52 protein-coding genes (1 of these 52 only partly in view) are annotated in these 56,910 nt (G+C 60.5%); 36 read left to right on the forward strand and 16 right to left on the reverse strand.

Features of this window, described 5'->3' with window-relative positions; translation table 11 throughout:
• Positions 1-184: 184 nt before the first annotated feature.
• Positions 185-811: a lysoplasmalogenase gene (locus tag NOM06_RS11435; protein ID WP_005348507.1), complete on the forward strand. Its 627-nt coding sequence runs from the start codon at positions 185-187 to the stop codon at positions 809-811.
• Positions 812-888: 77 nt separating this feature from the next.
• Here the strand turns inward: NOM06_RS11435 and NOM06_RS11440 are convergent, their stop codons facing one another.
• Positions 889-2,442 (reverse strand): DHA2 family efflux MFS transporter permease subunit, encoded by a 1,554-nt coding sequence (locus NOM06_RS11440; protein ID WP_255911676.1) that lies wholly within the window; start codon positions 2,440-2,442, stop codon positions 889-891.
• Positions 2,442-3,494, reverse strand: a complete 1,053-nt coding sequence (locus NOM06_RS11445; protein WP_108612463.1) for an HlyD family secretion protein — start codon at positions 3,492-3,494, stop codon at positions 2,442-2,444. Before NOM06_RS11445 ends, NOM06_RS11440 begins: the two co-directional genes overlap by 1 nt.
• Positions 3,495-3,590: 96 nt before the next feature.
• Between NOM06_RS11445 and NOM06_RS11450 the strand changes: the two genes are divergently transcribed.
• On the forward strand, positions 3,591-4,493 hold the full coding sequence (locus NOM06_RS11450; protein ID WP_255911677.1) for a LysR family transcriptional regulator: 903 nt from the start codon (positions 3,591-3,593) through the stop codon (positions 4,491-4,493).
• Between the two features lie 9 nt (positions 4,494-4,502).
• Positions 4,503-4,817 (forward strand): DUF2007 domain-containing protein, encoded by a 315-nt coding sequence (locus tag NOM06_RS11455; RefSeq protein WP_005339933.1) that lies wholly within the window; start codon positions 4,503-4,505, stop codon positions 4,815-4,817.
• Positions 4,818-4,828: 11 nt separating this feature from the next.
• Here NOM06_RS11455 and NOM06_RS11460 read toward each other — a convergent pair whose 3' ends face one another.
• Positions 4,829-6,112, reverse strand: coding sequence for a dicarboxylate/amino acid:cation symporter (locus NOM06_RS11460; protein ID WP_040069539.1), 1,284 nt, complete (start codon positions 6,110-6,112; stop codon positions 4,829-4,831).
• A gap of 209 nt (positions 6,113-6,321) precedes the next feature.
• Between NOM06_RS11460 and NOM06_RS11465 the strand changes: the two genes are divergently transcribed.
• A complete protein-coding gene (locus tag NOM06_RS11465; protein WP_005357633.1) occupies positions 6,322-6,567 on the forward strand; it encodes a YecH family metal-binding protein in 246 nt (81 codons plus the stop codon).
• A gap of 99 nt (positions 6,568-6,666) precedes the next feature.
• The gene (locus NOM06_RS11470) at positions 6,667-7,266 is read left to right on the forward strand and encodes a YhgN family NAAT transporter (RefSeq protein ID WP_139735873.1); all 600 of its coding nucleotides are present in this window, start codon (positions 6,667-6,669) and stop codon (positions 7,264-7,266) included.
• Between the two features lie 75 nt (positions 7,267-7,341).
• Here the strand turns inward: NOM06_RS11470 and NOM06_RS11475 are convergent, their stop codons facing one another.
• Complete coding sequence (locus tag NOM06_RS11475; protein WP_005357635.1) at positions 7,342-8,310, reverse strand: LysR family transcriptional regulator; 969 nt, start codon at positions 8,308-8,310, stop codon at positions 7,342-7,344.
• 276 nt (positions 8,311-8,586) lie between these two features.
• Here NOM06_RS11475 and tatA point away from each other — a divergent pair, with 276 nt between their 5' ends.
• The 3 genes from tatA to NOM06_RS11490 all read left to right on the forward strand — a co-directional run bounded on the left by tatA (position 8,587) and on the right by NOM06_RS11490 (position 10,718).
• Positions 8,587-8,748, forward strand: coding sequence for a twin-arginine translocase TatA/TatE family subunit (tatA, locus tag NOM06_RS11480; protein ID WP_005339944.1), 162 nt, complete (start codon positions 8,587-8,589; stop codon positions 8,746-8,748).
• A 16-nt stretch (positions 8,749-8,764) separates the two neighbouring features.
• On the forward strand, positions 8,765-9,067 hold the full coding sequence (locus NOM06_RS11485) for a YfcZ/YiiS family protein (protein ID WP_005339945.1): 303 nt from the start codon (positions 8,765-8,767) through the stop codon (positions 9,065-9,067).
• Between the two features lie 229 nt (positions 9,068-9,296).
• Positions 9,297-10,718 (forward strand): lytic transglycosylase F, encoded by a 1,422-nt coding sequence (locus tag NOM06_RS11490; protein WP_255911678.1) that lies wholly within the window; start codon positions 9,297-9,299, stop codon positions 10,716-10,718.
• Here NOM06_RS11490 and NOM06_RS11495 read toward each other — a convergent pair.
• The gene (locus NOM06_RS11495) at positions 10,696-10,872 is read right to left on the reverse strand and encodes a hypothetical protein (protein WP_005339947.1); all 177 of its coding nucleotides are present in this window, start codon (positions 10,870-10,872) and stop codon (positions 10,696-10,698) included. The two genes, NOM06_RS11490 and NOM06_RS11495, sit on opposite strands and share 23 nt — an antisense overlap.
• Positions 10,873-10,945: 73 nt before the next feature.
• Between NOM06_RS11495 and NOM06_RS11500 the strand changes: the two genes are divergently transcribed.
• Positions 10,946-12,199 carry a phosphatidylserine/phosphatidylglycerophosphate/cardiolipin synthase family protein gene (locus tag NOM06_RS11500; protein WP_255911679.1) on the forward strand — a complete coding sequence of 418 codons (1,254 nt, stop codon included), beginning with the start codon at positions 10,946-10,948 and terminating at the stop codon, positions 12,197-12,199.
• A gap of 521 nt (positions 12,200-12,720) precedes the next feature.
• Here the strand turns inward: NOM06_RS11500 and NOM06_RS11505 are convergent.
• The 6 genes from NOM06_RS11505 to NOM06_RS11530 form a co-directional block, all read right to left on the reverse strand.
• Positions 12,721-15,276, reverse strand: coding sequence for a TRAP transporter permease (locus NOM06_RS11505; RefSeq protein ID WP_139443091.1), 2,556 nt, complete (start codon positions 15,274-15,276; stop codon positions 12,721-12,723).
• 103 nt (positions 15,277-15,379) lie between these two features.
• On the reverse strand, positions 15,380-16,351 hold the full coding sequence (locus NOM06_RS11510) for a TAXI family TRAP transporter solute-binding subunit (protein ID WP_005339950.1): 972 nt from the start codon (positions 16,349-16,351) through the stop codon (positions 15,380-15,382).
• Between the two features lie 414 nt (positions 16,352-16,765).
• Positions 16,766-18,919 (reverse strand): S9 family peptidase, encoded by a 2,154-nt coding sequence (locus NOM06_RS11515; RefSeq protein ID WP_255911680.1) that lies wholly within the window; start codon positions 18,917-18,919, stop codon positions 16,766-16,768.
• Between the two features lie 234 nt (positions 18,920-19,153).
• Positions 19,154-19,585 carry a DUF411 domain-containing protein gene (locus NOM06_RS11520; protein ID WP_005339953.1) on the reverse strand — a complete coding sequence of 144 codons (432 nt, stop codon included), beginning with the start codon at positions 19,583-19,585 and terminating at the stop codon, positions 19,154-19,156.
• A 46-nt stretch (positions 19,586-19,631) separates the two neighbouring features.
• A complete protein-coding gene (locus tag NOM06_RS11525; RefSeq protein WP_219595022.1) occupies positions 19,632-19,955 on the reverse strand; it encodes a hypothetical protein in 324 nt (107 codons plus the stop codon).
• Positions 19,956-20,043: 88 nt separating this feature from the next.
• Positions 20,044-20,766 (reverse strand): SDR family oxidoreductase, encoded by a 723-nt coding sequence (locus tag NOM06_RS11530; protein WP_005348556.1) that lies wholly within the window; start codon positions 20,764-20,766, stop codon positions 20,044-20,046.
• Positions 20,767-20,908: 142 nt separating this feature from the next.
• Here NOM06_RS11530 and NOM06_RS11535 point away from each other — a divergent pair, with 142 nt between their 5' ends.
• The 5 genes from NOM06_RS11535 to NOM06_RS11555 all read left to right on the forward strand — a co-directional run bounded on the left by NOM06_RS11535 (position 20,909) and on the right by NOM06_RS11555 (position 26,030).
• Positions 20,909-21,751, forward strand: a complete 843-nt coding sequence (locus NOM06_RS11535) for a LysR family transcriptional regulator (RefSeq protein WP_040098854.1) — start codon at positions 20,909-20,911, stop codon at positions 21,749-21,751.
• A 101-nt stretch (positions 21,752-21,852) separates the two neighbouring features.
• The gene (locus NOM06_RS11540) at positions 21,853-22,449 is read left to right on the forward strand and encodes an NAD(P)H-dependent oxidoreductase (protein WP_255911681.1); all 597 of its coding nucleotides are present in this window, start codon (positions 21,853-21,855) and stop codon (positions 22,447-22,449) included.
• Positions 22,450-22,516: 67 nt separating this feature from the next.
• A complete protein-coding gene (locus NOM06_RS11545; RefSeq protein WP_255911682.1) occupies positions 22,517-24,373 on the forward strand; it encodes a monovalent cation:proton antiporter-2 (CPA2) family protein in 1,857 nt (618 codons plus the stop codon).
• The gene (locus NOM06_RS11550; protein ID WP_106844122.1) at positions 24,370-24,756 is read left to right on the forward strand and encodes a SirB2 family protein; all 387 of its coding nucleotides are present in this window, start codon (positions 24,370-24,372) and stop codon (positions 24,754-24,756) included. Before NOM06_RS11545 ends, NOM06_RS11550 begins: the two co-directional genes overlap by 4 nt.
• Positions 24,757-25,043: 287 nt before the next feature.
• Positions 25,044-26,030 (forward strand): YafY family protein, encoded by a 987-nt coding sequence (locus NOM06_RS11555; protein WP_005339987.1) that lies wholly within the window; start codon positions 25,044-25,046, stop codon positions 26,028-26,030.
• An 855-nt stretch (positions 26,031-26,885) separates the two neighbouring features.
• Here the strand turns inward: NOM06_RS11555 and NOM06_RS11560 are convergent.
• Together NOM06_RS11560 and rsmD are read right to left on the reverse strand one after the other, a co-directional pair.
• Positions 26,886-27,197, reverse strand: a complete 312-nt coding sequence (locus NOM06_RS11560) for a DUF1145 domain-containing protein (RefSeq protein WP_042052536.1) — start codon at positions 27,195-27,197, stop codon at positions 26,886-26,888.
• Positions 27,181-27,810: a 16S rRNA (guanine(966)-N(2))-methyltransferase RsmD gene (gene rsmD / locus NOM06_RS11565; protein WP_255911683.1), complete on the reverse strand. Its 630-nt coding sequence runs from the start codon at positions 27,808-27,810 to the stop codon at positions 27,181-27,183. Before rsmD ends, NOM06_RS11560 begins: the two co-directional genes overlap by 17 nt.
• Before the next feature lie 110 nt (positions 27,811-27,920).
• On the opposite strand from rsmD, the gene ftsY reads away from it, so the two are divergent.
• The 10 genes from ftsY to hutH all read left to right on the forward strand — a co-directional run bounded on the left by ftsY (position 27,921) and on the right by hutH (position 39,835).
• Positions 27,921-29,690 (forward strand): signal recognition particle-docking protein FtsY, encoded by a 1,770-nt coding sequence (ftsY, locus tag NOM06_RS11570; protein WP_255911684.1) that lies wholly within the window; start codon positions 27,921-27,923, stop codon positions 29,688-29,690.
• Between the two features lie 89 nt (positions 29,691-29,779).
• Complete coding sequence (ftsE, locus tag NOM06_RS11575) at positions 29,780-30,448, forward strand: cell division ATP-binding protein FtsE (protein WP_005339995.1); 669 nt, start codon at positions 29,780-29,782, stop codon at positions 30,446-30,448.
• Entirely contained in the window at positions 30,448-31,401 is a 954-nt protein-coding gene (gene ftsX, locus NOM06_RS11580) for a permease-like cell division protein FtsX (RefSeq protein ID WP_040069515.1), read from the forward strand. The genes ftsE and ftsX overlap by 1 nt, the downstream gene beginning before the upstream one ends.
• 451 nt (positions 31,402-31,852) lie before the next feature.
• A complete protein-coding gene (gene rpoH, locus NOM06_RS11585) occupies positions 31,853-32,707 on the forward strand; it encodes an RNA polymerase sigma factor RpoH (protein WP_005339997.1) in 855 nt (284 codons plus the stop codon).
• A 125-nt stretch (positions 32,708-32,832) separates the two neighbouring features.
• Complete coding sequence (gene can, locus NOM06_RS11590) at positions 32,833-33,492, forward strand: carbonate dehydratase (protein WP_042076162.1); 660 nt, start codon at positions 32,833-32,835, stop codon at positions 33,490-33,492.
• A gap of 11 nt (positions 33,493-33,503) precedes the next feature.
• Positions 33,504-34,208, forward strand: coding sequence for a histidine utilization repressor (hutC, locus tag NOM06_RS11595; RefSeq protein WP_255911722.1), 705 nt, complete (start codon positions 33,504-33,506; stop codon positions 34,206-34,208).
• Positions 34,209-34,362: 154 nt separating this feature from the next.
• The gene (gene hutI / locus NOM06_RS11600) at positions 34,363-35,598 is read left to right on the forward strand and encodes an imidazolonepropionase (protein WP_255911685.1); all 1,236 of its coding nucleotides are present in this window, start codon (positions 34,363-34,365) and stop codon (positions 35,596-35,598) included.
• Positions 35,591-36,535: a formimidoylglutamase gene (gene hutG / locus NOM06_RS11605; protein ID WP_255911686.1), complete on the forward strand. Its 945-nt coding sequence runs from the start codon at positions 35,591-35,593 to the stop codon at positions 36,533-36,535. Before hutI ends, hutG begins: the two co-directional genes overlap by 8 nt.
• Before the next feature lie 53 nt (positions 36,536-36,588).
• A complete protein-coding gene (gene hutU, locus NOM06_RS11610; protein ID WP_255911687.1) occupies positions 36,589-38,298 on the forward strand; it encodes a urocanate hydratase in 1,710 nt (569 codons plus the stop codon).
• A gap of 4 nt (positions 38,299-38,302) precedes the next feature.
• Positions 38,303-39,835, forward strand: a complete 1,533-nt coding sequence (gene hutH, locus NOM06_RS11615) for a histidine ammonia-lyase (RefSeq protein ID WP_255911688.1) — start codon at positions 38,303-38,305, stop codon at positions 39,833-39,835.
• Positions 39,836-39,980: 145 nt separating this feature from the next.
• Here the strand turns inward: hutH and NOM06_RS11620 are convergent, their stop codons facing one another.
• Together NOM06_RS11620 and NOM06_RS11625 are read right to left on the reverse strand one after the other, a co-directional pair.
• Entirely contained in the window at positions 39,981-41,078 is a 1,098-nt protein-coding gene (locus NOM06_RS11620) for a calcium:proton antiporter (protein WP_255911689.1), read from the reverse strand.
• A gap of 309 nt (positions 41,079-41,387) precedes the next feature.
• A complete protein-coding gene (locus NOM06_RS11625) occupies positions 41,388-42,914 on the reverse strand; it encodes an EAL domain-containing protein (RefSeq protein ID WP_255911690.1) in 1,527 nt (508 codons plus the stop codon).
• Between the two features lie 504 nt (positions 42,915-43,418).
• Between NOM06_RS11625 and NOM06_RS11630 the strand changes: the two genes are divergently transcribed.
• Positions 43,419-45,347: an EAL domain-containing protein gene (locus tag NOM06_RS11630; RefSeq protein ID WP_255911691.1), complete on the forward strand. Its 1,929-nt coding sequence runs from the start codon at positions 43,419-43,421 to the stop codon at positions 45,345-45,347.
• 76 nt (positions 45,348-45,423) lie between these two features.
• Here the strand turns inward: NOM06_RS11630 and NOM06_RS11635 are convergent, their stop codons facing one another.
• Positions 45,424-46,347, reverse strand: a complete 924-nt coding sequence (locus NOM06_RS11635) for a 1-aminocyclopropane-1-carboxylate deaminase/D-cysteine desulfhydrase (RefSeq protein ID WP_255911692.1) — start codon at positions 46,345-46,347, stop codon at positions 45,424-45,426.
• Positions 46,348-46,434: 87 nt separating this feature from the next.
• Here NOM06_RS11635 and NOM06_RS11640 point away from each other — a divergent pair, with 87 nt between their 5' ends.
• From NOM06_RS11640 to NOM06_RS11690, 11 genes are all read left to right on the forward strand, one after another.
• Positions 46,435-47,298, forward strand: coding sequence for a hypothetical protein (locus tag NOM06_RS11640; protein WP_005340015.1), 864 nt, complete (start codon positions 46,435-46,437; stop codon positions 47,296-47,298).
• Complete coding sequence (locus tag NOM06_RS11645) at positions 47,298-47,891, forward strand: PilN domain-containing protein (RefSeq protein ID WP_255911693.1); 594 nt, start codon at positions 47,298-47,300, stop codon at positions 47,889-47,891. The genes NOM06_RS11640 and NOM06_RS11645 overlap by 1 nt, the downstream gene beginning before the upstream one ends.
• Positions 47,891-48,538 carry an MSHA biogenesis protein MshJ gene (locus tag NOM06_RS11650; protein ID WP_255911694.1) on the forward strand — a complete coding sequence of 216 codons (648 nt, stop codon included), beginning with the start codon at positions 47,891-47,893 and terminating at the stop codon, positions 48,536-48,538. Before NOM06_RS11645 ends, NOM06_RS11650 begins: the two co-directional genes overlap by 1 nt.
• A complete protein-coding gene (locus tag NOM06_RS11655; RefSeq protein WP_005342886.1) occupies positions 48,531-48,860 on the forward strand; it encodes an MSHA biogenesis protein MshK in 330 nt (109 codons plus the stop codon). Before NOM06_RS11650 ends, NOM06_RS11655 begins: the two co-directional genes overlap by 8 nt.
• A 70-nt stretch (positions 48,861-48,930) precedes the next feature.
• Positions 48,931-50,598 (forward strand): pilus (MSHA type) biogenesis protein MshL, encoded by a 1,668-nt coding sequence (gene mshL / locus NOM06_RS11660; protein WP_236767150.1) that lies wholly within the window; start codon positions 48,931-48,933, stop codon positions 50,596-50,598.
• Positions 50,599-50,690: 92 nt separating this feature from the next.
• Complete coding sequence (gene mshM, locus NOM06_RS11665) at positions 50,691-51,581, forward strand: MSHA fimbrial biogenesis protein MshM (protein ID WP_255911695.1); 891 nt, start codon at positions 50,691-50,693, stop codon at positions 51,579-51,581.
• A complete protein-coding gene (locus NOM06_RS11670) occupies positions 51,578-52,663 on the forward strand; it encodes a tetratricopeptide repeat protein (protein WP_255911696.1) in 1,086 nt (361 codons plus the stop codon). Before mshM ends, NOM06_RS11670 begins: the two co-directional genes overlap by 4 nt.
• A gap of 74 nt (positions 52,664-52,737) precedes the next feature.
• Positions 52,738-54,447, forward strand: coding sequence for an MSHA fimbrial ATPase MshE (gene mshE, locus NOM06_RS11675; protein WP_005348611.1), 1,710 nt, complete (start codon positions 52,738-52,740; stop codon positions 54,445-54,447).
• Positions 54,448-54,450: 3 nt separating this feature from the next.
• The gene (locus NOM06_RS11680; RefSeq protein WP_005340027.1) at positions 54,451-55,671 is read left to right on the forward strand and encodes a type II secretion system F family protein; all 1,221 of its coding nucleotides are present in this window, start codon (positions 54,451-54,453) and stop codon (positions 55,669-55,671) included.
• Between the two features lie 77 nt (positions 55,672-55,748).
• The gene (locus NOM06_RS11685) at positions 55,749-56,210 is read left to right on the forward strand and encodes a hypothetical protein (RefSeq protein WP_255911697.1); all 462 of its coding nucleotides are present in this window, start codon (positions 55,749-55,751) and stop codon (positions 56,208-56,210) included.
• Between the two features lie 77 nt (positions 56,211-56,287).
• A protein-coding gene (locus NOM06_RS11690) for a prepilin-type N-terminal cleavage/methylation domain-containing protein (protein WP_255911698.1) crosses the window boundary here: on the forward strand, positions 56,288-56,910 show its 5' portion. 49 nt of this gene lie beyond the right edge of the window; 623 of the gene's 672 nt are visible here — the first part of the coding sequence; its start codon is at positions 56,288-56,290; the stop codon falls past the right edge of the window.

The raw sequence follows: 56,910 nt of genomic DNA on the forward strand, positions 1-56,910 counted from the left end.
CACCTTGCGTTACTGACGCTGGCTTGCGCCGTGATCTGCTCGCGCTTCGCTGAGAGGTTTTGTTAGCGGCTCTTAGTCTGTCCATTTGATAAGCACCCCTGCCACTGGGGGAGGGAATTTGTTACCCTGCACCATGATAAAAACGGTTGCCGTATGACTGCGAGCAACAGGTGAGGAGCAGGGCATGTTATTGAGTTTCTTGATCATCGCTTCAGGTTGGTGGCATATCCGTGCTGCCTATGGTTCAGACAGCCGCCAGTTCTATATCAGCAAGCCGCTTACCATGCTGCTTATCATCGCGTTGGCGTTCGGCTACCAGAGTTATGACCACGATGGTTCTCACGCCTGGATCCTGCTCGGCCTCTGCCTCTCGCTGGCGGGCGATGTGCTGCTGATGTTGCCAAGTGATCGCTTTATTCAGGGGTTGGCGGCATTTCTTGTCGCGCATCTCTGCTATATCGTCGGTTTTGCCCAAGGGCCATTGCTGCTCAATCTGGTGGATGGTTTGCTGCTGTTGCTGATCGCTGGCATGGTTTTTGGCCTGCTGTGGGGCAAGCTGGGGGAGATGCGGATCCCGGTCTTCTGCTACATGCTGGTGATCATCGGCATGGCCTGGGTGGCTGCCGGTGCCTGGCACGCCTCTCTCACAGCCGGTTCTGCCGCCGCTCTGGTGGGGGCGCTGATGTTCCTCTTCTCCGACAGCATGCTGGCGCTCGATCGCTTCCGCCGCCCCTTTCCCCACGCCCGCGCCTGGGTGATGAGTAGCTACTTCGCGGCGCAATTCCTGATTGCAGGGTCGCTGGCGGGATAACGCCTTCTGGTTGAGTGCAGGTAACAGATAACGAAAAACGGGCGCTTGCCCGTTTTTCGTTTTATGCCCGGCGTTTTTCACGCCTCTAGCGGTTCGGCATCCGCAGCCCGTGGGGCGGGGGATTTGAGCAACAGCATCAGGCCGCTGGCGATCAGCAGGAAGATCCCCATGATGTAGAACACCTGGTTGTAGGCCATGATGGCCGCTTCCCGGTTGATGGTATTGGCCAGCATGGCGTGGGCTTGCTGCTGGGCAATCTCGGGGCCTGAACCCTGCGCCATCATGCTCTGGGCCAGCTGCAGCAGATAGCTCTGCCCCTCGATACTGCTGGCGGCCAGAGTGCTGCCAATCTGCAGCACATGGGTGCGGGTATCGTTGTCGAGCAGGGTCGCGATGATAGCGATACCGAACGCACCACCGAGGTTGCGCAGCACGTTGAGCAGGGTCGAGGAGGAGGGGATCTCGTCGTGGTTCAGGCTGGCGGTGGCGACCAGGGAGAGCGGCACCATGATGAAGGGCTGCCCCAGCGCCCGCACGATCAGCGACTGGATCAGCTGCGGCCCGGCGTAGTCGGCACTCATGTTGACGTTCATAAAGCAGCTGACGGCGAAGATAAGGAAGCCGAAGCTCACCAGATAGCGCGGGTCTATCTTGTGGGTCAGCCTGGGCACCAGCGGTAGCACCAGCAGTTGCGGCAGCCCCATCCACATCAGTACCTCGCCGATCTCCAGCGCGTTGTAGTTGTGGATCTGGGTCATATAGAGCGGCAGCACATAGATGGAGCCCATCAACGCCATGCCGAGGATCAGATAGGCGAAGCAGGCCAGCGCGAAGCGCGGGTTGTGCAGCAGCCGCAGATTGACCAGCGGGTGACGGCGGATCAGCTGGCTGATGACGAAGAACACCAGCGCCACCGCCGAGATGACCGCCAGTCGCACGATGAAGCTTGAACCGAACCAGTCCTCCCGGTTGCCCTCTTCCAGTACCACCTCCAGCAAGCCGAGGCCGAGTGCCATGGTGACAATCCCGATGAGGTCTACCCGCTTGATCACGGCCCAGTCCACCGGTTTTTTATCAAGCCCGTGGGCCAGCATGGCCATCACCAGCAATCCTGGCGGCACGTTGAGATAGAAGATGTAGTGCCACGACATTTGCTCGGTGAGCCAGCCGCCGAGGGTCGGACCGATGGCGGGGGCGAAGGTGGCACAGAGACCGAACAGCGCCATGCCGGTGGCCCGCTTTTGTAGCGGCAACAGGGTGACGATGAGGGAGAAGGCCATCGGGATCAGCGCCCCGCCGGTGAAGCCCTGCAGCGCCCGGAAGACGATCATGCTGGTGAGGTTCCAGCTGAACGAGCAGAGCACGGAGGCAGCGATAAAGGCGCCGGTGGTCCAGAGCAGGTAACGGCGCACGCTCAGCCCCCGGCTCAGCCAGCCGCTCAGGGGGATGGCGATCATCTCCGCCACCAGATAGGAGGTGGAGATCCAGGAGCTTTCGCTCAGGGTGGCCGACAGGGCCCCCTGAATATCCTTCAGGGAGGCATTGGTGATCTGGATATCGAGGATGGCCATGAAGGCGCCGATAAGCCCCCCCATGACCGCGATCCAGTTGCGACGTGGAATGGGTTCCATCAGTTGGCAGCCACCACGGGCTCAGGAGTGCGGGTATCCACGATCACTTCGGTGGAGAGACCCGGCAGCAGCTTGCCTGCCAGCGGGCCCGGCTCGGGGATGCGGATCTTCACCGGTACCCGTTGCACGATTTTGGTGAAGTTGCCGGTGGCATTCTCCGGTGGCAGCAGGGCGAACTTGGCGCCGGTGGCCGGGGCCAGGCTGTCGATGATCCCCTCGACCGGTTGATCCGGGTAGGCATCGAGTACCACTTCGACCTTCTGGCCCGGCTGCATATGGGCGAGCTGGGTCTCCTTGAAGTTGGCCTCGACCCACACCTGCTGCAGCGGCACCAGGCTGGCGACCTGCATACCGGACTGGACGTAGAGCCCTTCCCGCAGGCTGCGCTTGCCGATGATGCCATCGGCCGGTGCCCGCAGTTCGGTGTAGCCGAGCTCCAGCTTGGCCTGCTCCAGTTGCGCTTCGCTCAACGCCAGCTTGGCCAGATTCTGTTTGCGCTCGGCATCCAGTACCAGCAGTCGCTCACGGGCTGCTTGCAGGGCGGCTTGGGCCTCCCGGGCTTGCGCCTGATTGACCTGCAGGCCGGCACGCACCTCGTCCAGACTGTCTTGCGAGCTGTAGTGGCGCTGGTTGAGCTGACTGATCCGGTTGACCTGCTGGCTGGCGCGTAGCTGTTCGGCCTTGGCGGAGGCGACCTTGGCCTCGGCTTGCTGGATCAGGCTCAGTTGTTGGGTGCGGGTGGCAGCCAGATTTTCGGCCGTCGCCTGATTGAGGCGCAGGTCGGCTTCGGCCTCCGCGACCCTGGTTTTGTATTCGCGATCATCGAGACGAGCGATCAGTTGGCCCGCTTTGACCGGCTGGTTGTCGGTGACCAGCACTTCGCGGATATAGCCGGGCAGCTTGGAGCTGATCCCGGTCACTTCACTTTGCAGATAGGCGTTGTCGGTGCTTTCAAAATAGCGGCCGTGAAGATACCAGTAACCGGCGAACAGCAGACCGAGCAGCGCCAATATCATGGCTGCCAGCAGGGGAATTTTTTTGTGTTGACTCATTTTTGTGATTCCTGAACTTAAGGGGCGCAGGCTAACACTGGTCAACTGTTTCGATTAGTATTGGTTCACGAGATATACAGTTTCACTGGTGCAACAATGGATCTCAATGCCGCGTTAATTCTGGTGCGTATCGTCGACAAGGGCTCGTTTACGGCGGCCGCCCGCGAGCTGGGGATGACCAAGGCGATGGTCAGCCGCCGCATCGCCGAGCTGGAACAGCGGCTCGGTGTGCGTCTGCTCTATCGCTCCACTCGTCAGCTCACTTTGACCGAGGAAGGGGAGAAGTACTACCTGCACTGTAGCAAGGCGGTCGATGCCCTGACCGAAGCCGAGCTCATGCTGAGCGCCAGCCAGCAGGAGGTAACCGGCACCCTCAAACTGGCGGTGCCTATCGAGACGGGGCAACTGGTGGTCGGGCGCTTGGTCGCCAAGTTTTTGCAGGCCTATCCCGCCCTGCAGGTGGAGCTGGAGCTGACCAACCGGGTGGTGGACCCCATCAGTGAAGGGTTGGATGCGGTGGTGCGGATTGGCGACATGAGCGACTCCAATCTGGCTGCACGCCGACTCTGGAGCACCGGGCGGCTGCTCTGTGCCAGCCCGGACTATCTGGCCCGCAGCCCGGTCATCGCGCGGCCGGAGGATCTGGCCAACCACGAGCGGGTGACGGTGAGCAGCGGGTTTCTCGCCTCTCACTGGTGCTTCGAGCTGGATGGCAGAGAGGTGCTGGTTGACCCCCCATCCCGTTTTCGGGTCAATAATATTACCTGTGCCCGGGAGGCGGCGAAGGCGGGGCTGGGGTTGGCCTCGTTACCCGCTATGCTCTGTCAGGATGAGCTGGCCAGCGGCGAGCTGGTGATCCTGCTGCCAGAGTGGCAGCAACCCAGGGTGCCGATTTATTTGCTGTTTCCGGAGCGGCAACTGATGCCGCGCAAGTTGCGGGCATTCATCGATTTCATGATTGAGAACGGCGCCGAGTTTGGCATCGACAAGCTGTTGTAAGGGGGAGCTATGGATAACTGGATCAATCTCTATCGCGCCTCACACACCCTGGAGGCGCACGCGTTGAAAGGGGCGCTGGAGGCGGAAGGGGTGCTGGTGCGCCTCAATGGCGAGGGACTGTCTGGCGCCCTTGGCGAGCTGCCGGTCGACATGTTGCAGGTGACCCTGATGGTGCGGGCCGAGGATCGCAGCAAGGCAGGACGGGTCATTGAGCGTTACCAGCAGCGTCAGGGTAACGGCTGGCTGTGCGGTCAGTGCGGGGAGGAGAACGGCGCCAACTTCGACGTCTGCTGGCGCTGTCACCACGATCCCCACGACAGCTGATCTTTCTTCCGCTAGCGCGGCGGGAACTCGATATCTTCCCCTGCGCTGGCATCGTGATAGGTCGCCAGATCCAGCTCGTTTTCGCTGCGGGCGATCAGCACCGACACCAGAATATCCCCCGATACGTTGACCGTGGTGCGCGCCATGTCGAGGATCCGGTCAATGCCTGCAATCAGTGCCACCCCTTCCAGCGGCAAGCCCACCGCCGTCAGGGTCAGGGTCAGCAGCATCAACCCGGTGCCAGGGGTACCTGCCGTACCGATACTGGCCAGGGTGGCGATGCTGATGATGGTCAGATAATCGACCATGTGCAGATCCACCCCGAATGCCTGAGCCACGAACAGCGCAGTCACTCCCTGATAGAGGGCTGTGCCATCCATGTTGATGGTGGCGCCGATGGGCAGCACCTTGGCGGTGATGGCGGGAGAGACTCCCAGCCGCTTCTCGGCGCAGGCCAGACTGATGGGCAGGGTGGAGTTGCTGGAGCTGCTGGTGAAGGCCACCGCCTGGGCATCAACGATGCTCTTGAAGTAGTGCAGTGGATTGAGCCGTGCCAGCAGGAGCAGCAGGGTGCTATAGACCCCGAGCACGTGCAGCAGGCAGCCGAGGTAGACGGCGCCGATCACCTTGAGCAGCGGCAGCAGCAGGTCGAGACCGTACTTGCCGGTCATCCAGGCCATCAGGGCGCAGACACCGTAAGGGGCGAGCGCCATCACCATCTGGGTCAGCTTGAACATCCCCTCGGCCAGCGAGGTGAAGAAGAGGATGGCGGGGCGGCCACGGCGACCGCTGGCATTGAGGGCGACCGCCAGCGCCACCGCAAAGACGATCACTTGCAGGATCTTGCCATCCACCATCGCCTGTACCGGGTTACTCGGCACCAGATGGCTCAGCACGCTGGCCAGGGTCGGGGGTTCCGACATGCCGATCCGCTCATAGGGGCCCATGTCGGCGCCCATGCCGGGCTCCAGCAGCCAGCCCATCATCAGGCCGATGCAGATGGCGATGGCGGTCGAGCAGAAGTAGAGGCAGATCGCCTTGCTGCCGATGCGATCGAGGGCCTTGCCCTTGAGCAGCGAGGTGAGACCGGCAATGACCGAACAGAAGATAAGGGGCACCATCAGCATCTGGATGGTGTTGACGAACAGGACGCCAAGGGGCTTGAGCAGCAGGGCTTGCTCTTCAAAGCCGACGCCCAGACCCACCCCTGTCAGCATGCCGATCAGGGTCTTGAGCCAGAGTGGTCGGCGGGTCCAGATCTGCCAGGGCTTGAGAGCCTCTCCATGGAACAGCATGACGCCAATATCCTTATACATTGTCTGCGATGGCCAAAAAGGGGCGCCAGTGTAGCGATCCCTGACGCGGGTTGCCACATTATCGACAAAGCGGTGGCGGTGACCACTCCCCTGACCAGGTAATGCGCAATTTATTGGCCTATATCAAGATCCCTCCGGGCGTGGAGATATTTAATTGGCATTAAATATGTTCATTATTGAGGTGAGAGATGTCGCAATCGGTTCATGGTCACGAAGTGATGGAGATGATGTTGGCACAAGGGGGGCAATTTACCCGTGCCAGCCTGAAACAGGCGATGGCCGAGCGGTTCGGTGCCGAGGCCCGTTTTCATACCTGTAGCGCCAGCGAGATGGATGCAGAAGCGCTGATCGACTTTCTGGCTGCCCGCGGCAAATTCATCGACTCGGCCGAGGGTTTCCAGACCCGTGCCGACAAGATCTGCAACCACGGTTAACCCCGCAGCGAGCGCATCATGGCGCTCGCTCAATTCTTCGCCCTTTGCTATATTTCGCCCCCTCTCTTTTCCCTATTCAGGGCGTAGCCCGGGCGTTGTATGGATACTTTCTCTGCCGCAGTCATGCTGTTTCTGATCATGGACCCGCTGGGCAACCTGCCGGTCTTCCTCTCTATCCTGCGTCATATCGATCCCAAGCGACGTCGCAAGGTGATGATCCGCGAGCTGCTCTTCTCGCTGGCCATCATGATGCTGTTCCTGTTCGTTGGTCAGCAGATCCTTGGCTTCCTCAACCTGCGGCAGGAGGCGGTCAGCATTGCGGGGGGCATTATCCTGTTCCTGATCGCCATCAAGATGATCTTCCCGAGTGAGGGGGGCGTGACCGGGCTGGCGGCGGGCGAGGAGCCCTTCCTGGTGCCGATGGCGATCCCGATGATCGCCGGTCCGTCGATCCTCGCCTCCTTGATGCTGCTGGCCAATCAGGAGCCGACCCGGATGGTGGACTGGTCGCTGGCACTCTTTCTGGCCTGGGCCGCCAGCGCGGTGATCCTGATGTTCTACGAGGTATTCAACAAGCTGCTGGGTGAGCGGGGACTCACTGCGGTGGAGCGGTTGATGGGCATGCTGTTGGTGATGATCTCGGTCCAGATGTTGCTGGACGGGGTACATCACTATCTGGCGGTGACCGGTCAGGGCTGAGCGGTTTACATATTGAAGTGAATGAAACGGGGCTACGCAGAGCCCCGTTTTTTGTGCCGCCGAGAAGGCGTGCCGTCACCCGTGAGTGGTCGCTGCAGGTTCCAGTTTGCTCATGATGAGGGAGAGCAGCAGCTCCCGCAGCCAGCGGTGGCCCGGATCCTCGCTGTGACGCTGATGCCAGATGAGCAGATGGGAGATGCTGTCCAACCCGATGGGCAGCGGCAGCTGCAACAGCGGATAGACCTGGGTGGCGTGGCGGGCGTAGAGCCGGGAGAGGGTCACTATCATGTCGGAGTGCATCCCCATCCGCAGCGCCGCCTCGAAGGAGGGAACGGTTGCCTCGATACGTCGGTAGAGATCCTGCTCTGCCAGCTTGTGATCCAGCATCCAGCGGTCCCGCCCCTCGCAGTAAGTCTGCACATGGGGATAGCTGAGGTAGTGCTCCAGATTCCAGTTGGGCTCCCGCAGCGCGGGGTGGTGCTGCTGCACCAGACAGGTGAGATCATCGACCGCCAGCACTCGCTGACAGATGCTGTCGGGCAGGGTATCGAGCCGATAATCGGAGCTGATGCAGTTCTCCCGCACCGCGAAGGCGATGTCCACCTGTCCCTGACTCATCTCGGTCAGGCTGTTCTCGGTCCACTCCTCGTAGCGCAAGCGGATCCGTGGTGCCTGCCGCTTCAGCTCGCTCAGGTAGAGAGGGGCAAACAGGGTGAAGGCGCTGTCCATGCTGGCGATGACGAACTCCCGCTCCGAGCTGGCGGGGTCGAACTCGGGCGGCTGGATCAGGTTGTCCAGCGACAGCAGGATGGGTTGCAACTGCTGTTGCAGCGCAAGGGCGCGGCCGGTGGGTTCCAGCCCATAGGCGGAGCGGATGAAGAGGGGATCATTGAAGGTATCGCGCAGACGGCCGAGGGCTTTGCTGACGGCGGACTGGCTCAGATGAAGGCGGCGTGCGGCCTTGCTGCCATTGCGCTCTTCCAGCAGTACTTGCAGGATAATCAGCAAATTGAGGTCGATGCGACCCAGTTGTTCCAGCAGCATGATATGAATCCTCTTCAATTCTAAGATGAATTTATACCATTTGTTTTCATATCTTGGCGATCTTATCCTCGAATGGTCTCAGGTTCGCATGAACCACTGGTACAGGATGTAGCGGTTGAGGGGACATGTAGCACAATCAATATGGCGACCTCAGGGTCGCCCTATTTTTTGGCTATGATTTATTTGCTCACTTGCACCTGCCTTGATTTTGCCCAACAATCCCTGCGCTCTATTTTGATACAAGTAACAGATATCTCTTTGTGAGGGAGTATCCCTATGGGACTCGGTGGAATTCATATCTGGCATATGCTGATCCTCTTGCTGGTCGTTGTGCTGGTCTTCGGCAGCAAGCGTCTTGCCAGTGCAGGTGAGGATCTGGGTACCGCCATCAAAGATTTTCGCAAGGCGATGCGTGACGACGCAAATCATCCGAAATAAGCAGTAGGAGTAGAAAATGTCTGTAGACGAGAAAGTTGAACTGAACGAAACCTGTGACAGCTGCGGCTGTTTTGCCGAGATCGGCACCATCATCGGCGAAGGCGACGATGTGATGGATCTGGTTATTGAAGCCGCTGCCGAGGCGGATGCCCGCGCCAAGCTGGCTGCCTATGAAGCACTGGCCAAACAGGTCACTGCCGAAGCTCAAGTGAGCAGCGAACTGACCCAGGGCGCCAACGGCGTGATCCTGAAAGCCCGCCTGCAATTCACCTGCACCGCCGAAAAACTGATTTTCGAAATGCGTGCCCGCTCTATCTGAGTTGTCTGATAACGCGGCAGGTTTGCCTGCCGTGTTGACCCTTCTGCTGTGGGTCGGCGTTCTATAGTTACTCTATCCCACAGACGTTTTTGCCCGGCGCGAGTCGGCCAACAGAAGGCGCAAACATCATGACGCAGCGATGGATTTCTGCCCCCAATCCCACCCTCTATCGTGATCCGTGCTGCCAACAGGCAGCAGGCGTGACCTCAGCACAGGGGCAGCCATCGTGATGCGACGCTGGATCTGGGCTCTGCTGGCCCTCTGCTGTTTTCCCCTGCTGGCGGCTGAACTCAAGCCACAGCGTCTGCCCCAACCCGGGGACCTCGAAAGCATTCTGCAAAAGCGCGAACTCAGGGCGCTGGTGGTCTATGAGCGCGGCTTCTATTTTCTCGATCGTGGCGCCCAGTACGGCATTCTGGTCAATCAGCTGCAAGGGTTCGAGCGCTGGCTGAACAAGACCTATCTCGCCAAAGAGAAGGTCAAACTCAAGGTGGTCTACATCCCGGTGCGTCAGGACAAGCTGCTGGACTATCTGACCGAGGGGCGTGGCGATCTGGTGGCGGCGACCATGACGGTGACCCCGACCCGGCGTGAACAGGTGGCCTTCTCCCGGCCGCTCATCTCTTCCATCGAGGAGTGGGTGGTGAGCCAGCAGAGCCTGCCTGCCTTCAGCCGTATTACCCAGCTCTCCGGCAGGCGGGTCTGGGTGCGCGCCAGCTCCAGCTACTACGAGAGTCTGCGTCAGCTCAACTGGCTGTTTCGCGAGCTGGGGCTGCCCCCCGTCTATATCGAGACGGTGCCCGAATACCTGCAGGATGGCGATCTGCTGGAGATGGTGGCCGCTGGCATTATTCCCCTGACGGTGACCGACAGCTACAAGGGGCGGATCTGGCTGGGTGGCATGATCTCCGGCCTCAAGGCTCACAAGTTGATCCCCCTGCGCAGCAAGGGCACCAGCGCCTGGGCGCTACGAAAGAACAGCCCCGAGCTGCTCAAGGCGGTCAATGGCTTTCTGGCGAGTGTCAGCCGCAACAGCCTCTACAGCGACATGACCCTGCGTCGCTTACTGGTTCGCAGCGATCAGATGAGCAATATCCTGGCGCCGGATCCTATGGGGCGCCTCGCGACCATTCGCAAGGTGCTGGAGAAGTACGCCAATCAATATGATCTCGACTGGCTGATGCTGGCGGCGCTTGGCTACAAGGAGTCCGGCCTCAATCCCAAGGCGCGCTCGCCCAAGGGGGCCGTGGGCCTCATGCAGCTGCTGCCCAGCACAGGGCGGGAAGTCGGCATCAACGGCGCCAGACTCACCACGCTGGAGGGAAATGTGGAGGCCGCCTGTCGCTACATGCGGTTGATCCTCGATACCTACTTCAATGATCCCAAGCTGGATCGGCTCAACCGCCACCTGTTTGCCCTCGCCGCCTACAACGCCGGGCCGAACCGGGTGCAGGCGCTGCGAGGCAAGGCGGAGAAACTGGGACTCGATCCCAACGTCTGGTTCGGTAACGTGGATCAGCTGGTGGCCAACGAAGTCGGACAGGGGCCGATCAACTATGTCGGCACCATCTACAAGTACTACGTGGCCTATCGTTTCAGCCTGCCCCAGATCGAGGGCAAGGCTGCCGCTATCGAAGCGGCTCAGCCCTGAGCCGGTTGACCGGCAGGGTCGCCTGCACGGTCGGCAATTGCCAGCCACCGTCCCTGTGTTGCAAAAACCAGTGAGCAGGGCCGGTGGCCGGGATGAGATCTGGCTGGCTGAGCTGGCCCAGATAGCGCAACATCGGGGTATCATGCAGTTCCATCAGCAACTCCTTTTGAATATGTGAAGAGGCTCGCCAGCGTTATGACACCCGGCCATGACAGCAGGATGACACCATGATCCCCGGATCCTTTGCCCTGATCGACGATCCCCAGCTGGCGCTGAAGGTGCGTTGTCACTGGATCCGTCATGCCCGCGAGCGGATCCAGGCGCAGTACTACAGCTGGGAGGAGGACAGCAGCGGCAAGCTGCTGCTGAGCGAGCTGCTTCACGCCGCCCGGCGCGGCGTCAAGGTGCAGCTGCTGGTGGATGATCTCTATGCCGGTGACAACCGCTTTCTGGAGATGGTGGCTCACTACCCGGGGATCGAGGTGCGGCTGTTCAACCCCTTCTGGCTGCGGGGCTGGCGCCCGCTGGCACTGCTGCTGGAGGGGCTGCTCAGCTTTCGCCGCATCAACCACCGGATGCACAACAAGCTGCTGCTGGTGGATGGCAAGCTGGCGCTGATCGGCGGGCGCAACATCGGTGATCGCTACTTCGGTCTGGATCCGCAGGCTCCCTTCGTGGATCTCGATCTCGCCTGTCAGGGGGGACTGTGCCAGCAGATGGCACAGGGGTTTGAGCAGTTCTGGCACAGCCGCTGGAGTCACCCCATCCGCCATCTGCTGCGCCGCGAGCTGCTGCCCGCTGAAATAGAGGTGGTCAACGACTTCCTGTTTACCATGACGGATCCGGCGGTGGCGACGGTTTACGATCTGCCTGCAGCGCTGTTTGACGAGCGCGCTTTGCCGCTGCAATGGCATGAGGGGCGGGCCGAGGTGTGGTTCGACCGTCCCGGCAAGGGGCTGATCTCCCGCCCCACCACTGCCCGCCAGCTTTGGCGCCAGCTGGCTGACAATCCCGGCTCGCTGGGGTTGGTGACCCCTTACCTCATCCTTACTCGCGGGTTCCGGCACCGTCTGGCGCGGCTGCGCCAGCAGGGGGTCGCCATCGACATTCTCACCAACTCGCTGGCCAGCACCGATGTGCCGCTGGTCTATGGCGCCTACCAACGTTATCTCGGCTGGTTGCTGCGGCGCGGGATCCGGGTCGCCGAGTTTGACCATGGCCACGGCAGCCTGCACGCCAAGCTGATCCTGCTGGGGGAGGAGCGGGCGCTGTTTGGCAGCCTCAACCTCGATCCCCGCTCGCTGTTTCTCAATACCGAGCTGATGCTGCATCTGCACTGCCCGCCGATCTGCGAGGCGCTGCGAACGTGGCTGGCTCGCTGGCAGGAGCAGGCGGGTGGATTGCCGCGCAAACCCGAGGGGTGGCCAAGGCGACTGATAGCCCGCCTGAGCGACTGGTTGCCACTGCGGCGTTGGCTGTGAGGCGGCCATTTTTTGTGCGAGATCTCGCAAAGCCTTGTAAGCCATTGCTGATGCCCTTTGCGGGTGAATAACCATGCATGAATCTATCTTGCTGTTTTATAACAATTTAGCGGTGATGATAAGGCTGTTTTTTGTACTCCGATGTGAATGGAATTGGCATAAAAACGTTTTTTATTTTGTTTTTATGCGTAATATTTCAGTTGCAAGGACAAACACGGTGGCTTGTCTGCCGTGTGGACGAAGGTTGTAACGGGTAGCTGGCCAGTTGCATCGCTGCAATTGGCGCTCACTTCAGATGGGTCGCGAACTATCGTAAAGTGAAACAGAGACCCGGTGTGGCCGGACTCCAATATGGAACATGCTATTTGCGAGGGGGTGACATGGACATGTCACCCCACTTTTTTGGCCGCTCGCCACCGTTTACCTTTTTCCATGACTGTTGCTCATCGTAAGAGCCGCAGAGGGCAAGGCAATAAAAAGAGGGCCGCAATAGCGGCCCTCGGTCTCATCTGCCCGGTGGATTAACCGGCCTTGACGCTGCGGCGACGTTGCAGCCAGACGATCGCCCCGAACAGCAGGAAGCCCGGGATCCACATCCACTCCTTGGTCCAGCGCTCGGTCGGCGCCTTGACGGTGAGGATCTCCTGATCGAACTCCAGTCCCATGGTGGCGGCCGGGCTGCCAAAGGCGACGTTGTCGATCAGCGTCTTGCCATCCTGCTCATAGAGGCTCAGCCCCAGATTGGCCAGCCGCTCTTCGCCATTCGCCCCATCCGGTACGGCGACCAGCAGGGTGAACTTGCGTGGCTTGCCCACTGCATCTTCACCGAGGATCCGCAGCCGCAGGGTGCTCTCCGCCTCCACTTCACCCATGGTTTGGGCCAGCTGGGCAGGCGGGGTCTCGCGATAGGGATCGTGCACCATGTCCATCCAGAAACCCGGGCGGAACAGGGTAAAGGCGACCAGTAACAGCAGCACGCTCTCGTACCAGCGGCTCTTCACCAGGAACCAGCCCTGGGTGGCGGCGGCGAAGATCAGCATGGCGATGGTCGCCACGATGAAGATCAGCACGCCGTGGGCGAAGTCCACGTCGATCAGCAGCAGATCGGTGTTGAAGATAAACAGGAACGGCAGCGCCGCGGTACGCAGGCTGTAGTAAAACGCCGTGATCCCAGTCTTGATGGGATCGCCCTTGGAGACAGCGGCAGCAGCGAAGGAAGCTAGCCCCACCGGCGGCGTCACATCCGCCATGATGCCGAAGTAGAAGACGAACAGGTGCACCGCGATAAGCGGCACGATCAGCCCGTTTTGCTGCCCCAGCGTCACCACCACCGGTGCCAGCAGGCTGGACACCACGATGTAGTTGGCGGTGGTGGGCAGCCCCATGCCAAGGATCAGGCTCAGCAGGGCGGTCAGCAGCAGCATCAGCAGCAGGTTGCCCATGGAGAGGAACTCCACCAGATCAGCCAGCACCAGACCAACCCCGGTCTGGGAGACCGCACCCACGATAATCCCCGCGGTGGCGGTGGCAATGCCGATACCGATCATGTTGCGGGCACCGGCGACCAGCCCTTCCCGCAGATCCACCACGCCGTCAGCGACGGTTCCGTAGTCATGCTTGCCGTCCTTGCGCAGCCAGTTGAGCAGCGGGCGCTGAGTCAGCAGGATGATCACCAGCATCACGGTACCCCAGAAGGCCGACAGCCCCGGCGAGAGGCGTTCCACCATCAGGCACCATACCAGTACTACCACCGGCAGCAGGAAGTGCAGGCCGGAGAGCAGCACGGCGCGGGTGTTGGGCAACTCGGTGAGCGGCTTGTCGGGATCTTCGGCAGGCAGCGGTTCATTGCTGGCGGCGATCTTCAACAGGGCCACATAGGTGGCAGCCAGCAGTACCGAGATCCCCGGCAGGGCGTAGTCACCCAAAGCAGGTTTGAGCCAGCCGAGGCCATAGTAGACCGCCAGTGACAGGCCGCTGATGAGGGCCGCGCCAAAGGCAAAACCGGTCAGGCGGCGCAGCCAGGGCTTGGGTTGATGGTTGCCGATGGGCTGCATGCCCAGTTTCAACGCCTCCAGATGGACGATGTAGAGCAGCGCTATGTAGGAGATGGCGGCAGGCAGGAAGGCGTGCTTGATGATCTCCACATAGGGGATGCCCACGTATTCGACCATCAGGAAAGCCGCAGCCCCCATCACCGGCGGCATGATCTGGCCGTTGACCGAGGAGGCCACTTCCACTGCCCCCGCTTTCTCTGAACTGAAGCCCACCTTCTTCATCATCGGGATGGTGAAGGTGCCGGTGGTCACCACGTTGGCAATCGACGAGCCGGAAATCAGACCGGTCAGGCCGGAGGCGACCACTGCTGCCTTGGCCGGGCCGCCGCGCAGGTGACCGAGCAGGCTGAAGGCGAGCTGGATAAAGTAGTGACCGGCACCGGCCCGCTCCAGCAGGGCACCGAACAGCACGAACAGAAACACGAAGCTGGTGGAGACGCCAAGGGCGATGCCGAACACCCCTTCAGTGGTGATCCACTGGTGGTTGGCCAGCGCGGTAAAGCCTACCCCGCGATGTGCCAGCAGTCCCGGCATCCAGGGGCCCGCCAGGCTGTAGATCAGAAAGACGATGGCGATGACCGCCAGTGCCGGCCCCAGGGCGCGGCGCGCCGCTTCCAGCAGCAGCGGAATGCCGATGCAGGCGGTCACCAGATCGGCGGTGGTGAGGGTGCCGGGACGCAGTGCCAGCGCTTCATACATCACAAACAGGTAAGAGGCGGCGCCAGCAGCGATCAGGCCGAGGGCGATATCGCCGAGGGGAACCCGATCCCGCGGCGAGGAGCGAAATGCCGGGAACACCAGAAAAGCGAGCAACAGAGCAAAGGTGAGGTGAATGGAGCGGGTTTCGGTGTCATTGAGTACGCCAAACCCCACCATGAAGGGGAGTGGCGAGGCGATCCAGAGCTGGAACAAGGACCAGGCCAGCGCCAGCGTGGTGATGATCCAGCCCAGCGGGCCCAGCGGCAGGCGAGCGCCCACGTCCTGGGCGATCAGTTCCTCGGTAGAGAGTTGTTTATCTTGCATAGGGTTAACTTGTGCCAACGAGTACAACAAGAGCGACACCCGCCCCCGCAATCAGGCGGCAGACGGGTGTCGAAGAGAGTGACAAAGGCCCCGGGGCCTTCAATCAGAGCCAGCCGCGCTCTTTGTAGTAGCGGGCAGCCCCTTCATGCAGCGGTGCAGAGAGACCCACCTTGATCATGTCGGCCTCTTTCAGGTCGGCAAAGGCAGGGTGCAGGCGCTTGAAGCGATCCAGGTTGTCGAACACCGACTTGACCAGCTGATAGACCACTTCCGGATCGGTTTTGGCGCTGGTGGAGAGCACCGCTTTGCCACCGATGGAGGGGGTCGGCTTGTCGCTGCCCTTGTAGATGCCGCCCGGGATCTCGGCCTTGCTGTAGTAGCTCTTCTCGGCCAGCAGCTTGTCGATGTCGGCGCCGGTCACAGGTACCAGTACCGCATCTGTGGTGGTGGAGGCTTCCTGAATGGCGCCGTTCGGGTGACCGACGAAGTAGCTCATGGCGTCGATGTTGTTGTCACCGAGGGCGGAGGCCTGTTCGGCCGGTTTCAGCTCGGAGACCAGACCGAAGTCACCCTTCTTCCAGCCTTTGACCGCCATGATCTCTTCCATGGTGTCACGCTGGCCGGAGCCCGGGTTGCCGATGTTGACCCGCTTGCCCTTCAGATCGTCGAAGCTGGCGATCTTGGCATCGCGGCGAGCCAGGATGGTGAACACCTCGCTCTGCAGGGAGAAGACGGCGCGCATATCGTCCATGGCCCCTTCGGCCTGGAACGGTGGCAGCCCTTTCATCGCCTTGAACTGGTGGTCGGATTGCATGATGCCGAAATTGAACTCACCGCTGCGGATGCCGTTGACGTTGGCAACACCACCGCCACTGGCCGGGGCGTTGCACTTGATCTGGTGATCGGCGGCGCCGCGATTGAGGAAGCGGCAGATGGACTGGCCAGCGACATAGTAGACGCCGGTCTGACCGCCGGTGCCTATGGTCACGAAGCGCTCCTGCGCTTGTACCGGACCGCCGAATGAAACACCGACCAGAGCCGCCGACAGGGCGCATGCCAAAGTTAATCCTTTCATTTTTTCTCCCTTTTCTTTGATTTTGTTTATCCGATCCCCGGATAAATTGATGGCAATCCCGTTCTGCGCCGGGCTTGCCCGCTCTTCTCGTTGCGCGAAAGCGGGGGAGTTGATTGCCCCCTTTTCCGGCGGTCACCCTCATCCTGTGGTGAGGCTACCGACCTCCTGTCGGTCGAAGATAAATTGGCCCCTGAGGGGCCAAATAAAAAGTTGCAAGCACTCCGATTAAGCACATTCACCCAACATAAATCAAACGAAATGGCAAAATCACGGAGTTTAATCTTGAGAAACATGACCTCGATCATTCATTTTCTAGCCGAAGATTAATTTGATATGAAGGGAAATGGAAGAGGGAAAAACTAGGGTGGGATTCTTATGTGGCCCTTGCGTGACAAGGGCCGGGGTCATACTGGATCAGTTGGCCGCGGTGGCCAGATCCAGGATAAAGGCGTACTCCAGCGCGATATCTTCGTAGGCTTTGAAGCGGCCCGACTTGCCACCGTGGCCGGCGTCCATGTCGGTGTTCAGTAACAACTTGTTATCATCCGTCTTCAGCTCGCGCAGCTTGGCGACCCACTTGGCGGGCTCCCAATACTGCACTTGAGAGTCGTGCAGTCCGGTGGTGACCAGCAGGTTGGGGTAGGCTTGTGCCTTGACCTGATCGTAGGGGCTGTAGCTCTTCATGTAGTCGTAGTAGCGCTTCTGGTTCGGGTTGCCCCACTCGTCATACTCTCCGGTGGTGAGGGGGATCGACTCGTCCAGCATGGTGGTGACCACATCGACGAACGGCACCTGCGCCACCACGCCGCGATAGAGCTCGGGCGCCTGATTGATGACCGCCCCCATCAGCAGGCCGCCGGCGCTGCCGCCCATGGCGTAGACCTGATCCCTGGCCCCGTAGCCTTGCTCCACCAGCGCCTTGGTGACATCGATAAAGTCATTGAAGGTGTTCTGCTTTTTCAGCAACTTGCCATCTTCGTACCAGTGACGGCCCAGCTCTTCGCCACCCCGGATATGGGCGATGGCGTAGACGAAGCCTCTGTCCAGCAGGCTCAGGCGCGAGCTGCTGAAGTCGGGATCCATGCTGGCGCCGTAGGATCCATAGCCATAGACCAGCAGCGGATTCTTGGGCGCATCGGCCTGCTCTTTCTTGAACTTATCCTTGCGATAGACCAGCGACACCGGCACCGATACGCCGTCGCGGGCGGTCACCCAGAGCCGCTCGCTGGCGTACTGATCGGCCTTGAAGCCGGCCACCGGCTGTTGCTTGAGCAGGGTACGCTTGCCGCTCGCCATGTCCAGCTCATAGGTAGAAGCGGGGGTGGTCATGGAGGAGTAGCCATAGCGCAGGGCGCTGGTATCCGGCTCCGGGTTGTAGGCGAGCCAGGTGACATAAGCGGGATCGTCGAAGGCGATCTCCTTCTCGTCACCGCTCTGCCAGTTGATCTGGCGCAGTCGGGTCAGCCCCTTGTTGCGCTCTTCCAGTACCAGCCAATCCTTGAACAGGGCGTAGCTCTCCAGCAGCACGTCCGGATTGGGGGCGATCACCGCCTTCCAGCGATCGACCGGGCTCTCCTTGGTCTCGTAGAGGCCGAAGTTCTTGCCATCCTTGTTGGAGCGCACATAGAAGCGGCCGCGGTAGTGATCCAGGCTGTATTCGTGATCCACCTGACGGGGCAGGAACAGGCGTGGGGCGTGCTCCGGCTGGTTGGCATCGATCAGCCGCGCTTCGCCTGTGGTGGTGCTGGAGAGGGCGATGACGATGAAATCTTCCGAGGTGGTGGCGTAGAGGCTGACGTAGAAGGAGTCATCCTTCTCCTCGTAGACCAGCTTGTCCGTGGCCGGATCCGTCCCGAGCGTGTGGCGATAGACCTGATAGGGCAGCAGTGTCTGCGGGTGCTTGCGCACATAGAAGACGGTCTTGTTGTCGTTGGCCCACACCAGATTGCCGGAGGTATTTTCCAGTTTGTCGGTGGCCCACTGGCCGCTCTCCAGATCGAGGAACTGGATCTGGTACTGACGACGGGAGAGGAAATCTTCCGCCACCGCCAGCCAGCGGTTGTTGCGGCTCACCTCAAGGGCGCCGAGGGCATAGAACTCGTGCCCTTCAGCCCGCAGGTTGCTGTCGAGCAGCAGACTCGCCTGCTCTTCACCGAGCTTGGTGCGCGAGTAGATCCCGTACTCCTTGCCCGGCTCATAGCGGGTCTGGTAGCGGTAGCCGTTCTTCACATAGGGTACCGACTCATCCTGCTGGGGGATGCGGGCGACCATCTCTTTGTAAAGCTGTTCGCGCAGGGGTTGGGTCGGCTTGAGGATGGCCTCGGTATAGGCGTTCTCGGCCTTGAGATAGTCCAACACCTCGGGCTTCTGCCGCTCGTCGTCACGCAGCCAGTAGTAGTTGTCGATGCGGGTATCCCCGTGTTTTTTCAGAGTGCGGGGATGTTTGGCGGCCACGGGCGGCTGGATTGGATGTTCGCTTGTCAGCATGGCGGGCTCTTCATTGGCATAAGTGGGGGGGAGAACTGTCAGAAAGGCTAGCAGCAGAACTCCTCGGGAAAAGGTAAACATGTCGCATCCTTGGCGCTGGAAAGGGTTGGTAGACCTGAGCATCGGCTCCATGAATTGGCGTTAAATCTGCCCCTTGTTGCCGGTGGTTGCAAGCAATCCCTTGTTATTGCAGGAAATGTAATCAAAAAAAGCCGCTATCTCGCGATAGCGGCCCTCTTTCTGGCCATGAGCGGCAAGAGTCCGCTCAGGTGTGCCTCACATGATATGGGAGTGCCCTCTCATGGCCAGTTTTCGTCAGCCGGGGTAGCTCGACCAGCGGTTGGTCGCGCCCTCGTTGCTGATACTCAGTACCTCATAGGGATGGCCAGGAATATCCATGCCCGGCGCACTCTGGGGCATGCCCGGAATGGTCAGGCCACGGATTGCCGGTTTTTCCCTGAGCAGCTTCTGCACATCGGCGGCCGGTACATGCCCCTCGATCACATAGCCATTTACGATACCGGTATGGCAGGAAGCCAGTTCCGGCGCGATACCGTATTGCTGCTTCACTGCGCCGAGCTGTTCGGTTTCGATGACCTCCAGTTCGAAGCCATTCTGCTCCATGTGCTCGTTCCAGCTTTGGCAGCAGCCACAATATTTGGATTTGTAGACGGTCATCTTCTCGGCCGCGAGAGCCGAAAAGCTGACGGTACCGGCCAGCATGGCCAGTAACAGGGGTTTGTACATCACTCACCTCAGATTGAAAGAAAAGATGCCCGATACGGGATGCGTTTCAGATCTGGGTGCGTGGGGGACGTTCGAGCCGCTCGCACGGGGCGTCCGGCATAAAGAGAGAGGGGGAGGCGAAGTCGGGGGTATCCGGTTCCAGCACGGCGACCGTCAGGCTGTCGCTGCCTACCAGCGTCATCGAGAGGGCGGTGGTAAAGCTGCCGCAGGGCATCGCTTTTTCCAGGGTACGCTCGCTCTGGCTGCAGTGGGTAGTCAGGGTACAGAGGTCGGTTGCGGCCCGGCTGCCAAACGACATCAACACCAGCACCAGACTCCACAAGGGGAGCCAGCGACGGGCGTGATCGAGTTGGCGACGGGTGAGAACCATGGAATGACTCGGAAAAAACAAGGGGCACATGGTAACCCTGTGCCCCGGGGGAGGGTCAAGCCCTCCCCATGGTGTCAGTCAGCCAGGATTAAGGTTGCTGACGGGTCGCCGCCAGCACGATCTCGCGCACGCAGACGTTGGCAGGCTGGTTCCAGGCGTAGAGCACGGCATCGGCGATCACTTCCGGCGCAATGACGCCGCCCATCTGATCTTTCCAGTCGTGGTAACCGGCCTTGATGCTCTCGTCAGTGGTGTGGCTGAGCAGCTCGGTCTCGACCGCACCCGGGGCAATGGTCACCATCCGCACGCCGACATCGGCCACCTCTTCCCGGATGTTCTCGGTCAGGGCGTGCACGGCGAACTTGGTGGCGCAGTAGGCAGCATGGTTCGGGAAGGTCTTGCGACCGGCGATGGAGCTGATGTTGATGATGGTGCCGCTGCGGCGCTCTTTCATGCCTGCCAGCACCGCGTGGACGCCGTTCAGTACCCCCATCACGTTGATGTTGAGCATCTGCTGCCACTCGGCGGGATCCTGCACATCGGCCTGACCCAGCAGCATGACGCCGGCGTTGTTGACCATGCAGCCGACCGGGCCAAATTTGGCTTCTGCCTGCTGGACGGCGGCTTTCATGGCGGCGGTGTCGGTCACATCGACCCCGATGCAGAGGGTATCGGGCAGGTTCAGCGCCTGCATCGGCTCGACCCGGCGGGCCAGCAGTAGCAGCGGATGACCGGCGGCAGAGAAGGCACGGGCGATGGCGGCACCGATCCCGGCGGAGGCACCGGTGATCACGACGAGAGATTTGGACATGGGTCTTTCCTTCTGATTCAAGAGTCGGTTTGAGCAAACAGGTGGCTGGCCAGCACGGAACCCAATCACTATAGTCACTGCATCTATAAGTGATAAATATTGTTTTCCGCTGGTTATCATCTGAAAAAACTATGGTTGGTTTATGCTGGACCTGAGATTGCTGCGTTTCTTCATCGCCATCTATGAAGAGAAAAACATCACGGCGGCGGCCGAGCGCTGCCACGTCAGCCAGCCCTCCCTCTCGGCGGGGCTGCGCCAGCTGGAAGAGGCGCTCGGCGACAGCCTCTTCATCCGCGGCAAGAAGGGGGTGGTGGCGAAAGATCCGGCCCACTATCTCTATCCCCACGCGGTCAAGCTGGTGGAGGAGGCGCGCCGTTTGCCGGAGCTGTTTCGCCAGAAAGCGACGCGTGCGAGGCTCAATATCGCCATCATGCCGGACTTGAGTCGCCGCCGGGTGGCCGGGCTGTTGCAGCAAGTACAGCGCGTGTTGCCGCAACTGGATCTCACCCTCTCCGACTACACCACACCCGCCGACTGCCGCTTGACGCTGGATGCCTTGCGCCGGGAGGACGAGATCTTTCTGCCGCTCTGGGAGGAGGATTACGTGCTCTGTGTGCCGGTCGACCATCCCCTTGCAAGTCGCGAAAGGATCGAGCTGGCCGAGCTGCAACATTATGATTTTATTGAGTGCCCGCCCTGCGAAGCCCATCAGCAGACTATCGGCCTGCTGGCCTGTGACCGGCTTACCCTCAATCTGGTGGCCAAGGCCGAGAGCAAGGGGTTGGTGATGGCGCTGGTGCTGGCGGGGGTCGGCATCAGTTTTCTGCCGGACGGGCTGGTGGAGGATGAAGCGGGGCTTTGCACCCTGCCGGTGAGCGGGCCGCGGATGTTTCGCCGGATCGGGCTCTGCTATCCCGCCCACCAGACCCTCAATCCGGCGCTGCGGGAGCTGATACCCGAGTTGGCAGGTTATGGCGCTTCCTGATAAGGTCGCTTTCCTGTGCACCTTTACGATGCAGCTCCCCAGACTCCCCTTTTCTGTTTACCGCGCCTTGCACCGCAAGGCTTTGTTCGGGTGATGTAGTCATGAAACGCATTCTGGTAATTTTTTCCCATCCCGCACTGCAGAGCTCGCGGGCCAACAAGCAGCTATTGCAGGCGATTGAGGGGCTGGAGGGGGTCACGGTTCACGACCTCTACCAGCACTATCCCGATATGTTCATCGATGTGAAGCGGGAGCAGGCGCTGCTCTGTGATCACGACATCATCGTCTTTCAGCACCCGTTTTACTGGTACTCCTGCCCGGCCATCATGAAAGAATGGATGGATCTGGTGCTGGAGTATGGCTATGCCTACGGCCCCGAAGCCCACACCCTCAAGGGCAAGCAGTGGCTGAGCGCCATCACCACCGGCGGGGCGCCGGAGTCCTACTGCAGCGAGGGTTACAACAGCCGACCGTTGCTCGATTTTCTGCTGCCATTTCAGCAGGCTGCCACCTTGTGCGGCATGAACTGGCTGCCGCCTTTTGTGCTCCACTCGTTCCACAAGATCAAGGATCCCGCCGCCCTGCGCCGCTGCGGTCAGGATTATCGCCAGTTGCTCTGCGCCCTGCGTGACGATCAGTTGACCCCGGAGCAACTGGCCGGGCGTCCTTATCTACGCGACTTGCTGGAGGTGCTCTGATGAAACACGGGCAGCTTGTTGGCCGAGCTTATGAGCCGGACCAGATGTTCACACGGAGGGCTGACTGATGGGCCACGGGATCCTGTTTGATGCCTTTATCTACCTCTCCGCCGCCGTCATCGCGGTGCCGCTCGCCAAGCGCTGGGGGTTGGGTTCGGTGCTCGGCTACCTGCTGGCGGGGATCATCATAGGCCCCTTTCTGCTGGGGCTGGTGGGCGAGCAGAAGGATGTGATGCACTTCGCCGAGTTTGGCGTGGTGCTGATGCTGTTTCTGGTCGGCCTTGAATTGCGTCCGGCCCTCTTGTGGCAGTTGAAGGGGCCGATCCTCGGCACTGGCGGCCTGCAGGTGCTGCTCACCACGGCGGCGCTGACCGGTGTGGCGCACCTGATCGGTCTGCCGCTGCAACAGGGGCTGGCCATCGGCCTCATTCTGGCGCTCTCCTCCACCGCCATCGTGTTGCAGAGCCTGCAGGAGCGCAAGCTGATGCAGAGCGAGAGCGGTCGCTCCGCCTTTGCCGTGCTGCTGTTTCAGGACATCGCCGTCATTCCAATTCTGGCGATCCTGCCACTACTGGCCATGGCGCCGGTGAGCAACAATGGCAGCTCCGAGCTGGCGGGCTGGCAGCATGGCCTGCTGGTGGTGGCGGCTATCTCTGGCATCGTGCTGGGTGGCCACTATCTGATGCGGCCGGTGTTCCGGGCCATTGCCCAGTCCCATATGCGGGAGATCTTCGTCGCTGCCGCCCTGCTGCTGGTGATCGCTATCGCTGTGTTGATGGAGTCGGTGGGGCTTTCGCCTGCTCTTGGCTCCTTCCTCGCCGGGGTGGTGCTGGCCGACAGCGAATACCGTCACGAGCTGGAGGCGGACATTGAGCCGTTCAAGGGCTTGCTGCTTGGCCTGTTCTTTATGTCGGTGGGGGCGGGGATCGACTTCGGGCTGTTTGCCGAGCACCCCTTCCTGATACCTACTCTGGTCGTTGGCCTGATGGTGCTCAAATGGCTGGTGCTGATGACGCTAGGCTTCATTATCCGCATCTCGCCGAGTCAACGCTGGACCTTCGCGCTGGCGTTGGCGCAGGGGGGCGAGTTTGCCTTCGTGCTCTTCTCGTTTGCCGCCCAGAACCGGGTGCTGCCCGGTGAGACCATCTCGCTGCTGACGCTGGTGGTGGCGCTCTCCATGGCGCTCACCCCGCTGCTGCTGATCCTCAACGATCGGGTGATCCAGCCCTGGTTCGATTACCGTAATCAGAGCGACGCGCCGCAGCATGAGCAGCCGGAGCTGGTGGAGCATCCGGTGATCATCGCGGGCTTCGGCCGCTTCGGTCAGATCGTGGGGCGTCTGCTGCACGGTCACGGCATCGGTACCACCATCCTCGAGCAGGATGCCAGCCAGATAGAGACCCTGCGCAAGTATGGCTATCAAGTCTTCTATGGCGATGCCAGCCGGATCGATCTGCTCCATGCCGCAGGGGCGCACAAGGCGAAGCTGCTGGTGCTCTCCATCAACGATCCCGCCACCTCGCTGGCAGTGATCGAGATGGTGCAGAAGCACTTCCCGCACCTGAAGATCCTGGCGCGAGCGCTGGATCGACCCCATGCTCACGAGATCCTGCGGCACGGGGTCGAGAGCGTGCATCGGGAAACCTTGGGCTCGGCGGTCGATCTGGGGGTGGAAGCCCTGACCCAGCTCGGTTTTCGGGCCAACCAGGCCTGGCGGGCGGGGCAGACCTTCAAGCAGCACGATAACTGGCTGTTGCGTGAGCAGGTCAACTATCTGGACGACGAACACACTTATATCAACAAGAGCCTGCAATACCGGGAGATCCTCTCCGATCTGTTGCAAGACGACGAGGAGGGGCAGGAGCGTATCCATGCCCACAACTGGAACAGCGGGCTACCCGACGACGACAAGGAAGCAAAATGATTGCCTATTACCCCATGTTCAAACACCTGCATATGACGCTGGCGCTGGTCAGTCTGCTGCTCTTTATCTATCGCTGGAGTCTGGCGCTGGCCGGCAGCGATCGGTTGCAGCAGAGGTGGCTGAAGATCCTGCCGCATATCAACGACACCTTCCTGCTGCTGTTTGGTGTGTTGCTGGCGGTGGCCTTGCAGTTGAGCCCCGGCCAACAACCCTGGCTGATGGCCAAGCTGATTGCACTGGTGCTCTATATCGGTCTGGGTGTGATGGCACTCAAGCGCCCGGCCCGCGGTCAGAAGCTGGTGGCCGGTGTGGCAGCGCTTGCGGTGTTTGGCTACATGGTCGGTGCGGCCATCACCAAGTCAGCCTGGTCGTGGCTGATGTGAGCAAAAGGGGAGAGTCATGCTCTCCCCTGAAATCATATTCTGTGATGAATTAATTAATCGGAGTTTTATGCTAACAAAAAATCGCAAGATAGAACTTTCATTTGAGGGATTTTTGGCTAATTTTAGCCTCTAGCGGCTCCTTTTTTGAGTGCATTGTCTTTATAAATCAAGCGCTTAGAGTGTTTTGTATGAAAATGGCGACAGTTGTCGCAGCAAAACTTGCGACATAGACTGTCGCAAGTCACGACTAGCATACAGTCAACGCTAAACCAGTGAAGGCAAGCACCATGAGCAAGAAGCTGTTACGACAACTGACCTTGGCGCGTTGCATCCCGCACCGCCCTTACAAGCTGACCGCCAGCCAACTCCAGGTAAAACTGGAAGAGGAAGGCATCCACGTCAGTCTGCGTACCGTGCAACGGGACCTGGAGGAGATGTCCGGCATGGGACTGTTCGACCTCACCTCGGACGAGCGCAGCAAACCCCATGGCTGGTGCTTCGAGCGCCACGGCCTCAACGACTTTGCCAATATCATGCCGCTCTCGCTGGCGGTTGCCTTGAAAACCTGGAGTGATCAGGCGAGCCAACTGTTGCCGGCGAGTGTACTGACCGAATTGAACCCGCTGGTTGACAAGGCGAGCCAGGTGATCCGCGACAGCCAGAGTGAACTGGCCGAACGCTGGCTGGAGAGTGTCCACCAGTCACCGCGCCCGTTTGCCGGCAACCCGGAGATCCGCCGCAGCACCCTGATCCGCGATGCGCTCTGGCGTGGTCGCAAGTTCAGTGCCGAGATCCAGCGCGTGATCAAAGAGCGCACCGTGTGGCTCTGCTACGACCGTATCAACCCGCTCGGCATTCTCAATCAGCCGGACGGTCCGATCCTGCTCTGCACCCTCTCCGAGCTGGATCCCAAGGTCTACGGCATCCCGTTTGACCATATCAAGAACGTGGAGCTAACCAACTTCAGCGCCACCCAGCCGAAGGATTTCAATATCCAGAAGCTGATCCGCGATCAGGGCTATCAGGATGTGAGCGGCCCGATCCGCTTCGTCGGCCGGATCGATGCCAACAGCCAGTCGCTGGTGGATAACCAGATCCCCGGCAACAATCCGCGCATGACCCGCTATGACAAGCGCAGCGTGGTGGTGGAGACCGAAGTGCAGGACACCCCGGAGTTTCGCAGCTGGTTGAACAACATCGGCGGTGAACTGGAGGTGCTGGCGCCGGAATCGTTGCGCAAGGCCTATCTCAATCCGGCCAACCGCTTGAGCTGATTAAAAAATTGGAATGTTGAAGAGTCGAGCCTGGCCTCGGCTCTTTTTTTTGCGGTTTTTTTAAGCATATTTATTCAACTAATTTTTAAGTCTTAACGTCAGGATTGAACCGTTGTCCTGCCCCGTTTTTGGGGGCGAAACCCGTGTAAGAGATCTGCCATAGCGACTGTAAGAGGCTGGCGCTTTGAGCCGTACGCGAAGCCATGCCAGAATGATCGAGCTTTCCCGTGAAACTAAATAACTAACTGATATTAAAGGATTAGTTTTTAAGTTCGTTTTTTGAGATGGGAGCCGCATCGGATCTTTATCATCGGATAGCCCTTGTTCGGGGTGCACATTTCCTTAGTATGGGTATCACAAGGACGAAGCTGGTCCGGCAGGATGCAGGGCAGCGCATAAAGATGGAATAGTCCGCAGGATGTGGACAAGGGATACCTCAGAATGAGTTCGATAATCAGGATGGTTATCGTCACGGATGAATAAAGGAACACTGCGGGATGCGGCAGGACACTCTCGGGATGGGAGCAGAACGAACGGAACCTCGTTCTTCAGGATGAACAGGACCTCGCCGGATGCGAGAGGAATACTTCAGGATGAAGTGAGATAACCCGGATGGTTATCTGTCAGGAAGACGTAAGGAACCCCACAGGACGTGGTAATGGACACCTCCAGGATGGAGACAGGGAAGCAGTTCAGGATGAATTGCCAGGCCAGGAACGCCGCAGGACACGCCAACGGATTGGAAAGGGGATATTCCAAAGGATTAGGATAACGTCAGGGATTGCAGGGAGCATTGCAGTTCTACGGACAGGACGACACGACTCTAGGGGACGGCTACCGCCGTCCCCTTTTCTTTTATGGTTTGTCCGAGAGATTGCCGCGCTGGGCGGCGTTGACGATCTCTTGCAGGCGCTGACGAATGTCGACCATGCCAAACACACCAAAGATCAGCACAGTGACAAATTCGGCCTTGGTGACAGCGAAGTAGCGTTTGCAAGCTGCCTTGATCATGCTGGCCTGCAGCCAGTGCAGCAGGGCGACGATCACGCCGCAGACTGGCAGAAAGCCGTTGAGTTTGCCGGGCAGCGGGGCAATCAGGCTCATCAGCACGCCAAACCAGAAGAACAATATCAGCCCCATCGCCAACAGATTAAAGACTCGCTTCATTGTTTACCTCTCTTAGATAGAGTTGATAGCAGACCTGACCTGCTTGTTTGTCCTTGAGTAACTGCCAGTTGGCGGGCAGCGCCAGATCGGCCATCTCCTTCTCCCGCTCCAGATAGATGAGGGCGTCCGGCGCCAGCCAGCCGCGCAGCTCCAGCAGTTCGCACACTTGCGGCAGCAGCTCGCGGCGAAACGGTGGATCGAGGAACACCAGATCAAACGGCGTGGCCGGGCCTTGCAGCCAGCTCACTGCATCTGACTGGATCACCTGACCCTGACTGCTACCGAGGGCGGTCAGGTTCTTCTTGATCTGGTCGGCGGCCCCCTTGTCCATTTCGATCAGGGTCACCTGCTCGGCATAGCGCGACAGCGCCTCCAGTCCGAGTCCGCCGCTACCGGCAAACAGATCCAGGCAGCGGGTGCCGCGAATGTGGGGGGCCAGCCAGTTGAAGATGGTCTCCTTGACGCGATCAGTGGTGGGTCTGAGCCCCTCCACATCCTTGACCGGCAATTTGCGGCCTCGCCACTGGCCGCTGATGATTCTTACAAAGCCCGATTTTCCTTGCGGGGCGGGACTCTTGCTCGGGTTGCTACGGCTGGATTTCACTCTGGGCATCGCGTTTCATCGTCAGAAAATAAAGTGGTAGTATAAGGCGGTTCATTTTTATGCCGACCCGCCAAGGGACGGCTATCTTAGCAGTCAGCCTTTGATGTGAGTATTTTTAGATGGCAAAAGGTTTGTTTTCCTGGCTGGGTTTCGGCCGCAAGAAAGAAGAGGCTGAGGCTGTCCAACCACAGACACCCCAAGCCACCCCCGTTACCGTTGAGCCCGAGGTCACTGCTACCCCCGCTCCCGTTTCCGATATAACTGTTTCCGATAGTACGCCGGCTGTTGCCCCCGAAGTGCCTGCCAGCGCACAGAATCCCGTTTTGCAAGATGATTGCTGCCTGCCGACCGAGCTGGACGATCACGGCCCGCTGGTGGTGGAGGAGTGCGCCTCCGATCTGGAGCCGGTGATCGTCAACGAAGCGCTGATCGCCGAAGAGGAGCGTGCCGCTGAAGCCGCTCGCACTGCAGTAGAGGCGCAAGCCGCTGAGGTCAAGGCAGCCGAAGAGGCTCGTATTGCTGCTGAGGCTCGCGCTGCAGAAGAGGCACGTATCGCTGCCGAAGCCCGTGCCGCGGAAGAGGCGCGCATTGCCGCCGAAGCTCGCGCCGCGGAAGAGGCTCGTATCGCTGCCGAAGCCCGCGCTGCAGAAGATGCTCGTATCGCTGCCGAAGCCCGCGCTGCAGAAGAGGCTCGTATTGCTGCCGAGGCTCGCGCCGCGGAAGAGGCGCGTATTGCTGCCGAAGCCCGCGCCGCTGAAGAGGCCCGTATTGCTGCCGAAGCCCGTGCTGCGGAAGAAGCTCGCATTGCCGCCGAAGCTCAGGCTGCGGAAGAAGCCCGTATCGCCAAAGAGGCCCAGCGAGCGGAAGATATGCGCCTGGTCGCCGCGATGGAGGCTGAGGCCGCTGCACTGGCTGCTCTGCCGCTGGCCGCCAAGGTGGACGACGACACCCAGGACAAACCGCAGCGGGAGGGCTTCTTTGCTCGCCTCAAGCGCAGTCTGGTGCGCACCAAGGAGAATATCGGTTCCGGTTTCTTCGGCCTGTTCCGTGGCAAGAAGATCGACGACGAGCTGTTTGAAGAGCTGGAAACCCAGTTGCTGACCGCCGATCTCGGCGTCGACACCACCACCCGCATCATCGAGGGGTTGGTGCAGCACGCGGATCGCAAGCAGCTCAAGGATGCCGAGGCGCTCTACGGTCTGCTCAAGCAGGACATGGGCGAGATGCTGGCCAAGGTCGAACAGCCGCTGGTGATCGACACCAGCAAGAAGCCTTATGTGATCCTGATGGTCGGCGTAAACGGCGTCGGCAAGACCACCACCATCGGCAAGCTGGCCAAGCAGTTCCAGGCGGAAGGCAAGAGCGTGATGCTGGCGGCGGGTGACACCTTCCGTGCCGCAGCGGTCGAACAGCTGCAGGTTTGGGGTCAGCGCAACAACATTCCGGTGATTGCCCAGCATACCGGTGCCGACTCCGCTTCCGTCATTTATGACGCCATCGAGGCCGCCCGCTCCCGCGGGGCTGATGTGCTGATCGCCGACACCGCCGGTCGCCTGCAGAACAAGAGCAACCTGATGGAAGAGCTCAAGAAGGTGGTGCGGGTGATGAAGAAGCTGGATGAAGAGGCGCCCCACGAGATCATGCTGACGCTGGACGCCGGCACCGGCCAGAATGCCCTGAGCCAGGCCAAACTGTTCAGCGAGGCGGTTGGCCTGACCGGCATCACCCTCACCAAGCTGGATGGCACGGCCAAGGGCGGCGTCATCTTCGCGGTGGCCGACAAGTTCCAGATCCCGATCCGCTATATCGGGGTGGGCGAGGGGATCGACGATCTGCGTCCCTTCGTTGCCAATGACTTCATCGAGGCGCTCTTTAGCCGCGATGAATAAGTCCGGCCGCGATGAGTCAGCTCAGCCGTGATGAGTAAGTGTTCCATGCCCCGACTCCGGTCGGGGTTTGTCAATTTCAGGGAACCGTTATGATTCGTTTTGACAAGGTCAGCAAGGTATACAGCGGCGGCCATCAGGCGCTGCAAAAGGTCAGCTTTCACCTGCGCAAGGGAGAGATGGCCTTTCTGACCGGGCACTCGGGGGCGGGCAAGAGTACCCTCCTCAAACTGATCAGCGTGATGGAGCGTCCGACCGATGGTCGCGTCTTCTTCCATGGCGATGATGTCAGCCATATCCAGCGCAGCCAGATCCCCTATGTTCGCCGCCAGATCGGGATGATCTTTCAGGATCACCGCCTGCTGATGGACCGCACCGTGTTTGACAACGTGGCGCTGCCGCTGGTGATCGATGGCTACAGCCACGCCGATATCAACAAGCGCGTGGCGGCGGCGCTGGACAAGGTGGGGCTGCTTGGCAAGGAGCGTTACCAGCCGCGGATGCTCTCCGGTGGTGAACAGCAGCGGGTCGGCATCGCCCGTGCCATCGTCAACAAGCCGCCGCTGCTGCTGGCGGATGAACCGACCGGTAACCTGGACCCCCAGCTCTCCATGGATATCATGCGGCTATTCCAGGAGTTCAACAATTTTGGGGTCTCGGTACTGATTGCCACCCACGATCTGGGGCTGATCGCCCGTATGCGCTATCGCACCCTGACCCTCAAGGCGGGCCGCATGTATTCGGCCGGGGAGGAGCTCTGATGGCTATCGTTCGTCATAAACAACCGCCGCTGCGCCGTCTGATGATGTACGGGGTTGACCATGTGCGGCAGGCGTTTGCCAGTCTCGGGGAGCTGTGGCGCAATCCGCTCGCCTCACTGATGACGCTGGCGGTGCTCGGCGTCAGCTTGGCACTGCCCTCCTGTTTCCATGTGCTGCTGAAAAACGCCGAGGTAGTGGAGGGGAGCTGGCAGAGCAGTTCCCAGATCTCCCTTTACCTGCGCAAGGATCTGCCGGAGCAGAGCATTCTCGATCTGCAACACAGGATCCTGCTCTATCCCGAGGTGGATTCGGTCACCTATCTGAGTCGTGACGATGCGTTGCGGGAGTTTCGCGAGATCTCCGGCTTCGGTGATGCCCTCGATTATCTGGACAGCAACCCGCTACCGCCGGTGCTGAGTGTCATTCCGGATCCGCGCTGGCAGAACCCGGAAGGGGCCGCCGAGCTGCTCAGCAAGCTTAACAACGAAGTGGGGGTCGAGCAGGGCAAGCTGGATCTGCAGTGGCTGACCCGGTTGCAGGGGATCATGAACCTGCTGCGCCACACCATTACCGGTATCGCGGTGCTGCTGCTCTCCGCCGTGTTGCTGATCGTCGGCAATACCCTGCGTCTCAACATCCTCAACCAGCGTTCGGAGATTGAAGTGCTCAAGCTGGTGGGGGCGACCGACTCCTTCATTCATCGCCCTTTCCTCTATACCGGTATCTGGTTCGGGGTGATCGGCGGCATGCTGGCCTGGTGGCTGACCGAGGTGATGGTGATCTGGAGCGAAGGGGTGGTGAAGGAGCTGGCGGGCTTGTATAACAGTAACTTCCGGCTGGTTGGCATGGGGGCGATAGACGGGATCAATCTGATCTTGCTGGGCGCCCTGCTGGGGCTGATTGCCTCCTGGTTCTCGGTCCATCGCCACATTCGCGACATCGAGCCATCCTGATTACTTTGTCATCAAAGTAAATCGCTGGATTTTGAGAGGCGGATCAAGTAAAAGAGGGGCCGTTTCTGGCTTGGCCCCCATAGTCAGAGTATTCTGAATAACAATGATCTTCCGGATCTTCGCTAGATCTAGTGAACCTTCTGATTTATAAGCAGTCTATTAAAGCTGAAGCATTTATACGGGTGTGGCCCCTCTGCCTTGCTCGTCAGACTTGGCAAGCATGTGAAGGTTGCGAGCTCCGCAACAATGGACTTAGCATGCTACTTTTCGGGGGTCCTTCATTGTGACCCCCTTTTTTTGACTGTTCATTCATGATTCATCCTGCAGGCTTAAGATAAGCCGGTCTAAAACTGGGCATGTTCTTTGATACACGCCGCAGAATGGCATCCGGTCAGTAGACAGACCCTCTCAGGGTGTTAGACTGATTCGATTGAAAAGTAAGAGGTAACAGATGGGAACTTCATTGCAGCGCACTATGGCTCTGATTCCGCAAGGTAGTCTGGAAGGCTATATCCAGGCAGTAAACTCTATTCCTGTGCTGAGCGCAGAGGAAGAGCGTGAACTGGCTGAGCGTTTGCAGCAGGATGGCGATCTCGAGGCTGCCCGCCAGCTGGTTATGTCGCACCTGCGCTTTGTCGTTCATGTCGCCAAGAGTTATGCCGGTTACGGTCTGCCGCAGGCCGATCTGGTTCAGGAAGGCAACATCGGCCTGATGAAGGCGGTCAAGCGCTTCGACCCGACGGTCGGCGTGCGTCTGGTCTCCTTTGCCGTGCACTGGATCAAGGCCGAAATCCACGAATATGTCCTGCGCAACTGGCGCATGGTCAAGGTGGCGACCACCAAGGCCCAGCGCAAGCTCTTCTTCAACCTGCGCAAATCCAAAAAACGTCTGGGCTGGCTGAACCACGAAGAGGTTCAGGCCGTGGCGGCCGATCTCGGCGTCTCTGCCGCTGACGTGACCGAGATGGAAGCGCGGATGGCCAACTACGATCAGGCGTTCGATCTGGTTGGTGATGATGAGGAAGAGGGCGGTTTCGCTCCGGTTCACTATCTGGAGGACAAATCCTCCGATCTGGCCGCGACCATCGAGAACGACAACTGGGATGATCACGCGACCCGTCGCCTGAGCTCGGCCCTCGCCACCCTGGATGAGCGCAGCCAGCACATCATCCGCGCCCGCTGGCTCGATGATGACAGCAAGACCACTCTGCAGGAGCTGGCCGATACCTACGGTGTCTCTGCCGAGCGTGTGCGTCAGCTTGAGAAAAACGCACTCAAGAAGCTGAAAGATGCCATGGAAGCCTGATGCTTCCTCTCATAAAAACAGGGCCTGATGGCCCTGTTTTTGTTTCGCAGGGATCTGGTCGGCCTTGCTTTGGTTACCCTTGAGTGTGTTATGTTGCCGCCACTGCCACATTAGGGAGAGCAGAAGTGAAACTGTTGAACGACCTGTTTACCAACAACCGTGAGTGGGCCGAACGGATCAAAGCCGAAGATCCCAATTTCTTTGCCACTCTTTCTGCCCAGCAGGCCCCCGAATACCTCTGGATTGGTTGTTCCGACAGCCGGGTCCCCGCCAACCAGCTGATGGGGTTGCTGCCGGGGGATGTCTTCGTCCACCGTAACGTCGCCAATCTGGTGGTACATACCGATTTCAACTGCCTCTCCGTGCTGCAATACGCGGTAGAAGTCCTCAAGGTGAAGCACATCATCGTCTGCGGTCACTACGGTTGCGGCGGCGTCAAGGCCGCGATGCAGAATCAGGAGCTGGGTCTCATCGACAACTGGCTGCGCAACATCAAGGATGTCTACTTCAAATATGGTGAAGAGCTCGAGGCCATCGAGGATGAGCATGAGCGCTTCGACTACCTGTGCGAGCTGAACGTGGCCGAGCAGGTCGCCAACGTCTGCCACACCACCATCATCCAGAACGCTTGGCGCAAGGGGCAGGAGCTGGCGGTGCATGGCTGGATCTACGGGATCAAGGATGGTCTGCTGCACGATCTCGATCTCTGCATCAGCGGCCCGGATCAGATCCCCGACGTCTACCGCGCCTGGCCGGATATGCGTCCGCCCCACCGTCGGCGCTAGGGAGCTTCATGGTGGCGCCAGCTCTCTATCTGCAGATCAAGCAGCACATTCTGGACGGGATCCGCGAACGCCACTATCAGGCGGGGGACAGGATCCCGACCGAAGCTGCCCTGTGCGAGCAGTTCACCGTGAGCCGGATGACGGTCAACCGGGCGTTGCGGGAACTGGTGGCGGAAGGGTGGCTGGTGCGTACCGCAGGTTCCGGCAGCTTCGTGGCGGACAGGCGTACCGAATCGCCGCTGCTGGCTATTCGCAATATTGCCGACGAGATCGCCGAGCGTGGCGGCGAGTACAGCGCCCGGGTGATCCGGCTGCAGCGACTGGCCGCCGACGAGAAGGTGGCGGTACAGCTGGGACTGCGGGTTGGCGCCCCCATCTTTCACAGCTTGATCGTCCATCAGGCCGATGGGGAGCCGTTGCAGCTGGAGGAGCGCTTCGTCGATGCCGGGCGTTTGCCGGGCTATGGTGAGCAGGATTTTACCCAACAGACTCCCAACCGCTATCTGATGGATGTCTGCCCCCTCTCCGAGATGGAGCACGTGGTGGAAGCCGTGTTGCCGAGTGCCGGTGAGGCGGGATTGTTGCAAATTCGCGTGGATACACCCTGCCTATTGTTGCACAGGCGCACCTGGTCGGAAGGACATCTGGTCTCCTACGCCAGATTGCTCTCCCCCGGTTCTCGCTACAAGCTGAGCTCCAAGGCGCAGCTGCCTTAATTGTCTATACAAATGGATTACTCTCAAGCCCACCTCTGGTGGGCTTTTTTGTGCTTAAACTCTAAGCGTGATGCTGTTATCAGGTTGTGAATCCTGCTCTTTCTTTCGCCTGATGGATCGATTATAAGGATATGTATATACATTTGAGGTCGCTATGAACAAGGAACTGTTGAACTGCGAGCGGGTCTGGCTCAACGTGACGCCCGCCACCCTGAATGCCGGACTGGCCGATTACGGTCTGCTGCCGCGCCATGCCATCGGCGTGAAGGATGGCAAGATCCACGCCTTGGTGCCGATGGCCGAGCTGAAGGGGCCGTATCCCACCCATTGGCTGGATATGCAGGGCAAGCTGGTTACTCCCGGTCTTATCGATTGCCACACCCATCTGGTCTTTGCCGGCAGTCGCGCCGAGGAGTTCGAGCTGCGTCAGCAGGGAGTGCCCTATGCCGAGATCGCCCGTCGGGGCGGTGGCATCATCAGCACGGTGTGTGCTACCCGTGCCGCCAGCGAAGAGCAACTGTTCGAGCTGGCGCTGCCGAGGGTGAAATCCCTGATCCGCGAAGGGGTCACCACAGTGGAGATCAAGTCCGGCTATGGCCTGACGCTGGATGATGAACTCAAGATGCTGCGGGTGGCCCGCCGACTGGGAGAGGCGCTGCCGATCCGGGTCAAGACCACTCTGCTGGCTGCCCATGCGGTGCCGCCGGAGTATCGCGACGATCCCGACAGCTGGGTCGAGACCATCTGTCAGGAGATTATCCCGGCCGCTGCCAAAGCGGGCCTGGCCGATGCGGTGGATGTCTTCTGCGAGCATATCGGTTTCTCGCTGGCCCAGACCGAGCAGGTCTATCTGGCGGCGGATCAATACGGCCTGCCGGTGAAGGGGCATATGGATCAGCTCTCCAACCTCGGTGGCAGCACCCTCGCCGCCAACTTCGGCGCCCTCTCGGTGGATCATCTGGAGTATCTGGATCCGGAAGGGATCCTGGCGCTGGCCCACCGTGGCGTGGTCGCCACCCTGTTGCCCACCGCCTTCTACTTCCTCAAAGAGACCAAGCTGCCGCCGGTTGCCGCCCTGCGCAAGGCGGGGGTGGCGATGGCGGTCTCCTCCGACATCAACCCGGGTACGGCCCCCATTGTCTCGCTGCGGATGGCGATGAACATGGCCTGCACCCTGTTTGGCCTGACTCCGGTGGAGGCGATGGTCGGGGTGACCCGCCACGCCGCCAAAGCGCTTGGCGAGCAGGAGCACCTTGGCCAGCTCAGGGTGGGGATGGCGGCTGATTTCCTGATCTGGCACTGCGCTCATCCGGCCGAGTTGAGCTACATGGTCGGCGTCGATCAGCTGGCAGGCCGCATCTTCAACGGCGAGGAGACCCTCCATGGATAAGCTCAACCCGATCGACATGTCGCTCTGGCAAGGGCGGCAGGATCCGGAAGATGGTGAACTGGCCCTGCGCTGGCATGACAAGGTGCAGCCCTGGGCCGCCGGGGCACAAGAGGCAGCTGGTGTAGTGCTGCTCGGTTTTGCCTGCGATGAAGGGGTGCGCCGCAACAAGGGGCGTGTCGGCGCCACCGGTGCGCCGCAAGCGGTGCGCAAGCTGCTGGCCAACACTGCCTGGCACCTGAATCGCCCCGTCTACGATGGCGGGGATGTGAGTTGCCCCGATGACGATCTCGACGCAGCCCACGGCCGTCTGGCCGAGCAGGTCGCCGCTGCGCTCGATCTGGGCCACTTCCCGCTGGTGCTGGGGGGCGGTCACGAGGTGGCTTTCGGCAGCTGGAGCGGCCTCAACCTGCATCTGGCGGGTCAGGGGCGAGTCGGCATTATCAATTTTGACGCCCACTTCGACCTGCGCATGAAGCAGGAGCAGGCCAGCTCCGGTACCCCCTTCTTCCAGATTGCCGAGCAGTGTGCCGCTCAGGGCACGCCGTTTCACTACGCCTGCCTCGGGGTAGCCGAGACCGCCAATACCCAAGCCCTGTTTGCCCGTGCCAAGGCGCTGGGTGTGTGGCATGTGCTGGACGAGGCGATGACCCAGACCGGGCTGCCAGCCTTGCTAAGCGGGCTGGATGCCTTTATCGCCGATTGTGATCACCTCTATCTGACCATCGATCTTGATGTGCTGCCTGGCTCCGTGATGCCGGGAGTGAGCGCCCCCGCCGCCCGCGGCGTGGAGCTGGCGGTGATCGAACCGCTGATCGCCTATATCCGGGCCAGCGGCAAGCTGCGGCTTGCCGATCTGGCCGAGTACAACCCGACGCTGGATCAGGATAACCGCAGTGCCCGCGTGGCCGCGCGGCTGGTTCATCTGTTGACCCGTTAACCCTTTGGCCGCCCGTCGCCGAAGGCACCCTATTGATACAATAAGGAGTGTGTATGTCTGTGCAACAGCAGGATCCCCGTCATGATCCGAACCGCGTGATCCGTGCCCCGCGCGGTACCGAGCTGACCGCCAAGAGCTGGCTCACCGAGGCGCCGCTGCGGATGCTGATGAACAACCTGGATCCCGAGGTGGCCGAGCATCCCCAGTCGCTGGTGGTCTATGGCGGCATCGGTCGCGCTGCCCGCAACTGGGCCTGCTTTGACAAGATCGTCGAGGTGCTGACCCGGCTTGAGGAGGATCAGACCCTGCTGGTGCAATCCGGCAAGCCGGTCGGGGTGTTCCAGACCCACAAGGATGCGCCGCGGGTGCTGATCGCCAACTCCAATCTGGTGCCGCACTGGGCCAACTGGGAGCACTTCAACGAGCTCGATAAGAAGGGCCTGATGATGTACGGCCAGATGACCGCGGGTTCCTGGATCTACATCGGCACTCAGGGGATCGTGCAGGGCACCTACGAGACCTTCTTCGCGGTGGCCAATCAGCACTTCAACGGCTCGCCTGCGGGCCGCTGGATCCTCACCGGTGGTCTCGGCGGTATGGGCGGCGCCCAGCCGCTGGCCGCCACCATGGCCGGCTTCTCGATGATCGCGGTGGAGTGCGACGAGACCCGCATCGATTTTCGTCTGCGCACCCGTTATGTGGACAAGAAGGCTCACAGCCTGGATGAGGCGCTGGCCATGATCGAAGAGGCCAAACAGGGCGGCACCGCCGTCTCCGTCGGTCTGCTCGGCAACGCCGCCGATGTGTTTGCCGAGCTGGTGGCCCGTGGCATCACCCCGGACGTGGTGACCGACCAGACCTCTGCCCACGACCCGATCCACGGCTACCTGCCGCAAGGTTGGAGCGTGGCCAAGTGGCGCGAGCTGCAGCAGAGTGCCCCGCAGGAGGTGAATCTGGCTGCTCGTCGCTCCATGGCCCGTCAGGTGGAGGCGATGCTGACCCTGCAAGAGCGCGGCGCGGCGACTCTGGATTACGGCAACAACATCCGCCAGATGGCGCTGGAGGAGGGGGTTGCGAACGCCTTCGACTTCCCCGGCTTCGTCCCCGCCTATATTCGCCCGCTGTTCTGCGAGGGGATTGGCCCGTTCCGCTGGGTGGCTCTCTCTGGCGATCCGGAAGATATCTACAAGACCGATCAGAAGGTGAAAGAGCTGATCCCCGATGATCCTCACCTGCACAACTGGCTCGACATGGCCCGCGAGCGCATCGCGTTTCAGGGGCTGCCGGCGCGGATCTGCTGGGTCGGGGTCAAGGATCGGGTGCGGCTCGGTCTGGCCTTCAACGAGATGGTGAAAAACGGCGAGCTGAAAGCCCCCATCGTCATCGGCCGCGACCATCTGGATTCCGGCTCGGTGGCGAGTCCGAACCGCGAGACCGAGTCGATGATGGATGGCTCCGATGCCGTCTCTGACTGGCCGCTGCTCAACGCCCTGCTCAACACCGCCGGTGGCGCGACCTGGGTGTCGCTGCACCACGGCGGCGGGGTCGGTATGGGCTTCTCCCAGCACTCCGGCGTGGTGATCGTCTGCGACGGCTCCGATGACGCTGCCAAGCGGGTCGGTCGGGTGCTGCGCAACGATCCGGCCACCGGGGTGATGCGCCACGCGGATGCCGGCTACGAGATTGCCATCAACTGTGCCCATGAGGCGAAACTGGATCTGCCGATGATTGACGGCGCCAACGGTGTCAAAGGAAAGGTGTAACACCATGTTTGAATTGACTATTACTCCGGGCGAGCTGGATCTTGCCACCCTGCGCCGCGTCAGCCGCGAGCCGGTACATGTTTCACTGGATCCGGCCGCGCTGCCGGGGATCCACGCCTCAGCTGCTGTGGTTACCAAGGTAATCGAGCAGAACCGGGTGGTGTATGGCATCAACACCGGCTTTGGCCTGTTGGCCAACACCCGCATTCCGGTGGAGCAGCTGGACGAGCTGCAGCGCTCCATCGTGCTTTCCCACGCGGCAGGGATTGGCGAGTACATGGATGACGCTACCGTGCGGCTGATGATGGTGCTCAAACTCAACTCGCTGGCGCGGGGCTTCTCCGGCATCCGGCTGACGGTGCTTGAGGCCCTGATGACCCTCATCAACGCCGAAGTCTATCCGGTGGTGCCGAAGAAGGGCTCCGTCGGTGCCTCCGGCGATCTGGCGCCGCTGGCCCATATGAGCTGCTTGCTGATCGGTGAAGGCAAGGCTCGCCACAAGGGCGAGCTGATCGACGCCGCCACTGCGCTGAAAATTGCCGGGCTCGAGCCTATCGCGCTGGCGCCCAAAGAAGGATTGGCGCTGCTCAACGGCACTCAGGCGAGCACCGCCTTTGCGCTGGAAGGGTTGTTCCATGCCGAGGATCTCTACGCCGGTGCTATCACCATAGGTGCCATGAGCGTTGAAGCGGCGCTCGGCAGTCGTCGCCCGTTCGATGCTCGCATTCACGCGGTACGCGGTCAGCGTGGCCAGATTGACGCGGCCGCCTGTTATCGCCACCTGCTGGTGGATGGCAGCGAGATCGGCATGTCCCATCACAACTGCGAGAAGGTACAGGATCCCTACTCATTGCGCTGCCAGCCGCAGGTGATGGGTGCCTGCCTGACCCAGATCCGCCACGCTGCCGAGGTATTGGCGAGCGAGGCCAACGCGGTCTCCGACAACCCGCTGGTGTTTGCCGATGACGAGGAGATCCTCTCCGGTGGCAACTTCCATGCAGAACCGGTGGCCTTCGCCGCCGACAATCTGGCGCTGGCTATCGCCGAAATCGGCTCGCTCTCCGAGCGGCGCATGGCGCTGTTGATCGACTCGCGGATGTCCGGTCTGCCGGCGTTTCTGGTCAACAACGGCGGGGTCAACTCCGGCTTTATGATCGCTCAGGTCACTTCGGCGGCGCTGGCCTCCGAGAACAAGACCCTGGCCCATCCCGCCTCGGTGGATAGTCTGCCCACTTCCGCCAATCAGGAGGATCACGTCTCTATGGCGACCTTCGCTGGCCGTCGGCTTGCCGATATGGCAGAGAACACCCGCGGCATTCTGGCGGTCGAACTGCTGGCGGCGGCACAGGGGCTCGATTTCCGCGCGCCGCTGCGCAGTACCGAGCTGATCGAGCTGGCCAAGGGGCGACTGCGGGCAGAGGTGAGCTTTTACGACAAAGACAGGTACTTCGCGCCGGATATCGAAGCGGCCGCTGCCCTGCTGGGCCGTGCCAGCTACAACGACCTGATCCCGACCGGGGTGCTGCCCAGCTTGTAAGCCTTGATCCCTCTTCTCTCTTGGCGGGAGAAGGGTTGGGGATGAGGGGGAAGCCGCTTCACAGGTGCCGGTGAGAGCCGGGAGCAGATAACAAAAGACCGCCCATCGGGCGGTCTTTTGCATTTCTGGTGTTGGCTGGATGTGGTTATTCGTGTTCGAACATCAGGAACAGATAGACCACGAACAGCACCAGATGGGTCGCACCATGGAGCACATTGGTGCGGCCGCTGCTGAAGGTCACCTTGCACACCATCAAGGTCGTGACCAGCAGCACCATATCGGCGGGGGAGAGGCCGAGGCGCACCTCCTGACCCAGCATGGAGCCGATAAAGAGTACGGCAGGCACGGTGAGGGCGATGGTGGCCAGCACAGAGCCGAAGTAGAGGTTCATTGCCCGCTGCAACTGGTTGTTGAAGGCGGCCTTGATGGCGCCGACTGCTTCGGGGGCCAGCACGATGCAGGCGACGATAAAGCCGCCCAGTGCGGCGGGTGCTTCCATGACATGCACCCCGTAGTTGATGGGGATGGCCAGGGTCTTGGCCAGCAGGATCACCACCAGCAGGTAGGTGAGCAGCAGGATAGTGTGATAGACGTTGCTCTGCAGCGGACCGTGGTGCTCCTCGTAGTCCTCGTGATCGCTGTCGACGAAGAAGTGGCTGTGGCTGCGGGTCTGGATCAGCAGAAAGACCCCGTAGAGCAGGATCGAGATGATGATCAGCATCCACGACATGGCGCGCGACATACTGCCGATTGCACCGCCCTCGGTGAAGTTGGGCAGCACCAGACAGAGCAGGGCCAGCGGGATGATGGCCACCAGATAGGATTTCACTCCGTCCAGATTGAAGCTCTGGGTGTGGTAGCGCCAGCCGCCAAACAGCAGGGTGAAGCCCACCAGACCGGTACTCACCAGCATCACTACCGCAAACATGGTATCGCGGGCCATGGTGGGGTTGGGTTCACCGGTCAGCATCACCGAGGAGATCATCACCACTTCCAGCGAGATGACCGAGAGGGTGAGGATCAGGGTGCCGAAGGGCTCGCCCAGCTTGATGGCGAGGGCATCGGAGTGGCGCACCACCGAGAAGATGGCCCAGGTGACGATGGCCAGTAGTGCCGCCGATACCGGAAGATAGATCCCGAGCGGAGTTGTCTCTGTCAGCAGGTCGCTGCCGAGCGTCTTGAAAAAGAGCAGGGTCAGCAGGCCGACGGGCAGGGCAATCTCTTGCCGGATAACTGTCTTCATAGGCAATGGTTCTCTGTTGGGGGTCTGGACGACCGGGCGACATAAACAGGTTGCGCAGTTATCGATTGCACGATAACCGGCTCCTTATGATAAAGGCTGTTATCCCCGTCAGGGCAGATCATTTTGTTGCTGAATGTAAATAAGGGGGGAAGGAGGCGGTTCGACTTCACCACTGAGCCGGGCCCGGGTCTGCAGGGGGATTTACCCGCCTGATGGCCGGGCTGGGTTACGGCGCTACCGCCAGCATCAACCTGATGATGTCGAGCCGCTGGCCAAACTGTTTCGTGGTCAAATCCTGCCATATCTGCGTTAGCTGGCCTTCTGGTGTTGCAACTGCCACTCCCGTTGCCAGTGGGTCAGTATCTTCAGCGGCATGGGTTTGCCGAAGAAGTAGCCCTGGATCAGATAGACGCCGTGCTGGCTCAGATAGTCGACCTGCAACTGGCTCTCGACCCCTTCGGCGATCATCTCCATGCCCGATTCCCGACCGAAGACGATGATGGCATCCAGTACGCTGCGCTTGAGGTCGTTGGTGCCTATGGTATCGACGAACATCTTGTCGATCTTGATCTGGCGGATCCCCAGGCTCTGCAGGTAGGCAAAGCCGCCGTAGCCGGTACCGAAATCATCCAGCTTGAAGTGATACCCCATCTGTTGCAGCAGGGTGATCTCCTCGGTGGCCGCCTTGATGTCGAGGATCGGCTTGCGCTCCGTCAGCTCGAAGGTGAGCCGGGTGGGTAAGGGGTTTTGGCTGTGAGCGAGCAAGGTGCGCAGCAGAGGCTGCTCGATATGGGCCGCCACCAGATTGACGCTGACCCACTGATTCGGTGCCAGCTGCGGCAGGTCGGTGATCACCTGCTCCAGCAACTGTTCGGTCATCGGCAGGATCAGCCCCTGCTCCTCTGCATATTCGATAAAGGTGCCCGGAGGGATCAGCTCGTTTCCCCGCTGCCAGCGCAGCAGCGCCTCGAATCCCACCACTTGATGGGTACGGGCATCCACTATCGGCTGGTAGAGGGGAATAAATTCCTTGCGTATCAATCCTGTTTGCAGCAGTCCCTTGAGGGAGCGCCGATAGCTGCGCAGCAACCAGTATGTGACGCTTAACAGGGCGCCGAGCGCGATACCGAACCAGAGACCGTAGTGATTGAGTTGGTCATGGGCATATTGCTCCAGCGCTTTTCCCGCCCAGACCGTCTGTTTGGTGAGTTCATTGGGATCGAAGAAACTGAGGCTGATATTGCTCTCTTCCTGTTTGATCTCCTTGTCGCCACGGGGAAAGTGGACTGTGCTTGCATCGTTATCCTGTCGGCTGAACTCCAGATAGAAGCAGTGGCTGCAGGGGTGTTGCAGCAGGTCGTGGCTCCAGCTGTTATCCAGCACCCAGTAGGCGAGGTTGCCGCCGGATCGGTAAAAGGCCACCAGCTCCTGCTCGGTATTGTATTTGGCCACGGTGGCGGTGATCCCCAGCTTGCCAAACTTCTGCCCGCTGTTCTGGAGCTCTTTGATCAGCGGGATCTCCACCCCCAGGCTGGAGCAGCTGTTGCCGGAGGCGAGCTCCAGCCCTTGCAGGCGGATATGAGCGCTGTAGAAGCGCGGATCGCGCAGCAGCTCCATGTCTTTGGCGCCGCAGTTGAACTCAAATTGTGCCAGTTGTTTGTTGATGGCGGCATCCAGCTCCCGGTGGCGTACGGCCATGGCTCCCTTGAGCTCGGCAACCTTCTCTTCCAGCAGATGAAAGGCCATCGGCTTGGCAAACCACAGGCCGAGAAACTGGCTGCCCACGACAGGCAGGACGAACAGCAACAGAGCGATCCAGACGGGTGATTTACGCAAAGGAAGTACCTGCCAGTTTCATGAGACACAAATGGACTTAGCCATCATAGAGCATTAGTGCAATCAATTTGAGTCCGACTTGTCACACTTGTTGATTGATTTTTTAACTACATGATTTTAAATGTGTTTATTATTAACTTTAGCTAGATTCAATCGCTGACCTGTCATAAATGACAATTGCCCAGCTTATCCGAACTGCATTAGAGTAGCCCTGCGGTTTGACTCACCGTGTGTTCAATACTCCTGTATCTGTTTTTTGTCAGTAGCACAGAGTGTTAGTTTTGATATGAGTGTTCCTTTTGGTCCCCTTTGAGGGACCATTTTTCTGTCTGTCATCCCGCCCTTTCCCGCGTCTGTAGCCTGTCATCCTTGGTGTTCTCCCTCTGCTTTGGGTTATGCTTGCCCGCTTAAATTGCAGAAGCGGGATCTTCATCCATAGCTGTGGCCCGATCGCCGCTGCTACCATGAGGCGACATGGATGATGCCGGGCATACGGAAAGGCGCATGAAACTCACTACACAGCTTGTCTCATTTATCACCCTTTGCGTGATCGCAGCCATGGCGACCGTGCTGATTGGCGGGGTGTTCAGCTTTCGCGAGCTGGGCATGGAGTTGCAGCAAAAGAAGGTCGATGCGCTGGTCGAAGTGATCGACAAGCAGCTCGATGTTGCTCACGACATGGAAGATATGAGCCACTGGCTGCCCACCCTGCTGCGGGCTGCCCATGTGGTAGAGCTGGAGGTGCGCCAGAATAACCAGCGGGTCTACTGGTTCCGCGATGTGCGCAATCCGGTCGACGAACAGCTGCTGGTGCCATATAGCCACCCGCTGCCCCATCAGGCTGGCATGCAGGCCAACTTCAAACTGGAACGCCCCTTCAAGGAGGCGGAATACTCCATCAAGGCGATGTCCGGCATCTCGCTGGGCATCTTTATCGTGGTGTTCGGTCTCTGGTACTCCATCCGCTGGCTGCGCCAGCAGTTGCGCGGGGCCGAGCTGCTGGGCATTCGCGCCCAGCTGATCCTCGATGACAAGCTCTCCAAACTGAGTCATGACCCCGCCGAAGAGTGGCCGGTGGCCGCCAGTCAGGCCCTCGATCATCTGCTCGCCGAGCTGGCGGATGCCCGCAAGGAACGCAGCCGCTTCGACAACTTCATTCGCAGCAACGCCTTCGTCGACAAGATGACCGGCATCGGCAACCGGCTGTTTTTCGACAACCGACTGGAGAGCGCCATCATGGAGGCGAGCGTGATGAGCGGTGGCGTGCTGCTGATCGATCTCGCCTGTCTAGAGGAGCTGGAGGCCGATCAGTTCGAGCTGCTGGGGCACGATTTGATGATGGAGGCGAGCGCCACCATAGGTGCCTTCGTGCGCAAGCATAACGGCGCCCTGCAGGCCCGCTACGCCGGTCAGGTCTTTGCGGTGTTGCTGCCCAATATGTCCGAGAGCGAGATGGTGGATAGCGCCAGCCAGCTGCTCAAGAGCCTGCAACGGCTGCACTGGCCGCAGGAGGTCAATCCGGAGACTGCGGTCTATCTCGGCGCCGTCTGTTATCAGGCAGAAGATAGCCTGCTCAAGGTGCAGGAGGAGGCGGAGCTGGCCCTCAAGAGCGCCCGTCTGCAAGGGCACAACGGCTGGTTCCTCTACGAGAAGCAGCTGGATGAGGAGCAGAGCAGCAAGGGGACGGTACGCTGGCGCACCCTGATCAGCCGCCGTCTCGAAGAGCACGGCATCGAATTTTACACTCAGCCGATCCAGCAGGATCGGGGGCAGGTGGTGCTGCAGCAGGAGCTGCTCACCTATCTGCACGACGAGCAGGGGCGGGCTTTGCAGGCGGGTATTTTCATGCCGATGGCGGAGAAGGTTGGCTTGTTGCTGCAACTGGATCGGTTGGTGGCGGAGCAGACCCTCACCCTGCTGCGCCAACGATCCGAGCAGAGCTGCCCCATCAGCCTGACCCTCAGTGCCCAGAGCCTGCTCAACCGCGAGTTCCAGCGCTGGCTCTTCTTCGCCCTGTTCCAGCTGCCGCGCAGCACCAACGAGCGGCTGATCCTGCAACTTTCCGAATCCCAGGTGACCCGTCACTTCGAGGCGCTCAAGCGGCCACTGCGCTCCCTGCGGATGCTGGGTTGCCAGCTGGCCATTGATCATGCCGGTCAGGATGTGGTGAGCACCCAGTACATCAAGGAGTTCGAGATCAACTTCCTCAAGCTGCACCCCAGTCTGGTGCGGGAAATCCATTCCCGTCAGGTCAACCAGATGGCGGTACGCAGTCTGGTTGGGGGTTGTGCCAATACCCGCACCCGGGTGCTGGCAGTGGGGGTGGAGAGTGGCGATGAGTGGAAGATGCTGCGCCACCTCGGGGTGCATGCCGGGCAGGGACCCTGGTTTGCCGAGCCCCAGCGTCTGGTGCTGGAACCGGCTGGTGATTGAGATAAACAACAGAGGGTCGCCTTGGGGCGACCCTCTGTTGTTTGCGATGCTGTTTGCGGTTGCCGTCAGGCGGGGCTCACTGTCGCCCCTGCTCCCGCAGCCCGGCGAGCCCTTGCATGCCGCCGGTGTGGATAAAGACGATTTTGCTACCGGAGGCGATACGGCCTGCCGCCAGCTCGCGAAACAGCCCCCACATCGCCTTGCCGCTATAGATGGGCTCAAGGGGCAGATCGGTCGTGGCGCTGAAATCCTGTACCCACTGCCAGAGGGCCGGGCTGAATTTGGCGTAGCCACCGTCGTGGTGATCGAGCGCGATGCGCCAGCCGGGGATATGGGCCGCCGCGGGATGGAGGCGACACACCTCGTCAGCGATAAAGCCGCCTCCTTTCAGTACCGCAATGGCGAGGATCTGCTCCCGATCCCGTTTGCCGGCGATCAGGCCCGCCAGAGTGCCGCCGCTGGCGCAGGGCAGTACCCAGAGATCCGGCGAGAAGGGCACTTCGCCGACCAGTTCCGCCACCCCGGGGATGGCCAGCGGGCTGCTACCCCCTTCCGGCACGATCAGGGTATCGGGGGCATCGAATTGGGCCAGCCAGTCGGGATCCTGCCGTCGCCGGTAACTCTGGCGGTCGACAAAAACGAGATCCATGCCCCAGCGCTGGGCATCCCGCAGGGTAGAGTTACTGACGGCGTCATATTCGCCCCGTATGATACCGGTAGTACGAAGACCAGATTGGCACCCCGCTGCCGCCAGCGCATGGATATGATTGGAGTAGGCGCCGCCAAACGAGAGCAGATGCCGTTTTTCGTGCTCTTTGGCATGCAGCAGGTGGTACTTGAGCTTGCGCCACTTGTTGCCGGAGATGGCCGGATGGATCAGATCATCCCGCTTGCACCACAGCTCGACGCCATAGCGGGTCAGCAACGGATGGTGGAGGCGTTGCAGGGGGGAAGGGAGGATGGCTTGACCCTCTGACTCGGCGGAAAGGTTGGCTTGCAATGGTGAGTCCGTCTTTTAATCTGGAGGCTAATCTGCTGTTTATGTTAATATTTCATACATTTAATCACTATTGATGGGCGGGCTTACATGAAACAACTGTTCAGACGGTCGACGCCAAGCCGCCAGGTCGGGCTCTTGCTGGCCAATGACAGGATCATGCTGGCTGCGGTGGGCAATCCCCCCGTCTTCGCGACGCGCACCATCAACGGCCCACAGGAGTGGGCAGTGGCCATGAACGAGCTGTTCAGCCGTCATGGGCTGGCCAAGTCTACGGTGCGGGTGGCCCTCGCCGCCAGCCTTTATCAACAGATCCAGATCGACAAGCCTGCCGTGCCTGACGCCGAGATGGCGGGGGCGCTCCCCTGGGCTATCAAGGATTATGTCAGCGAACCCGTGCTGCAACTGGCGATGGATTATGTGGACTTGCCCACCCCGCCTGCCGGTCGCCCGCGCATCAATGTGATCTGCCTGCCCAAGAGCCGGGTGCAACAGCTGGCCGATGCCATCAACGGCATCGCGACCCTGCAATCCATCATCAGCGACGAATTGGCGCTGACCTCTCTCTATGACGCGGATGAGACGGTGCGCATGCTGCTGTGGCAGCCCAAGGGGCAGGATCTGCAACTGCTGGTCTTCCATCAGGGCGGGCTCTGCTTCTCCCGCCAGCTGCGCGGTTTTACCAGCCTGACTGGCGAACATGAGCCGGACAGCATGCTGCTCGATTCACTGGCGCTGGAGATCCAGCGCTCCCTCGACTATCTGGCGGGCCAGCTGAAATTGCCCGAGCTGGGGCAGATGCAGTTCGCCGTCGCCTCGCCTTTTATCGGTACCCTGGTGCGCCACATGGAGCAGACCTTCGGCTTTGCCGTCTCCGCCATGGCCAACAAGGCGGTGCTGGCCGGCGTCGAATACCTCTCGGCTTATGCTGCCGCCATCGGGGAGGATGCGTGATGAAACGTCAGATAAACCTCTATGGCGCCGAGTTTCGCCCCAAGCGGCAGTGGGCCAGCCTCAATCAGATGGCGCTGGTGTGGGGCTTTGCGCTGCTGCTGATGCTGTTGGTGGGTGTCGGTTACGGCTGGCAACAGCAACAGGTCAGCCGGGCACTGGCGCAGCGCTCTGCCGAGCTGGAGCTCAAGCGCAGCGAGGCACAGCGGCTCGATGCCGAGCTGGCGCGCCATCAGGCCGATCCCCGGCTGCAACAGCAACTGGTCAACAAGCAGGATGAGTTGACGGCCAAGCAGGGGCTGATGCGCCAGCTGGGCAGTCTGACCCTGCAAAAATCCCAGGGCTACGCCAGCGTGATGGCGGATCTCTCCCGCATTCGCAACAGCAACCTCTCGTTGCAGCGCATCGAGATCAACGAAGGGCGGATCAACCTCTCCGGCTTTGCTGGCCGCAGTCAGGATGTACCGGCCTGGGTCAACCGCTTCAAGCAGACCCCGAGTCTGGTGGGCAAGGAGTTTGGTGAACTGACCCTCGGCCGTGACAAGGAGGGTCGCCTGACCTTCCAGTTGAGCGGCATCGCGCGGGAGAAACCCTGATGAACCTGAAAGCACAATGGCAGGCATGGGGCCAGCGTATCGCCGTGTTGAGCCAGCGGGAGCGGGTGTTGATCCTGCTGACCGGTCTGGTACTGCTGGGCGCGGCCGGACTCTATGGCTGGCTCGATGGCGCCAATACCCGCCTGCAGCAGGATCGCATGGCCCTGAGCTCCGCCGAGCGTGACCTCGAGATCATGGAGCTGGAGAACCTCGGCAAACAGGCCCGGCTCAAGCGGGATCCCAATCAGGGCGTTCGCGACCAGCTGGCGCAGGTTGAGGCGGATCTGGCCCGGATCGACGATGAGCTGAAGGCCCAGACCGTCGATCTGATCCCGGCGCACGAGATGCCGTTGGTGCTGGAGGCGCTGCTCTCCCGCTCTGCCAACCTTCACATGCTGGCGCTCAGTTCGCTGGAGCCGACCCCGCTGATGGCGGGAGAGCAGAAGGTCAATCTCTACAAGCATGGTATCCGGCTTCAGCTTGAAGGCGGCTATTTCGATGTGTATCAATATCTTAAAGCGCTGGAAGCCTTGCCGCGTCACTTTTACTGGAAGCAGTTCGACTATCAGGTCAAAGCCTATCCCGGCGCGGTGGTGGAGATGGAGATCTACACCCTGAGTACCAGCAAGGAGTTTATCCGTGGCTAGAGTGTTTGCGTTGTGCTGTTGCCTGTTCAGCTTGCTGGTACAGGCGGAGCAGGTTGAGGTATTGCAGGATCCCACTGCGCCGCTGGCTGATGTGGCGGTTGGCGCCCGTGCGACCGGCGAGAGCAGCGCCGGTTTGCCGAAGCTGCAGAGTGTGGTGCTGGGCAATGGCCCGGCACTGGCGGTACTCAATGGCAAGAGTTATCGGGTCGGGCAACAGGTGGACGGCTATACGCTGGTGGCCATCAATGCCGATGCCGTGGTGCTGGAAAAGGCGGGAAAACGCCATGCGGTAACACTGTTTGCCAGCAAGATCCGGGTTTGAGTCGTGCTTGCCTCTCGAGAGGTGAATCGGCTTTATCGAGTTTAATTGCAAGTCAGGGTGCCCTAATTACATGAAAAAACACCGTCTCTGTCTGATCACCGTGGCCATGATGGCTGCAGGCTGTACCACGTATCAGCACCCCGAGCCGACCCAGGCCAAGGATGCCCTCAAACAGGCCATGAACGAACAGCAGAAACAGGCTGCCCCTCTGACCGCGTTGCCCAAATCGGTGCAAAGTGAATTGCTGCAGCTGAACCGGCCGCAGATGCCGGTCGGCATGCCGGAGAAGCGGCTGCGTATCGCGGCTCACGACGTGGAGGCGGTGGAGTTTTTCGGTTCCCTGTTCAAGGGCTCCCGCTACAGCGTGGCGGTGCACCCCGGGGTGGCCGGGCTGGTCTCCGTCGAGCTCAAGGATGTGACTCTGCCGGAGGTGCTGGCGGTGGTGGGCGACATGTACGGCTTCGACGTGCAGCGCAAGGGCAATGTCTTCCATATCTATCCGGCGGGTCTGCGTACCGAAACCATCCCGGTCAACTATCTGATGATGTCCCGCCGTGGCCTCTCGCGCACCTCGGTCAGCACCGGCGGGGTGACGGCCAATGACAGCAATAACAGCAGCGACAGCAGTTTTGACAGTGCATCGAGCAACAACAGCACCAACAACTCCTCCGGCAACAACTCGAACGGCAACAGCAGCAATGGCACCCGCATCGAGACTGATACCAACAGCGACTACTGGACCGATCTGCGCGACTCTCTGCAGACCCTGATTGGCACGGGTGATGGTCGCGCGGTGATCACCAGCCCGCAGGCGGGTCTGGTCACCATTCGCGCCTACCCGAAAGAGCTCAAGGCAGTGCGTGAATTCCTGAATCAATCCGATAGTCACCTCAAGCGGCAGGTGGTGCTGGAGGCGCGGATCATCGAAGTTGCCCTCAACGAAGGGTATGAGCAGGGAGTGGACTGGAGCGGTCTCTCCGCAAGCTGGGATGGCAACAAGGGGATTACCGGTGGCGGTTCACTGGCCAATACCCAGTTACCCACCACCCCTAATCAGATCTTCACTGCACTGGGTGGCGGCGCCGGTTTCAAGGTCTCTGACGGCAACTTCAATGTAGCGGTCAACCTGCTCAAGACTCAGGGCGATGTGAATACCCTCTCCAGCCCCCGTGTCACCGCGACCAACAACCAGAAGGCGGTGATCAAGGTGGGGACGGACGAATATTTTGTCACCAATGCATCGACAACAACCGTGAGCACGACGAGCGGTGACCGAACAACTCCCAATGTAGAGTTGACCCCTTTCTTCTCAGGTATCTCTTTGGATGTAACACCACAGATCGATGAAGAGGGCAAGGTGCTGCTGCATATCCATCCCTCCGTTATCGATACTGAAGAGCAAACCAAGACCATAAAGGTGACAGACAGCGATACGCTGGTGTTGCCGTTGGCGAAAAGCTCGATCCGCGAATCAGATACCGTGGTGCAGGCCAATAACGGTGACATCATCGTTATCGGCGGCCTGATGAAGACCGACAAGCAGGAGATCGTCAGCAAGGTGCCGCTGCTGGGGGATATTCCCTGGGTGGGTGAAGCCTTTACCAACCGCCGCGAGAGCACCAAGAAGGTGGAGCTGGTGATCATGCTCAAACCGACCGTGGTGGAGAAAGATACCTGGCAAAACGAGCTGCAACGCTCCTCCGAGCTGCTCGACAAGTGGTATCCGGCCAAGGGCTGACCCATGACACCAGATACGGTCACCCTTATCCCGAACGGCCTGTGCTGCCTTGCCAGCACAGGCTGCTTGCTCGCTGTGGCAGGTGAGGTCTCATGTACCTGACCCACTTCGGCCTGCAGGAGGCACCGTTCAGCCTCACTCCCAATACCGGCTTCTACTACGGCTTGCCGCCTCACGAAGAGGCTCTGCAGGTGCTTAACTGGGCGCTGGCGCAGGGGGAGGGCTTTATCAAGGTGACCGGCGAGGTGGGTACCGGCAAGACCCTGCTCTGTCGCAAGCTGCTCAGCGAGCTGGGTTCGGAAGCGCGTCCGGTGCGGCTTGCCTGGTTGCCCAATCCCCACCTCACTCCGGCCGAGCTGCGCATCGCGCTGGCGCTGGAGCTGGGGTTGGCGGTACGGGATCAGAGCGAACTGGATCTGACCGATCGTATCCATCGTCACCTGATCAGCCTGCACCAGCAGGGCAGTCGGGTGGTGGTGCTGATTGACGAGGCGCAAGCGCTGCCGGACGAGACGCTGGAGGCGATCCGCCTGTTTGGCAATCTCGAGACCGAATCGAGCAAGCTGCTGCAGATCGTGCTGTTCGGCCAGCCGGAGCTGGATGCCAGACTGGCCAAGCCGCATCTGCGCCAACTGCGCCAGCGGATTGGCTTCTCCTACTGCCTGCGGCCGCTGCGTTTTGACGAGACCCGCGCCTATCTGGAGCACAGATTGCAGGTCTCCGGTTACCGAGGGGCACCGCTGTTTGCAGGTCGAGCCATGCGCCTGTTGTGGCGCGCATCGCGAGGGATCCCGAGACTGATCAATATCCTGGCGCAGAAGTGCCTGATGCTGGCCTATGGTCAGGGTGTGCGTCAGATCGACAGTCGTCTGGTACGGCTCGCCATTCGCGATACCGACGATGCCAGCCGCTTTGCGCCACGGCGCTGGTGGCCCCTGTTACTGTTGTTGGGGTGCGCCCTGACTTATGGAGTCTGGCCATGAGTGTCATCAACCAGATGCTGAAAGATCTGGATCGGCGCCAGCAAGGATCCGAAGGTGCTGCCGTCTATATTGCCCCTGCGCGCCAGCAGGGATGGTGGATGTTGCTGCTGACCCTGATCTGCGGTCTGGCACTGGGGATCCTCGGTTGGCGAACCTGGATCTATTGGCAGCAGACCCATACCGTGACGGCTGCCAGTGAAGTGATCGCCCCTGATGCGGTGACTCCCGATGTGGTGACAAGGGCCGCCGCGCCGGTCAGCCAGCCCGAGTCGGTCGAGGTGGCGGCTGCGCTGCCGCTGCCAAGTCAGGATGAGGTGAATGATGAGGCAGGCGAGAGTGACTCGGCCGACGGTGCGCCCTTTGATGCCTCCAGCGATGTTGACGAGTCCGAGCCGACCGATGAAGAGCTGCAGCCCGAGCTTTACGCCGAACTGGCGGCAGAGCAGCAGGCCGTCGCCAGCGCGCCACGCAAGCCGAGCGTATTGAAGATCGAGACGGTGGAGCTGTCGGCCAAGGAGCTGGCGGCGCTGGCGGAGCGCAAGGCGACCACCGCCATGGCCAAGGGAAGCCTGCGGGATGCGCAGGACAACTACTATCAGGTGCTGGCCCACGATCCCTACAACCAGGGGGCGCGCGAGCAGCTGGCGGGGCTGCTCTACGGCGAGGGCCGCCTGACCGAGGCGCGTCAGCTGCTGGAGGAGGGGATCCGGCTCGATCCCCAACAGGCCGATTTTCGTCTGCTACTGGCCCGCCTTGCCATCAGCGAGGGGCAACAGCAGCAGGCGCTTGGCTGGTTGTCCGGTTATCAGCCGGATCTCGCCAGCAACATGGACTACTACGCGACCTGGGCCGGGCTGACTCAGGAGCTGGGCCAGAATGCCGATGCGGCGGCGCTCTATGTGAAGCTGCTGCGTCAGCAGCCTGATCAGGGCCGCTGGTGGCTTGGCCTCGGTGTGGCCGAGGATGGTCAGGGCCACAGCCAGCGGGCGCTCGATGCCTATCGCAACGCCCTGCTGCACGGCAACCTCGGCGAGGCGTCGACCAATTGGCTGGAACAACGAATTGGCCAACTAACCCCTTGATAAACAGCAGGTTCGATTAGCAAAGCCTAATCGGATGCTGCAACGGGTGTGAAGTAACAGAGATCGGAGCAAACATGGCACAACCCAGACTGAAAATGCGCCTCGGCGACCTGCTGGTACAAGAGCAGATCATCTCTGATGATCAGCTGCAGCTTGCCCTGCAGCAGCAGCGTCAGACCGGCCGCAAGCTGGGCACCACTCTCATCGACCTCGGCTTTATCAGCGAGGTGCAGCTGTTGCAGTTCCTCGCCCGCCAGCTGGATGTGCCCTTCTTCGATCTCAACAACCTCACCATCGACGCCGCCGCGGTGCCGCTGCTGCCCGAAGTGCAGGCGCGTCGCTATCGGGCTCTGGCGGTCAACCTTACCGACGACAAGGTGACGGTGGCCATGTCTGATCCGGCCGATCTGAGCGCACTTGATGCCGTCGCCGCCCTGCTCAGCCCGCGCATCATGGTGTTGGCGGTGGCGCGGGAAGGGCAGCTGCTGGAGTATTTCGACCGCCTCTATCGCCGTACTCGAGAGATTGAGAGTTTCGCCGAACAGTTGCAGGAGGAGTATCAGGACTCCGGCTTTGAGCTGGGCTCCAGTAACCTAGGGGCTAACGACGAGGGGGAGGCGACGGTGGCCAAGCTGCTGCGCTCCCTGTTCGAGGATGCGGTGCAGGTGGGGGCGTCGGATATCCACATCGAGCCGGACGAGAAAGTGCTGCGCATTCGCCAGCGGATCGACGGTATCCTCCACGAGAACATCCTCAACGAGGTGCGCATCGCCCAGGCGCTGGTGCTGCGCCTCAAGCTGGTGGCGGGGCTCGATATCTCCGAGAAGCGCTTGCCGCAGGATGGCCGTTTCAACATGAAGGTGCGCGGTCGCGATGTGGATGTGCGGATGTCCACCATGCCGGTGCAGTATGGCGAGTCTGTGGTGATGCGTCTGCTGGATCAATCCTCTGGCATCCTGTCGCTGACCGAGACCGGCATGCCGCCTGAGATCCTGACCCGTTTCCGTCGCCAGCTCAAACGGCCACACGGGATGATCCTGGTGACCGGCCCGACCGGTAGCGGCAAGACAACCACCCTTTATGGCGCACTCTCCGAGCTCAACCAGTCCAGCAACAAGATCATCACGGTAGAAGACCCGGTGGAGTATCGTCTCTCCCGTGTCAATCAGGTGCAGGTCAACCCAAAGATCGGCCTCACCTTCTCCAACGTGCTGCGCTCTACCCTGCGTCAGGATCCGGACATCCTGCTGGTGGGGGAGATGCGCGACAACGAGACGGTAGAGATCGGTCTGCGTGGCGCCATCACCGGTCACCTGGTGCTGACCACCCTGCACACCAACGATGCGGTGACCAGTGCCTTGCGCCTCATCGACATGGGGGCGCCCGGCTATCTGGTGGCGAGCGCCCTGCGGGCGGTGGTCGCCCAGCGGCTGGTGCGGCGGGTATGTGAGCACTGCGTTGAGGAGAAGGCGCCCGACGAAGGGCAGGCCACCTGGCTCACTGTGCTCTCCGGCGAGGCGCCCGGCCAACACACCTATCACAAGGGCCGGGGTTGCCAGAGCTGCAACTTTACCGGTTATTCCGGCCGGATCGGGGTCTACGAGCTACTGGAGCTGGATCAGCCGATGATGGATGCCCTGCGCCGCAACGATGCGGAAGGGTTCGCCAAGGCGGCCCGTCAACACGAACACTACCGGCCGCTGGCCCTCACTGCCCTCGATTATGCCCGTCAGGGGATCACCTCGGTGGATGAGGTGCTACGACTGGCCGAGGATTTGGGGTAAGCGATGGCTAACTTTGCCTACAAGGGACGTGACAGCCAGGGCAACGCCACCAGTGGCGTGGTCGAAGCTGCCAACGAGATGGCGGCCGCCGAACAGCTGATGCGCCGTGGTGTGATGCCGACCGAGCTCAAACCGGGCAAGGCCAAATCCGCTGCCATCGACTGGTCATTGTTGCTGGAAGGGGGCGTCAAGCTGGATGAGCTGGTGATCTTCAGCCGCCAGATGTATGCCCTGACCCGGGCCGGGATCCCGATCCTGCGCGCCATCGCCGGGCTGGAGGAGAGCACTCACAGCAAGCCGCTCAAGCGGGCGCTTCACTCGCTGGGGGAAGATCTCGGCAACGGTCGTCCGCTGTCGAGCTCGATGCAGGCGCACCCCAAGGTATTCAGCAGCCTGTTTGTCGCCATCATCCATGTGGGTGAGAACACAGGTCAGCTGGAAGAGTCCTTTTTGCAGCTTGCCAACTATTTCGAGCTAGAGCTGGAGACCCGCAAGCGGATCAAGACCGCCATGCGCTACCCCAGCTTCGTGATGATCGCCATCGGTATCGCCATGGTGATCCTCAATATCATGGTGATCCCGGTGTTTGCCGGCATGTTCGCCAAATTCGGGGTGGAATTGCCGCTGGCTACCCGCATTCTGCTCGCCACCTCGCACTTTTTTGTCAACTATTGGTGGCTGCTGCTCGCCATTCTGGCTGGGATGGTGTTCGGTTGGCGTCGCTGGGTCGCCACCACCAAGGGCAAGCTGACCTGGCACCGCTGGCAGCTCAAGTTGCCGATCGTCGGCACCATCATAGAGCGCTCCCTGCTGGCCCGTTTTGCCCGCAGTTTTTCCATGATGCTCAAGGCAGGGGTGCCGCTGAACACCGCGCTGACCCTGGTGGCCGATGCGGTGGATAACGCCTATATGGCGGGGCGAGTTCGGGATATGCGCGCCGGTATCGAACGGGGCGAGAGCCTGCTTCGCACTGCCAGCAGCAGCGGCCTGTTCACCCCGCTGGTGATGCAGATGATCGCCGTGGGGGAGGAGACCGGTCAGGTCGATGACCTGCTGCACGAAGCGGCCGAGTATTACGAGCGCGAGGTGGATTATGACCTCAAGAGTCTTACCGCCCGCATCGAGCCGATCCTGATCGGGATCGTGGCAGTAATGGTGTTGATCCTGGCGCTGGGTATCTTCACGCCTATGTGGGACATGATGCGCGCAGTTCGCGGCAAGTAACTCGGCATCTTCACGCTTGAATGGTGGGACATGATGCGAGCCGTAAGAGGCAAGTGAGCGGTGGAGTCGAGGGCTGGATGAACAGACAGACGCAGCAGGATGATCGCTGGCTGACCGGATATAGGCGGATCGCCGTGATCATCCTGCTGATGGTGATCGTGGCGACCCTGGTGCGCAGCTATCAGGGCCACCGGGAAGAGGTGCAGCAGCTCACCCTCACCTTGTTGGGGGAGCAATTTGCCGAGCGGGCACAGCGTTTGCACGGCATTTGGCTCGATGAGCGGCGCCCGCAGACACTGCATGTCGCCGGCAAGGGGTGGCAGTTTGATGCCCGAGGCTGGCCCCTGGGGCTGGTGCCGCTGCAATCTCCTTCGGAAAATTGCCGTCAGTTGTGGCTGGCACTGATGGGTGAGACGAAGGGGGGCGTGCCTCCCCTGCAGGTTCTGGCCCGCCCCGATGGCAGTGGTTGCGAGATGGGGTGGGATGGTTATTGGCTGGTTTATCAGTTTTCTGACGGGCGGGTGATGAAAAAGCCTTGAATGAAACTAATCATATGACCCAACTACATGATTTTTTTGGGCCTGCATGAAATAATGTGGGGCATTACGGAGGGAGCATGACAATGAAACCAATGGCACCATCAATGCCGGAAAACGGGATGAGGAGAGGGTCTGCCGGCTTCTCCCTCATTGAGCTGGTGATCGTTATCGTGATCCTGGGGATCCTGGCGGTGACTGCGCTGCCGCGCTTTCTCGATGTGACTGACGAAGCGAAAAAGGCCAGCGTCGAGGGAGTCTCAGGCGGTTTTGCTACCGGCGTTTCACTGGTGCGGGCGCAATGGGAGGCGGAAGGTCGCGCCAAACAGGACAGCCTCAATACCGTGCTTTATGACGGTAGTCGCTTCTATCTGACCACGCCGACCGAGACCCAGATCAGTAACGGCGAGCTGTCGCCGGGCTATCCCATGGATACCGTTGCCAGTGGTAATCCCGATGTGGATCCGGCCAATCTGACCGCCGAACGTTGTCTCAATATTTGGGAGGGGTTACTGCAAAACCCGCCCAAGGCTACGGCCAGCTTCAATGAAGTGCGCGGTAGCGGCAATGACCTGAAATACTATGCCACAGTGAGCAGTAATGGACTGGATTCGGTCTGCCGTTACTATCTGGTCAATAGTTTGAGTAAGGGCAGTGATGGCAAGTATCAGGATCCGCAAGGCAAGACTGATGCATTTATGAG

The organism is Aeromonas sp. JL9 (genome assembly GCF_024436075.1).
Lineage (GTDB): Bacteria > Pseudomonadota > Gammaproteobacteria > Enterobacterales > Aeromonadaceae > Aeromonas > Aeromonas veronii.

Excerpts from the sequence above, each read along its gene's own strand:
- NOM06_RS11435 (WP_005348507.1), top strand. The coding sequence starts at position 185 with ATGTTATTGAGTTTCTTGATCATCGCTTCAGGTTGGTGGCATATCCGT.
- NOM06_RS11440 (WP_255911676.1), bottom strand. The coding sequence starts at position 2,442 with ATGGAACCCATTCCACGTCGCAACTGGATCGCGGTCATGGGGGGGCTT.
- NOM06_RS11445 (WP_108612463.1), bottom strand. The coding sequence starts at position 3,494 with ATGAGTCAACACAAAAAAATTCCCCTGCTGGCAGCCATGATATTGGCG.
- NOM06_RS11450 (WP_255911677.1), top strand. The coding sequence starts at position 3,591 with ATGGATCTCAATGCCGCGTTAATTCTGGTGCGTATCGTCGACAAGGGC.
- NOM06_RS11455 (WP_005339933.1), top strand. The coding sequence starts at position 4,503 with ATGGATAACTGGATCAATCTCTATCGCGCCTCACACACCCTGGAGGCG.
- NOM06_RS11460 (WP_040069539.1), bottom strand. The coding sequence starts at position 6,112 with ATGCTGTTCCATGGAGAGGCTCTCAAGCCCTGGCAGATCTGGACCCGC.
- NOM06_RS11465 (WP_005357633.1), top strand. The coding sequence starts at position 6,322 with ATGTCGCAATCGGTTCATGGTCACGAAGTGATGGAGATGATGTTGGCA.
- NOM06_RS11470 (WP_139735873.1), top strand. The coding sequence starts at position 6,667 with ATGGATACTTTCTCTGCCGCAGTCATGCTGTTTCTGATCATGGACCCG.
- NOM06_RS11475 (WP_005357635.1), bottom strand. The coding sequence starts at position 8,310 with ATGCTGCTGGAACAACTGGGTCGCATCGACCTCAATTTGCTGATTATC.
- tatA (WP_005339944.1), top strand. The coding sequence starts at position 8,587 with ATGGGACTCGGTGGAATTCATATCTGGCATATGCTGATCCTCTTGCTG.
- NOM06_RS11485 (WP_005339945.1), top strand. The coding sequence starts at position 8,765 with ATGTCTGTAGACGAGAAAGTTGAACTGAACGAAACCTGTGACAGCTGC.
- NOM06_RS11490 (WP_255911678.1), top strand. The coding sequence starts at position 9,297 with ATGCGACGCTGGATCTGGGCTCTGCTGGCCCTCTGCTGTTTTCCCCTG.
- NOM06_RS11495 (WP_005339947.1), bottom strand. The coding sequence starts at position 10,872 with ATGGAACTGCATGATACCCCGATGTTGCGCTATCTGGGCCAGCTCAGC.
- NOM06_RS11500 (WP_255911679.1), top strand. The coding sequence starts at position 10,946 with ATGATCCCCGGATCCTTTGCCCTGATCGACGATCCCCAGCTGGCGCTG.
- NOM06_RS11505 (WP_139443091.1), bottom strand. The coding sequence starts at position 15,276 with ATGCAAGATAAACAACTCTCTACCGAGGAACTGATCGCCCAGGACGTG.
- NOM06_RS11510 (WP_005339950.1), bottom strand. The coding sequence starts at position 16,351 with ATGAAAGGATTAACTTTGGCATGCGCCCTGTCGGCGGCTCTGGTCGGT.
- NOM06_RS11515 (WP_255911680.1), bottom strand. The coding sequence starts at position 18,919 with ATGTTTACCTTTTCCCGAGGAGTTCTGCTGCTAGCCTTTCTGACAGTT.
- NOM06_RS11520 (WP_005339953.1), bottom strand. The coding sequence starts at position 19,585 with ATGTACAAACCCCTGTTACTGGCCATGCTGGCCGGTACCGTCAGCTTT.
- NOM06_RS11525 (WP_219595022.1), bottom strand. The coding sequence starts at position 19,955 with ATGGTTCTCACCCGTCGCCAACTCGATCACGCCCGTCGCTGGCTCCCC.
- NOM06_RS11530 (WP_005348556.1), bottom strand. The coding sequence starts at position 20,766 with ATGTCCAAATCTCTCGTCGTGATCACCGGTGCCTCCGCCGGGATCGGT.
- NOM06_RS11535 (WP_040098854.1), top strand. The coding sequence starts at position 20,909 with ATGCTGGACCTGAGATTGCTGCGTTTCTTCATCGCCATCTATGAAGAG.
- NOM06_RS11540 (WP_255911681.1), top strand. The coding sequence starts at position 21,853 with ATGAAACGCATTCTGGTAATTTTTTCCCATCCCGCACTGCAGAGCTCG.
- NOM06_RS11545 (WP_255911682.1), top strand. The coding sequence starts at position 22,517 with ATGGGCCACGGGATCCTGTTTGATGCCTTTATCTACCTCTCCGCCGCC.
- NOM06_RS11550 (WP_106844122.1), top strand. The coding sequence starts at position 24,370 with ATGATTGCCTATTACCCCATGTTCAAACACCTGCATATGACGCTGGCG.
- NOM06_RS11555 (WP_005339987.1), top strand. The coding sequence starts at position 25,044 with ATGAGCAAGAAGCTGTTACGACAACTGACCTTGGCGCGTTGCATCCCG.
- NOM06_RS11560 (WP_042052536.1), bottom strand. The coding sequence starts at position 27,197 with ATGAAGCGAGTCTTTAATCTGTTGGCGATGGGGCTGATATTGTTCTTC.
- rsmD (WP_255911683.1), bottom strand. The coding sequence starts at position 27,810 with ATGCCCAGAGTGAAATCCAGCCGTAGCAACCCGAGCAAGAGTCCCGCC.
- ftsY (WP_255911684.1), top strand. The coding sequence starts at position 27,921 with ATGGCAAAAGGTTTGTTTTCCTGGCTGGGTTTCGGCCGCAAGAAAGAA.
- ftsE (WP_005339995.1), top strand. The coding sequence starts at position 29,780 with ATGATTCGTTTTGACAAGGTCAGCAAGGTATACAGCGGCGGCCATCAG.
- ftsX (WP_040069515.1), top strand. The coding sequence starts at position 30,448 with ATGGCTATCGTTCGTCATAAACAACCGCCGCTGCGCCGTCTGATGATG.
- rpoH (WP_005339997.1), top strand. The coding sequence starts at position 31,853 with ATGGGAACTTCATTGCAGCGCACTATGGCTCTGATTCCGCAAGGTAGT.
- hutI (WP_255911685.1), top strand. The coding sequence starts at position 34,363 with ATGAACAAGGAACTGTTGAACTGCGAGCGGGTCTGGCTCAACGTGACG.
- hutG (WP_255911686.1), top strand. The coding sequence starts at position 35,591 with ATGGATAAGCTCAACCCGATCGACATGTCGCTCTGGCAAGGGCGGCAG.
- hutU (WP_255911687.1), top strand. The coding sequence starts at position 36,589 with ATGTCTGTGCAACAGCAGGATCCCCGTCATGATCCGAACCGCGTGATC.
- hutH (WP_255911688.1), top strand. The coding sequence starts at position 38,303 with ATGTTTGAATTGACTATTACTCCGGGCGAGCTGGATCTTGCCACCCTG.
- NOM06_RS11620 (WP_255911689.1), bottom strand. The coding sequence starts at position 41,078 with ATGAAGACAGTTATCCGGCAAGAGATTGCCCTGCCCGTCGGCCTGCTG.
- NOM06_RS11630 (WP_255911691.1), top strand. The coding sequence starts at position 43,419 with ATGAAACTCACTACACAGCTTGTCTCATTTATCACCCTTTGCGTGATC.
- NOM06_RS11640 (WP_005340015.1), top strand. The coding sequence starts at position 46,435 with ATGAAACAACTGTTCAGACGGTCGACGCCAAGCCGCCAGGTCGGGCTC.
- NOM06_RS11645 (WP_255911693.1), top strand. The coding sequence starts at position 47,298 with ATGAAACGTCAGATAAACCTCTATGGCGCCGAGTTTCGCCCCAAGCGG.
- NOM06_RS11650 (WP_255911694.1), top strand. The coding sequence starts at position 47,891 with ATGAACCTGAAAGCACAATGGCAGGCATGGGGCCAGCGTATCGCCGTG.
- mshL (WP_236767150.1), top strand. The coding sequence starts at position 48,931 with ATGAAAAAACACCGTCTCTGTCTGATCACCGTGGCCATGATGGCTGCA.
- mshM (WP_255911695.1), top strand. The coding sequence starts at position 50,691 with ATGTACCTGACCCACTTCGGCCTGCAGGAGGCACCGTTCAGCCTCACT.
- NOM06_RS11670 (WP_255911696.1), top strand. The coding sequence starts at position 51,578 with ATGAGTGTCATCAACCAGATGCTGAAAGATCTGGATCGGCGCCAGCAA.
- mshE (WP_005348611.1), top strand. The coding sequence starts at position 52,738 with ATGGCACAACCCAGACTGAAAATGCGCCTCGGCGACCTGCTGGTACAA.
- NOM06_RS11680 (WP_005340027.1), top strand. The coding sequence starts at position 54,451 with ATGGCTAACTTTGCCTACAAGGGACGTGACAGCCAGGGCAACGCCACC.
- NOM06_RS11685 (WP_255911697.1), top strand. The coding sequence starts at position 55,749 with ATGAACAGACAGACGCAGCAGGATGATCGCTGGCTGACCGGATATAGG.